Origin of the sequence: Paralcaligenes ureilyticus (assembly GCF_004346225.1) — a bacterium.
GTDB classification, from domain to species: domain Bacteria; phylum Pseudomonadota; class Gammaproteobacteria; order Burkholderiales; family Burkholderiaceae_B; genus Paralcaligenes; species Paralcaligenes ureilyticus.
The window spans coordinates 1-50590 of record NZ_SMAJ01000023.1; the positions used below are offsets into that span (position 1 = coordinate 1).

The following is a 50590-nucleotide window of genomic DNA, read 5'->3' on the forward strand; positions in this document are numbered from 1 at the left end:
GCAGGGCCTGGTTCGGGGAGGCAAGGCGTGCGCTGTTTGAGCGCCACGGGTGCGCACAGCATGCTGTGCGCGGCGCGAGTTCGCACGCCGCCCCGAATCAGGTTCTGCGCGCGGGAAGTTCTGGCGCAGCCAGAACCGTGCCCGTCAGAGCCCGAACCAGCTCAAGCGCCCACGGCGCGGGTTTAGAAGGTTTTTAGCAACGATAACGTAATATAAAGAATGCCACCCACAAGGGGTGGCACTACAAAAGCAAAAAGACACAGTCGGGCAGGCAAGACGCCAAGTCCACTATACTTATGCGCGCCTGATTGCATACATTGAATTTCCTCCTTTCGTCTCGAAGAGCCTACCCATGAGCCACGCCCCGCATCACGCCGCTTCCGGCATCTACCTCATTTCGCCCTCCGGCGCCGTGGCCGACCCGAAAAGAGTCGAATTAGCTTGCGCCCGGCTGACCAAGCTTGGTTTCAAGACTGCCGTCGATCGCGCCGCGCTCGCCGTGCACGAACGTTTTGCAGGAACCGACCGACAGCGCCTGGCCGGTATCGCCCGCGCCCTGAAGCAAAAGCTGCCTATCGTGATGGCAACGCGCGGCGGCTACGGTCTAGGCCGTTTACTGCCTTTCATCGACTGGCAGGCGGTGGCCGACAGCGGCAAAATATTCATAGGCCACAGCGATTTTACGGTGTTCCACCTGGCTCTGTTGGCTCGCACCGGAGCTTCCAGCTTTGCCGGGCCGACCGCCGTGTTCGATTTCGGTTCCCCCACGATGGACGATCTGACGGCCGACCTCTTTGCCGAAAGCATGCGCGGCGAGCTTGAAATCCTCAGTTTTGAAACCACCGACGCCGATGCGGTCGATGCGCGCGGCATTTTGTGGGGCGGTAATCTGGCCATGGTGTGTTCCCTGGTGGGCACACCCTATCTGCCCAAGGTGAAAGGGGGCATTTTATTTCTGGAAGACGTGTGCGAGCATCCGTTCCGGGTCGAACGCATGCTGACGCAATTGTGGCAGGCCGGCGTGCTGCAGCGCCAAAAGGCGATCGTATTGGGACATTTTTCCGACTACCGCCTGGCCTCGCATGACAATGGTTTTGACATGCCCTCGGTGGTTCGATGGCTGCGTGCCAGTGTCAAGGTGCCGGTCGTAACCGGCTTGCCGTTTGGCCACGTCAAGATGAAGGCGACATTGCCTGTGGGCAGAAAAGTGGGTATTGCCACCGAAAAAGGCATGGCGCATCTCGTGCTCGAAGAGCATTTTTAAGTCCGTAAACAGCGCGTCCTGGGCGCGTTTATCGCGGGCTTGTTAAACTTGCAGGTTCTTTTGACTTCTTCTACGCGATAACTCTCAGTGATCTCAACCGCAAATCTTACTATCCAGTTCGGCCCCAAGCCGCTATTCGAAAACGTTAGTGTCAAGTTTGGCGAAGGCAACCGGTATGGCCTGATCGGCGCCAATGGCTCGGGCAAATCCACGTTTATGAAAATCATAGGCGGCGACCTGGAGGCCAGCAGCGGCAACGTGTCGCTGGAGCCGGGGGTGCGTCTGGGCAAACTGCGCCAGGACCAGTTCGCGTTTGAGGACTGCCGGGTTCTGGACGTGGTCATGATGGGCCATGAAGAAATGTGGCAGGCCATGACCGAGCGCGACGCCATCTACGCCAATCCGGACGCGACCGAAGAAGATTACATGCATGCCGCGAATCTCGAGGCCAAATTTGCCGAATACGACGGCTATACGGCTGAAGCGCGCGCAGGCGAGCTGTTGCTGGGCCTGGAGATCGGGGTCGATCAGCATAACTTGCCCATGCGCGAGATTGCGCCTGGCTGGAAATTGCGCATCCTGCTCGCGCAGGCCCTGTTCTCCAATCCCGATGTGCTGTTGCTCGACGAACCGACCAACAACCTCGATATCAACACGATACGATGGCTCGAGGACGTGCTCAATGGTTATCAGAGCACGATGATCATCATCAGCCACGACAGGCACTTCCTGAATCAGGTTTGCACTCATATGGCGGACCTTGATTTTCGCGAATTGCGCATCTACCCGGGCAATTACGATGACTACATGCTGGCGTCCACCCAGGCGCGCGAGCGCGTGACGGCCACCAATGCCAAGGCGAAAGAGCGTGTGGCCGAGCTGCAGGACTTTGTGCGGCGTTTCTCCGCCAATAAATCCAAGGCGCGCCAGGCTACTTCACGCTTGAAGCAGATCGACCGGATCAAGGCCGACACCGTCGAGGTCAAACCGTCGTCGCGCCAGAATCCGTACATTCGTTTCGAGCAGAATAAAGTGATGCATCGCCTGGCCGTGACGCTCGATCACGTGCAAAAATCGTATGACGCGCCGGTGATACGCCCGTTTTCCACCATGATCGATGCGGGCCAGAAGATTGCGATCATCGGCGCCAACGGCGTGGGGAAGACCACCCTGTTGCGTATGCTGGCGGGCGACCTGCAGCCAGATGGCGGCAGTATCAAGTGGTCGGATAACGCCGACATCGGCTACATGGCCCAGGATGTGTCCGAGCAGTTCCAGTACGACAGTAATCTGTTTGATTGGCTATTGGATTATCGACAAGTCGGCGATGATGATCAATCTCTGCGTTCGGTGTTGGGGCGCCTGCTTTTTTCGGCCGACGATATTCCCAAGATGGTCAAAGTGCTTTCGGGCGGCGAAAAGAACCGCATGAGCTTTGGGCGCCTGATGCTGGGCCGGCACAACGTACTGCTGATGGATGAGCCCACCAATCATCTGGACATGGAGTCGATTGAATCGCTGCAGTTCGCGCTTGAGAAGTACGCCGGTACGGTGGTCTTCGTATCGCACGATCGCGAGTTCGTGTCGGGTGTTGCCACCCGGGTGATCGAAATCATGCCGGGTGGGGAAATCGTCGATTACCTGGGCAACTACGACGAGTATCTGAGTTCGCGCGGAATCGACACCTGACCCGCAGGCCATGTTGGCCTGCGGACCGGGCTGTGGCTATGGCTTAGCCAGGGAAAAACGCGTATTTAATGACGAACAACACGGCGACCAGCAGTGTTGCCGGATGTATGTCCCTGAATTTTCCGGTAAAGGCCTTGAGCACCACATAGCTGATAAAGCCGAACGCCAGACCATTGGCGATAGAGTAGGTAAAGGGCATGATCAGCGCAGCCAGGGCGGCCGGCGCCGATTCCGTGATATCGCTCCAGTCTACATCGACCAGCTCGCGCAGCATCAGGCAAGCGACATACAGCAAGGCTGGGGCGGTGGCGTATTCCGGGACGGAGCCGGCCAGGGGCGACAGAAAGAGCGCAAGAAGGAACAGAACACCAATGGTGAGAGCCGTCAGGCCGGTGCGCCCGCCTGCCTGCACTCCTGAGGCGCTTTCGATATAGGCCGTCGTGCTGCTGGTGCCCAGAAACGAACCCACCACAATGGCGGAGCTATCGGCCAGCAGCGCACGGCCCAGACGGTTGGGCTTGCCTTCCTGGATCAGCCCGGCACGTTTGGCCACGCCTATCATGGTTCCGGTCGCATCGAACACCTCGACCAGCACGAATACCAGAATGACGTGCAGAAAGCCGGTGTGCAGGGCGCCTGGAATGTCCAGGTGAAAGAACGTCGGGGCCAGGCTGGGAGGCGCGGAAAATACGCCATGGAATTGATTGTTGCCTGTCAGCATGGACAGTACGGTAATGGCCAGTATTCCGATCAGGATGGCGCCGCGTACTTTCAGCGTATCGAGGACGGCGATAATGAAGAAACCCAAAATGGCGAACAACGCCGGCGCGGCCGTCAGGCTGCCCAGGCCCACCTTGGTGGCCGGATTGGCAACGACGATGCCCGCGCCGCCCAGCGCAATAATGGCCAGAAACAACCCAATGCCGGCGGCGATGGCCGAGCGCAGGGACTTGGGGATTCCCGCTATCAGCCATGATCGTATGCCGGTAAGGGTCAATATGACGAAGATCGTGCCCGAGATGAACACCGCACCCAGCGCCTGTTGCCAGGTGTAGCCCATGGCGCCTACGACGGTGTAGGCGAAAAAGGCGTTCAGGCCCATGCCCGGCGCCATGCCAATAGGCCAGTTGGCGACGAACGCCATGATCAATGTGCCGACCGCCGCCGCGAGGCACGTTGCCACGAAGACAGCGTCGTGATTCATATGCGCCGCATCGTGCAAAATATTCGGGTTCACAAAAATAATGTAGGACATGGTCAGGAAAGTGGTCAGACCCGCCAAAATTTCTGTGCGCGCGGTAGTATTGTGCGCCGCCAGCTTGAAGTAGTGTTCCAGCATTCGATTTCCCCAGTCGGTTGATTCGTTGACATAACAAAAAGAGGGTGAAGCTGCCGGCCATTCTATGCCCGTTTGAGCCTTGGCTGTACACTTTCGGCATCATGATTATTCTTGGCTTTGAAAGTTCCTGCGATGAAACCGGGGTGGCGGCGGTATGCACCGAACGCGGTCTATTGGCTCATGCCTTGCATAGCCAGATCGCGATGCATCGGGAGTATGGCGGCGTGGTGCCCGAGCTGGCCTCGCGCGATCACATCCGGCGCGTATTGCCGCTGACCACCGAAGTCCTGCAAAAAGCAAATCTTTCCTTTGACGATATTGGCGCCGTGGCCTACACGGCCGGCCCGGGTCTGGCCGGAGCTTTGCTGGTGGGGGCAAGCGTCGCACAGTCGTTCGCCTGGGCTCGCGGGCTGCCGGCCATTGCCATCCATCATCTGGAGGGGCATTTGCTCTCGCCGCTGCTGGCCAGCCCGCGGCCGCAGTTCCCGTTTATTGCCTTGCTGGTATCGGGCGGGCATACGCAACTGATGCGCGTCAATGCGGTGGGCGACTACGAATTATTGGGCGAGACGCTCGACGACGCAGCGGGCGAGGCCTTTGACAAAACCGCCAAGTTGCTGGGCCTGGATTATCCGGGCGGCCCGGAGTTGTCGCGGCTGGCGCAAACGGGCAACTCCGCCGGCTACGATCTGCCTCGTCCGAAGTTGCACAGCCACGATCTGGATTTCAGTTTCAGCGGCCTGAAAACGGCCGTGCTTACACGCCTGCGGCAATTGGAGCGGGAACCGGGCGGCCTCACGCCGCAGCAGCGCGCCGATTTGGCGGCGGCCACCGAAGCGGCCATCGTTGATGTTCTGGCTGCCAAGGCGATCAAGGCGTTGAAGCAAACCGGCTTGAGCCGCCTGGTCGTCGCGGGTGGTGTGGGTGCCAATCGGCGATTGCGTGAAAAGCTTTCCCAGGCGCTTGCCGCGCGACACGGCCAAGTGTTTTTCCCGCCGCTCGATTTGTGTACGGACAACGGTGCCATGATTGCCTTTGCCGGCGCGCTGCGGGTCAAGGCGGGTTTGGTCGATTTGTCCGACACCGGGCATGCCTTTACCGTCAAGCCTCGATGGGATCTGCAAGACGTTTGCCGGCCGGGCGTCCATCCTTAGGCCGTGCGCCGCGGCACGCCGTGACGCCGCGATAATTAATGCGCGCCGGGCTTGCCGCCTATTCGGCCTTCTTTGCCGGTCATCAGCCGGGCAATGTTGGCGCGATGGCGGGCTATTAGCCCGGCACTGATGAGGGCGATGGCCAGGCAGATGACAGCGTCGAAATCCCAGGCTACGTCACCGCCGAACAGGTAGTACAAGGGTGCAAAGATGGCCGCCATGATGGCCGCGAGCGAAGAGTAGCGCGTCGCGTAGGCGACGATCAGCCACGTACACGCCGTGGCTGCGGCCAGCCAGGGTTGCAGGGCAAGCAGCACGCCCAGGGCTGTGGCCACCCCCTTACCTCCTTTGAAATTGAGAAATATCGGGTAGATGTGGCCCAGAAAGACCGCTATGGCGCTTGCGCCCACGACCAGGCTGGGCAAATGAAAATGCGCGGCCAGCATGCCCGTGAACCACACGGCCAGCCAGCCTTTTGCGGCGTCGCCAAGCAGGGTAAGCACCGCCGCTTTTTTGTTGCCGGTGCGCAACACGTTGGTGGCTCCGGGGTTTTTGGAGCCGAATGTGCGTGGATCCTGCAGCCCCATAAGACGGCTGACGACGACTGCGAACGACACCGATCCTGCCAGATAAGACAGCAAAACAAGGGTCAGGCTCAGAACGACAGCGCTTATCGAAGACATGATGCAGGGACTCCAGAACGGTTTGGCATGATTCTACCTTGCACCTGGCCCAAAATTGCAAAACGACCGGGTACAATCCGCTAGGGTTATTGGTATTTTTGTGGAAGATGAATGCGCATACTGGTGTCTAACGACGATGGTTATAACGCCCCGGGCATCGAGGCTTTGGTTCGGGCCCTGGATGGCCTGGGAGACCTGACCGTCGTAGCGCCGGAAACGAATTGCAGCGGCGCGTCGAACTCGCTGACGCTGAATCGGCCCTTGTCCGTGCGGCAGGCCGCCAATGGCTTTTACTTCGTGAATGGCACGCCGTCGGACTGCGTGCATATTGCGCTGACGGGTCTGCTGGATTTTCGCCCCGATTTGGTTGTGTCGGGCATTAATAATGGCGCCAACATGGGCGACGATACTTTGTATTCCGGTACGGTTGCCGCAGCGACCGAAGGGTTTCTGTTCGGGATTCCATCCATTGCCTTTTCCTTGATAAAAAAAGGTTGGGAGCATCTGGACACGGCGGCCCATGTGGCTCGATTGCTTGTTCAACAGCAATTGTCTGCGCCGTTGGCACAAAATGTTCTGCTTAATGTCAACGTGCCGGCAGTACCGATCAAAGCCTTGCATGGGATGCAGGTTACGCGCCTGGGCAAGCGGCATCAGTCCGAACCGGTGGTCAAAAGCAGTACGCCGTACGGTGATCCGGTGTACTGGATCGGACCGGTGGGCCATGTTTCCGATTCGGCGGCCGATACGGATTTTGGCGCGGTAGCGCAAAACATCGTGTCAGTCACTCCGCTGCGACTGGACCTGACTCATTATGAGCAGTTGCCAGAGGTAAAAATTTGGGCGGGAGCCTTATGCGCAAGCCTGTAACTCCATTTCCGTTCGCGACAGGCGCGCACAATCGTTTCGGCCGATCCAGCCTGGGCCGCGGGTTTTCCGCGAGCAACAGCAATACCCGGATATCCACGCCAGGTGCGCAGGCGCCGCGCGCGTCGGACGCCGACTCCGCGTCAACAATTGTCAACTTGGGTTTGAACTCCGAGCGTTCGCGTGGCATGATGATCCAGCGTTTGCGCAATCAGGGCATTCAGGATGAGCGTGTGCTGGCCGCCATGATGGCGGTGCCGCGCCATTTGTTTGTCGACGAAGGTTTGGCCAGCCGTGCCTACGAAGACGCGGCCCTGCCTATAGGTTATGGCCAAACGATTTCTCAGCCTTGGGTGGTCGCTCGCATGATTTCTGCCGTTTGTGAAAACCGCGTGCCGGTGAAAGTTCTGGAAGTGGGCGCGGGCTGCGGCTATCAGGCTGCTGTACTGGCGCAGTTCGTGCGCGAAGTGCACAGCATCGAACGCATCCGCGGTTTGTATGAGCTTGCACGCAATCACCTACGCGCGCTTAAACTGATTACGCGTATCCGTCTGTCTCACGCAGACGGAATGCTGGGCCTGCCCGGCGTTGCGCCTTTCGACGCTATTGTCGTGGCTGCGGCGGGTATTAAAATTCCTCCGGCCTTGTTCGAGCAGCTGGCTACCGGAGGTCGCTTGATCGCCCCGGAAGGGAGTTCGGCGCAACGTCTGATTCTGGTCGAACGAATGGGCCCTACGACGTGGCACCGCGAAGAACTGGAGTCCGTGCGCTTCGTGCCGTTACGGGCCGGAACACAATCATGAGTCATCAGGAGATCCATATGCATGCAGGGACGTCCCAGCCTACCGTTATCGCGGCACGCGAGCAACGCATGTCTCGCTATTTGTTGATTACGGCTGTTCTCGCCACGTCTATTTTGGCGGGCTGCGCATCGAGCACCTCGCATGCGCCCGTCACCGACCTGACCGGCGGTGCAAGCAGTAGCAGCAGTGCTGAGGCGGGCGGCACGTATATCGTCAAGTCTGGCGACACGCTGTATAAGATTGCCCAGAAAAACAATGTGGATGTGGCTACGCTGATCCGCGCCAACAATATCAGCGACCCAAGCCAGTTGCGGGTTGGCCAGACTTTGCGCCTGGGTGGCACCGGCGGGCCGGCGCCTGCTCCATCGTCGACGGTCACTGCGACGCCAGTTCCTGTTGCGCCTCCCGCGGCGGCCGAAGCCACCACGGCCGAGAAAGCCTCCGACGCGGCGCTGATTCAATGGGCGTGGCCGGCATCGGGGCGCATCATTCAGGGGTTCAATTCCAATACCAAGGGGATCGATATCTCGGGCGCTCCGGGCGAGCCCGTGCACGCGGCGGCCGATGGCAAAGTCATGTATGCCGGCAATGGCGTAAGAGGTCTGGGTAATTTGATCCTTCTGGGTCATAGCAACGGGTTTATTACGGCTTATGCGCATAATCAGACCCTCCTGGTCAAAACCGGGCAGCAGGTGCATCGCGGCGCGAAAATTGCCCTGATCGGGCAAACCGACACAACCTCTCCGCGTCTGCATTTTGAAATCCGCCGCCGCGGTACGCCAGTCAACCCCTTGTCGTATTTGCCTCCCCGATGATTCCAACGCTGGTTTTCGACCTTGAAACGATTCCCGACGCGGTGGGTCTGCGCCGTTTGAATCGTCATGGGCCGGAGATGAGCGATGTGCAAGTGGTCGAGGCGGCTCTGGCTGCTCGCCGTGAAAGCCATGGCAACGATTTTTTGCCCTTGCACTTGCAGCAGGTGGCGGTGGTGGGCTGCGTGTTTCGCGACGACCAGGGTTTTCGCGTCAAAACGCTGGGCCATGCAGGGGACCCCGAGTCGACGCTGATAGCGGGGTTTTTCAAGACAATAGAGCGGTACACGCCGCGGCTTGTGAGCTGGAACGGGTCGGGTTTCGATTTGCCTGTTTTACATTACCGCAGCCTGATCCACGGGATACAGGCGCCGCGTTATTGGGATACCGGCGAAGATGATCGCGATTTCAAATACAGCAATTACATTAATCGCTATCACAATCGTCATATCGATCTGATGGATTTGCTGGCCAAATATAACGGGCGAGCCAATGCACCGCTGGACGAGCTCGCCAAGCTTTGCGGTTTTCCCGGCAAGTTGGGCATGGATGGCAGCCAGGTCTGGCAGGCCTGGACCGACGGCCGGGCTGATGAAGTACGCGCCTACTGCGAGACCGACGTGGTGAATACCTGGCTGGTGTATTGTCGCTTTCGCTTTATCAAGGGCGAACTCGATCAGGCAGCTTACGATGCCGAGGTGAAGCTGGTGCGCGACACGTTGGCAGCCAGCGATGCGCCGCACTGGAAGGAATACCTGGCGGCCTGGGACGCCTGACGGATCCCAGGGCGCTTGGCGGCTTGTGCAGGCGGCCCTGAAATCAATTGAAAATGATTCGCGGTGGTTGAAACAGATTGGAAATGGGTTAGGGCCGACACTATGGCCTGCTTCATCATGTTCGTGAAGCGTTGACTTGCGATTTCTAAAGGGATCATCATCATGCGACACTTGAAAACTCCTATCTTGGCCAAGTTTGCCGTGCTGGCTACGGCGCTTGCCCTGCAGGGCGCTGCCATGGCGGCCGCGCCGCAAGCGCCGGCAAGTGCTACACCCGGCAGCACCACGCAAAACGCTGCTTCGGCAGGTGCCAGCCAGACAGCGCCGGCCGTGCCGCACGCGAAAAAACATCATCATGAAAAAAAGGGTATGTCACTGTGGGTCCCGGGTTACGGCTCTGTCAGGCACAAGCTGGTGAGTTCACTGAATCTGAACGATAGCCAGATGAAACTGGTGGCCGATGCCCAGGCCGCGCAACAGGCCCTGCGGCAATCTCGGCGCGATGCGATGAAAACGGCCCGGCAGCAGCGGAAAGAGCAGTTGGACGCCGGCAAGGTCGACCCTCATGCGGCTTTGCAGGCCGCCGATGCCATGTGGCAAAAAGCGATGGGTACGGGCCGTCAGGAAGTCGATCAAAAATGGCTGGCGGTCTGGGATGCGCTCGATAGCACGCAACAACAAAAGATAGCGGCTTATCTAAAGGAAAGAGCCGACAAGCCTGCCGGACATGATAGACACGAAAGGCATCACTGATCCTGTAGTGGCAGCCACAAGGGCTGCCGCTACATGAGCAGCGGGTACGTTTTCCCGTAATGGCAGCCACGAGGGCTGCCCCTACATGAGCAACTGGTACGTTTTGTAGCGGCAGCCCTTGTGGCTGCCATTTTCAATAAACGTGATGCAGGCAATTGCATGGATGGCACCCACGAGGGGTGCCGCTACACTCTCCACCGGAACGATTTCGCCGCAGGGCCCCTGGCGCGCCTTTGGCATGTAAAATTCGCGACTACCGGTTTTAGGACGCTTGAGCCCATTATGTCTGAAGTATTTACTATCGAGTCGCTCGATCTGGAAGCTCGTGGCGTTGCACGCAGCGATGGGAAGGTCGTTTTTGTAGAAGGGGCATTGCCTGGGGAGCAGGTCAGCGCCCATATCATCCGGCGCAAATCCTCTTTTGATATAGCCAGGCTCGATCAGGTACTAAAAGCCTCATCGCAGCGGGTCGAGCCTCTTTGCCCGAATTTCGGGATATGCGGCGGTTGCTCCATGCAGCATCTGGATGCGGCAGCGCAAGTGGCCATCAAACAGCGCGTGCTCGAGGACGCGCTGGCGCACATCGGCAAGCTCGCGCCGGACTGTGTGCTGCCGCCCCTGCATGGGCCGGCCTGGGGTTATCGTCATCGGGCCCGTTTGTCGGTGCGCGCGGTGAGGAAAAAGGGCGCCGTGATGGTGGGTTTTCGCGAGCGTCGCGGCAGCTACGTGACGGACATGAAGGAGTGCCTGGTGTTGCCGCCCCATGTATCGGCGCTGCTGGTGCCCTTGCGCGGCCTGATCGGCGCCATGTCGATACCCGATCGCCTGCCGCAAATCGAGGTGTCGGTCACAGACCAAACGACAGCGTTATTGCTACGTCATCTGGAGCCGCTGGCCGCAGACGATATTGTCAAGCTGCGCCTCTTCGGCGAGGAGCATAACGTTTCGTGGTGGCTGCAGTCCAAAGGGCCCGAGACCATTCATCCTTTGCTGGCCGAAGACGCTGCAAAGCTGGCCTATGCCTTGCCGGAATTTGGCTTGCGTATGGGGTATCGGCCTGGCGACTTCACCCAGGTCAACGACGCCGTCAATCGCAGCCTGGTTTCCAGGGCGCTGCGTTTGCTCGATGTCCAGGCCGGGGATCGAGTCGCGGATTTGTTTTGTGGCCTGGGCAACTTTACCTTGCCGCTGGCCACGCGGGTACGCGAGGTGGTCGGGATAGAAGGAAGCGGAACACTGACGGCAAGGGCACAGGCATCGGCCGCGCAGCACGGTCTGGCGGGCCGCACCCGATTTGAGACCCTGAATTTATTTGCAGTGGACGTTCAATGGTTGCGCGATTTGGGCCGTTTTGATCGCATTATGATCGACCCGCCTCGCGAGGGCGCCGAAGCCGTGGCGCGCGCGCTGGCCGCCTTGTCGCCATCCGAACGCCCCCGGAAGATCGTGTATGTATCCTGCAGCCCGGGAACGCTGGCCCGCGATGCCGGCATACTGGTGCACGAAGGCGGCTATCGCCTCAGGGGAGCGGGAGTCGTAAACATGTTCCCGCACACCGGGCATGTCGAGTCGATTGCTGTGTTTGACGGCGGATAGGATTGATCGTGAATCATGTAGCGGCAGCCCTTGTGGCTGCCATTTTTGTTAAACGGGGCGCAGGTTATTGCGCCGATGACAGGCACAAGGCCTGTCGCTACAAAAACGTATCTATCAACCCAACCGATCACGCCGCAAAAACGAAACCTAATCCGGCTTGCCGGTTTCGGCCAATATCCGTTCGGCTTCGATCTTGACTCTGTTGGGCGCCGTGCCGCCTATATGATCGCGTGCCGCGACTGAGCCTTCGAGCGTCAGAACCCCATAGACATCCTGAGCGATCGAAGGGTGAAAGCCTTGCAGGACATCGAGCGCCAGGTCGGGCAAGTCGCAGCCGCGTTCTTCGCAGACGCGTACGGCACGCGCCACCGTTTCATGCGCATCGCGAAATGGCACGCCCTTTTTGACCAGGTAATCGGCCAGATCGGTCGCGGTTGCAAAGCCCTGGAGGGCCGCCGCGCGCATGGAGTCGGCGCGCACCTTTATACCGCCGATCAGGTCGACGAAGATAGTTAACGTGTCGCGTAGGGTGTCGGCCGAATCGAACAGGCCTTCTTTGTCTTCCTGGTTGTCTTTGTTGTAGGCCAGGGGCTGGCCCTTCATGAGGGTCAGGAGCGCCATTAGATGACCATAGACGCGGCCGGTTTTCCCTCGCGCCAGCTCGGGCACGTCGGGGTTTTTCTTTTGCGGCATGATCGAACTGCCTGTGCAGAAACGGTCGGCCAGGTCGATGAACCCTACGCGTGGGCTCATCCACAGCACCAGCTCTTCGGAAAAACGCGAAATGTGCATCATGACAAGGGCCGCCGCGGCGCAAAATTCGATGGCGAAATCGCGGTCGGAGACGGCATCCAGCGAGTTGTGGCAAACGCCGTCGAAGTCCAATATTTTTGCTACCAGCTCGCGATCGATGGGATACGAGGTGCCCGCCAGCGCGGCAGCCCCCAGCGGCAGGCGATTGACGCGTTTGCGGCAATCGCGCAGGCGCTCCGTGTCGCGCCCGAACATTTCGGCATAGGCCAGGAGGTGGTGCCCGAAGGTGACCGGTTGCGCGACCTGCAGATGCGTGAAGCCGGGCAAAATAGTGCCGACGTGTTCGAGCGCCAGGGTCGCCAGGGCGCGGCGCAGTTGATGCAGCAGATCGATGGCCAGGTCGATTTCATGGCGCACCCAAAGGCGGATGTCGGTGGCGACCTGGTCGTTGCGGGAGCGCCCGGTATGCAAGCGTTTGCCGGCGTCCCCAATCAGCTCGACCAAACGTTTTTCGATATTCAGGTGGACATCTTCAAGATCGATCGACCAGGCGAAATGGCCGGTGGCGATTTCGTCTTTGATTTGCGCCATGCCGCGCTTGATGGCCGCGTTATCGTCGGCGGTGATAATGCCGATGGCGGTGAGCATATCGGCGTGCGCAAGCGAGCCTTGAATGTCAAAATCGGCCATTCGCTGATCGAAATAAACCGAGGCGGTATAGCGTTTGACCAGGTCGGAGACAGGTTCGGAAAATCGCGCAGACCAGGCCTGGGCCTTGTTGGCGAATTGATTTTGCTGTGGGGAAGGGATGTTTTTGGGCATAGTGGCATGATTATAAAGGAGCCGCCATCGGCATATCATGTAGCGGCAGCCCTTGTGGCTGCCATTTTTGCCAAACGGGGCGCAGGTTATTGCACCGATGACAGGCACAAGGCCTGTCGCTACAAAAACGCAATGGGCATGCGATAATTTTGTTCTTTACCTCCACGCACAGGGCTTGTGTTAAATGACAGCGGTAAAGCTTGGGCTCGCCCAGATCAACATGACAGTCGGAAATTTGCCGGCCAACGCGGCCAAGGTGGCCGATGCGGCGCGTTGGGCGCACGGGCAAGGCCTGGATGTGTTGCTGACGCCCGAACTGGCCCTTACGGGCTACCCGGCTGAAGATTTATTGCTCAGGCCGCAATTCGTGCGCCAGCAAGAGGCGCAGCTTGGCCAACTGTGCCAGGACATGGCTTCTTATACCGATCTGCATGTCGTGGTGGGGCATGTGCGCGAGCAGGGCGGGCTTTTGTATAACGCCGCATCGGTGTTGGTCAATGGCCGGATTCTGGCCACTTATTTCAAGCATGAGCTGCCCGATTACGGTGTTTTCGATGAAAAGCGCTATTTTGCGTCTGGCCGTGATCCGCTGGTATTTACGGTAAAAGGCGTCAGATTCGGCCTGAATATTTGTGAAGATGCGTGGTTTCCAGATAGTCCTGCACGGGCGCGGGCGCAGGGTGCGCAAGCCTTGTTGGTATTGAATGCGTCGCCCTACAGTTTGGGCAAGCAGGATGAGCGGCACGCGCAGATTGCGGCGCATGTGGCCGGCATGACGATGGTGTATTTGAACAAGGTCGGCGGCCAGGACGAACTGGTGTTCGACGGCGCCTCGTTTGTGCTTGATCCTGCGGGCGGGGTCGCCATGCGCTTGCCTGTATTCGAGGAAGCGCTGGGTATCGTTGAACTAGACACGCAGGGCCGTCCGGTATCGTTGTCGGCTACGCCTCACGTGTGGCCCGATTCGCTGGAACAGATTTGGCGGGCCCTTACCCTGGCAGTTCACGATTATCTCGCCAAAGGCGGGTTTACCCGCGCGGTGCTGGGTTTGTCGGGCGGCATCGATTCGGCCCTGGTGCTGGCGTTGGCCGTCGATGCGCTGGGCGCGGCGAATGTGCGCGCCGTCATGATGCCGTCGCGTTACACCGCCGATATTTCGCTCGTCGATGCGCGCGAAATGGCCCAAGGCCTGTCCGTTGCGTACGAAGAGATCAATATAGCGGGCCTGGTGCAGGCCTACGACGAGGCACTGGCCCCGCAGTTCAAGGGCCTGCCGGTTGATTCCACAGAAGAGAATATTCAGGCGCGCATACGCGGTAATTTGTTGATGGCGCTCTCCAACAAGTCGGGCGCATTGGTGCTCACAACCGGTAACAAGTCCGAGCTCGCGACCGGTTACTGTACGCTGTATGGGGATATGGCGGGCGGTTTCGCGGTGATCAAGGATGTGCCCAAAACGCTGGTGTACAGGCTGGCGCGCTGGCGCAATCAGCGCTCGCCGGTTATTCCGCAGCGCATTATCACGCGCCCGCCGTCGGCCGAGCTGCGTCCCGACCAGACGGATCAGGACAGTTTGCCCGCCTATGAAGTCCTGGACGCCATTATCGAGGCTTATGTTGAACGCAATGAGTCCGTGGCGCAGATACAGGCCGCAGGGTTCGCGCCGGAGGTTATAGCGCAGGTCGTGCGTCTGGTTCGGCTTAGCGAGTACAAACGGCGCCAAGGTGCGATTGGTCCGAAAATCACTTCGCGCGCGTTTGGCCGGGATTGGCGTTATCCCGTTACTAACGGTTTTCGCGAATGAGACGTAGCAAGGGTTGGCAAGTACACAAGTCAAGTGACGCCGGATGGGCAAAACATTTATCGGAGTAATCAATGAAATTGGTCGCAGCAATAATTAAGCCGTTCAAACTTGATGAGGTGCGTGAGGCTTTGGCAGAGATGGGCGTCAGTGGCCTGACGGTCACCGAAGTCAAGGGGTTCGGGCGCCAGAAGGGCCACACCGAGCTCTATCGCGGAGCGGAATACGTCGTGGATTTCTTGCCGAAGATTCGAGTCGAAGTGGTCTTGTCCGCGGATATGGTCGATGCGGCGATCGATGCCATTGTCAAAGCCGCCTATACCGGCAAGATTGGCGATGGCAAAATATTTGTCATGCCCGTTGAGCAGGCGGTGCGCATACGCACGGGCGAAAGCGGCACCGAGGCTCTGTGATAGGCTGCAGCGCTGTGGATGCCGTCTTGATTGCCAAGGGTTTTGGCAGCCACAAGGGGTGCCGCTACACGAGCGACGGCCTCGCCTTTGTAGCGGCACCCCTTGTGGGTGCCACAAGACCGTGCCGCGCACTCACCCGTCGCCCGGCGCGGACCTGACATGGCTTTGCGCGCTACGATTTTCAAACTCGACCTGCATGTTGCCGATATGGAGCGCGGCTATTACAACAGTCACGCCCTGACGGTCGCGCGCCATCCGTCCGAAAGCGACGAGCGGATGATGCTGCGGGTTTTAGCTTTTGCCTTGCTGGCTGACGAAGATTTGGTGTTTACCCGGGGTTTGAGCACTGCCGACGAGCCCGCTTTGTGGCGCAAGGATTTGACCGGTCTGATACTGAACTGGGTGGATTTGGGGCATCCCGACGAGCGGCGCCTGCTGCAAGCCAGCGGGAAATCGGCGCAAGTGACGGTTTGTTGCTATGGCGGCCCGGCCAGCCGGGTATGGTGGCAGGGCGTACAGAAGACCGTGGCGCGGCTTTCCAATTTGCGGGTAATTTCGGTCGAACCCGAGGCGGTTCGAGCCTTGGCCAAAATGGCCCAGCGGTCCATGACCTTGCATGTCAGTATCGAAGAGGGGATGGCGCTGGTGACGTCCGAGGCCGATAGCGTTACAGTGGAAATAGAAATCTGGCGCTAAATTATGGTCTTGGGCGCATATAAATCCGTTCCCCTCAATTAGGGTATTTCATCAAAGAAATCCGTGGCATTATCGGGCATACTATGAAAGTAGTCGGTAATTCTTAATTATTGTTTTATTTGTTTACACAGATAACGTAATTTTGCATTCTATAAAATACGTGCACTCAATGCGTTAATGAGCAAGGCCGTCTGCTCTGCCCGATACGTTGGGCACGTAAATTTTCGAGTTTTCAAAGGAGACACCATGAAGTTTATGCCCCTTGTTTTGGCTGCTACCGTCACCGTTATCGGAATGGCTGCGGCTCATGCAGAAGGTCGCCTCGACAAAATCAAATCCAGCGGCGAAATTACTCTAGGTTATCGCGATGCGTCCATTCCCTTTTCGTATCTGGACGATCACCAAAAGCCGATCGGCTATTCGATGGACATCTGCCGCAATATTGCGGCGGCCGTCAAAAAAGACCTTAAGCTGGCCAGCTTGAAGATCAAGGAAGTACCCGTTACGTCCTCCACCCGGATTCCACTGGTGGCCAATGGTACCGTGGATCTTTCCTGCGGCTCGGCCACCAACAATGCTGAACGCCAGCAACAGGTCAGCTTCGCGCCCACGACATTTGTGACGGCCACCCGGTTTGCGGCGCTCAAGTCTTCCAAGGTCAAAGATCTGCCCGATTTCAAAGGCAAGACGGTGGTTTCCGTTTCGGGCACCAGCAATTTGCGCTGGCTGGTTCAGGCCAACAATGATCAGAAACTTGGCATGAAAATCATTACCGCCAAAGATCACCCCGAGGCCTTCCTGACAGTGGAAAGCGGCCGTGCTTCTGCCTTCTTCATGGACGATATCCTGTTGGCGGGCCTGGTGGCCACCTCGCATGTGCCCAAGAATTGGATGATCAGCAAAACGGCATATACCATTGAGCCTTATGGCATCATCGAACCGAAGGGCGATGAGGCCTTCAAGACAGCGGTCGACAATGCGGTCAAAACCATGATGAAAGATGGCACTTTGGATCGGCTCTACGCCAAGTGGTTTACCAAAGCCATACCGCCCAAGAACGTCAACCTGAACTGGGCCATGACACCCGAGCTCAAAAAAGTGATCGCGCATCCTACCGATTCGCCTGATCCTGCCGTTTACAAATAAGCGGCGTTGTGTGCGGGCACAGCCCCTCTGTTCAGGGCTGTGCCTTTTTTGTATTTGGATGCATGGTGCCCCCACAAGGATGGATGCATGAATTACAACTGGAACTGGTCGATCTTCTGGGCGCCGGCGCCCGACGGTTCGGGCACGTACATGTATACCTTGATAAAGGGCGTGTACTGGACGCTCGGCGTGTCTGCTCTGGCCTGGATTATTGCCCTGATCGTAGGCGTGATGGTGGGTGTGCTGCGCACTGGCCGCATTAAGTGGCTGGCCAATATCTGTGCGGGATATGTCGAAATTTTTCGCAATATCCCGTTGCTGGTGCAATTGTTTTTGTGGTATTTCGTGTTTCCCGAGATCGTGCCCAAAGCCTTGGGTGATTTCATCAAATCCGCCGATCCGACGCTGTCCACGTTCTGGACGGCCGTAGTCTGCCTGGGCCTGTTCACCTCGACGCGGGTGGCCGAACAAATCCGGGCTGGCATCAATTCTTTGCCTGTGGGCCAAAACATGGCGGGCACCGCCCTTGGGCTGCGGCGAGCGCAAGTGTATCGCTATATACTGCTGCCCGAGACGGTCCGGATCATTATGCCGCCCCTCACTTCCGAGGCGCTTAACCTGATCAAGAACACATCGGTCGCGTTCACCATCGGGCTGATCGAGATCACCGGCGCGGCGCGTTCCATGCAAGAGTTTTCATTTCAGATATTCGAATCGTTTGCAGCGGCGACGGTGCTGTATTTAATCATCAACACGGTGGTTGTGATCCTCATGCGCTACATTGAAAAATGGATCAGCGTTCCCGGTTTCATCGGTACGGAAAAATAAGGGGAACGCCATGCATTTTGATTTCGAAATCATTCTTCGCACGCTGCCTTATGTGTTTGGCACCGGCATGGTGTTCACGATCAAGCTGACGGTGCTGGCGACCGCCGGAGCCGTGGCGCTGGGCACGTTGTTGGCCATGATGCGGTTGTCGTCCAGCCGAATTTTGTCGGGCATAGCGGGCGGCTATGTCAATTTTCTGCGTTCCTTGCCGCTGATACTGATCATCTTCTGGTTCTATTTCCTGGTGCCGTATATTGTCGGCTGGGTGACCCGTGCGGGGCATCCTATCGCGGTGGGCGGCTTTACCTCTGCGCTGATCACCTTCACCTTGTTCGAGGCGGCGTATTTTTGCGAAATCATGCGTGCCGGCATCCAGTCCATTCCACGTGGCCAGGTGGGCGCCGGGTATGCGTTGGGCCTGAATTACTGGCAGGTCATGGGGCATATCGTATTGCCGCAGGCATTTCGTAATATGACTCCGGTGTTGCTCACGCAAATGATTGTGCTGTTTCAGGATACCTCGCTGGTGTATGTGCTGTCGCTCACCGATTTCCTGGGCGCGGCCAACAATGTGGCGCAGCGCGACGGACGTTTGGTTGAAATGTTTATTTTTGCGGCGGTGGTGTACTTTGTACTTTCGTATACTGCGTCGCTTATTGTCAGAACGCTCGATCGCCGCATGGCGATCGTACGCTAAGGGTCAGGAGTTTTCATTATGATCGAATTCAAGAATGTCAGTAAATGGTACGGCTCCTTTCAGGTGTTGACGGATTGCACGACCAAGGTTTCCAAGGGCGAGGTCGTGGTGATATGCGGCCCGTCTGGGTCCGGTAAATCCACCCTGATAAAAACAGCGAATGCGCTGGAGCCCTTCCAAAAGGGTGAAATCTGGATCGACGGGGTGTCGGTGGGTGCGCCGGATACCAATTTACCCAAGCTGCGTTCCCGCATTGGCATGGTGTTCCAGCATTTTGAACTGTTTCCGCACTTGTCAGTCATGCGCAATCTGGCGCTGGCGCAGGTCAAGGTGCTGGGGCGCAATGAAGACGAGGCGCTCGAGCGAGGCCGAAAATTGCTTGAGCGTGTCGGCTTGACGGGTCATACCGACAAGTATCCGGGGCAGCTTTCCGGTGGACAGCAGCAACGTGTCGCCATCGCCCGCGCGCTCGCCATGGATCCGCTGGCCATGCTGTTCGACGAACCCACCTCGGCGCTCGATCCTGAAATGGTCAACGAGGTGCTCGACGTGATGGTCGATCTGGCCAAGGAAGGGATGACCATGATGGTGGTCACCCACGAAATGGGTTTTGCCAAGAAAGTGGCCGATCGCGTGGTCTTCATGGATGCGGGATTTATCGTCGAGGATTGTTCCAAAGACGATTTCTTCGATCATCCCGAAGCGCGTTCCGAGCGCGCCAAGTTCTTCCTGTCCAAGATATTGTCGCATTAAGCGCATTGGTGGCACCCACAAGGGGTGCCGCTACAAAAACGCAGCCCCAGGTAGCGGCACCCCTTGTGGGTGCCACCATCCTTCCAGTCTGCCACCGATCCTACGCACCGACAGCCCCGATCTCATTGCGGCGGTCGTAATACCATAGCCACAGCAAAGCCGCCAAAATAACCGCCACGAACGGGAACACAATCATATTGACGGCAGTCCAGCCCCCGGTTGCCAAAACGTGCCCCGATGAGAAAGAGGCGACCGCCACGCAGCCGAATACCAGGAAATCATTGAGGGCTTGCACGCGGTTTTTTTCCTCTGGCCGATAGCAGTCTGTGACCATGGACGTTGCGCCTATAAAGCCGAAGTTCCAGCCGGCGCCCAAAAGAATCAGGGTTAGCCAGAAATGTGCAACGCTAAGCCCCGAAAGAGCAACAATGCCGGCCACGGCGATCAGAATCAGCCCCAGCGTCGTCATGAGGATTTTGCCGAAGCGCTCGATCAGATGGCCGGTGAAAAAGCTGGGGCCGTACATCGCCAATATATGCCACTGGATACCCAGCGTTGCGTCTTGCACGGAATGGCCGCAACCGATCATCGCCAGCGGCGTGGCGGTCATCAGGAAATTCATGAGCCCATAGGAAATGACACCGGCCAGGACCGCTATAACGAAGCGCGGGGACCGGGCGATTTCGGACAAAGGCCGTCCACCGTGCACCGATTGCTGTTTGGGGGAGGGGGGTGGCGTGCGCAAGCACATAACCAGGGGAATGGCCAGCGCAGCAACGCCCGCCTGGGCCACGAACGAGGCAGCAAAAGGGATGGCGGGCCAGATATCGCGAGTAAGAATAATGGCCTGGGCGGCGATAATCGCGCCGAACAGACCGCCCACCATGACCCACGCAATGGCTCGAGTGCGAAATGCCGGTGGGGCCGCGTCGGCGGCGGCAAACCGGTAGCTCTGCACATAGGCGGCATACAGGCCCGAAAATAGAGTGCCCAGGCAAAAAACCAGGAAGGCGTGGCTGAAAATACCGTAAGCGGCGGTCAGTCCTGCCGCAATGCCCAACAGAGTGCCGATGAAGTAGCCATTGCGGCGCCCCAGGCGTTTCATGACCATGGCTGCGGGTATCGTGCCAAAAGCGAGCCCCAGGCTGTAGATGCTGACAGGCACCGTAGCCAGGTCGGGCCTGCTGGCAAGCTGTTGGCCCGCCAGCCCGCCCAAGGCTATGACAATGGCCGGATTGGCGCCCCCCAGGGCTTGCAGGCACGATAGCGTAAAGGCATTGCGTTTCTCAGAGGGGTGGGACGCGGTCTCGATCATGAGGGCCCTTGGGTTGGCTGGCATGGGACGGGTGGCTGGATGGAATGGTCGGATCGTAAGTCAGTTTGGCGGCGAGTGGCCAAAAGTCGGGTAAAAAACATTCGGCTACGACCAAAGGCCGGCAAGACCGCCAAAAAACCGAGCAGCGAGCCAACAACGCTTCTGCCGGTGGAGCCTGGCGGCCGAAGGTACGTTTTATCGTTGCGTAAAAGGGTTGCTGCGAATCGAGACGTCGGGAAAAAAAACCGGAGCGTGTGATTTGCGGGTTGCCGTACAGCATATCGGCCAGGGGCCGGGTGCTTAACCGTCGCATGCCTTGCCACCAGCTATGCGATGCGCCAAGCAAGGTAAAGCTGCGGGCGACTACACTGTCGATGCCATCGATGCTCATCATGATTTCTCGCATCCAGATGGGGGATTTGGGCGGCAGCCCAAGCAGCCAGGCTTCGGCCGGGTTGAGGCTGTCGGCCTGCTCTCGGACGACCTGTAGCCGGACTTGGCCGATTTGGCGCAGCCCCGCGGTGAGAGCTTCGGGGCGCGTCAGCCAGTATTTTTGTATGTGGGTAAACGATGGAGCAGCGGTGGTTTGCCAGCCGCTGCGGTCGGCAGGATGCAGTTTCATAAAGCGTATTATCGCTAAACTCTTACAATATTGTTTATGGAAAAAATACGGATTTCAAAATTGATGGCCGAGCGCGGCCTGTGTTCGCGCCGCGAGGCGGATGCTTATATCGAACGCGGATGGGTGCGCGTAGACGGCGTGGTGATATCCGAGCTTGGCAGCAAAGCTTTTCCGGATCAAAAAATTACGCTCGAACGGCAGGCGCAGCGGCGCCAGACCTCGCGGATAACCATTCTGCTCAACAAGCCTGTGGGATATGTGTCCGGCCAGGCTGAAAGCGGCTATCGGCCGGCGGTTTCGCTGATCGACGCGCGTTCGCGTTATAAGGTGGACAAGTCGCCCCTGCGTTTCGAGCCGAACCATTTACGCGGGCTCGCGCCGGCAGGCCGCCTGGATATCGACTCGCAGGGCTTGCTGGTCCTGACGCAGGATGGCCGTATTGCAAGGCAACTGATCAGCGACGATTCCGACATCGATAAAGAGTATCTGGTGCGGGTGCAGGGGCGAATCGCAGGGAACGGCTTGGCGCTCCTCAATCATGGGCTGATGCTTGATGGCAAGCCCTTGCAGCAAGCCGAAGTTGCCTGGCAAAACGAGGATCAGTTGCGGTTTGTGTTGCGCGAAGGTAAAAAGCGGCAAATCCGGCGTATGTGCGAGCAGGTTGGGCTGAAGGTTATCGGGTTGAAACGGGTACGCATAGGCCGCATTGTTCTGGGCGATCTGCCGCCCGGGCAATGGCGCTACCTGAAAGAGGGCGAGCGGTTTGCGTGAGGGGTGTGGCACCCACAAGGGGTGCCGCTACAACATACCCGTCGCTCACGTAGCGGCAGCCCTTGTGGCTGCCATCTATCCCCCAAAACAGATTTGTCGAGAACGCCTCAGGCCCCTTTAGGATATTGCGTCAGCGTAAACCCCGCATTGTCATCCTGGCCAAGCTTTTCGCGTAGCCAGGGCAGCGCCTGTTCCAGTTCCTTGTACAGGGTCCAGGGTGGGTTCACCACGAACATGCCACTGCCGTGCAGGCCATAGCCGTCGCTCGCGGGCTTGCACACGGTGAGTGTGGTGTGCACCCAGGAATCGACTTCCAGGCGTTCCAGCGAACGCGCAAGTTCGTGCGATTCGCCACGTTGAACCAGTGGATACCAAACGATGAAACAACCAGTTGCGAATCGTGTGAGACCGTCGCGGACGGCTTGCAGGGTCTTGCGATAGTCGCGTTTATCCTCGTACGACGGGTCGATCAGGATCAGGCCGCGCCGCGGCGGTGGCGGCAGCAGGGCTTTCAGGCCCTTGAAGCCATCGCTTTCATAAACGGCGGTCTGGCGCAAGGTCAACCGGCCTTGCCGCCCCAGGTTTTGCTTCAGCACGTCGATCTCGGAGGGATGCATTTCGAATAATCGCAAGCGGTCCTGGCTTCGAAGCGCGTGCAAAGCCAGCCAGGGTGAGCCGGGATACAAATTGGCCAGTCCGTCCGGGTTGAAATGCAGCACGGCATTCAAATAGCGATCGATCAAGGCAGGCATGGTATCGGCGCCCAATAGTCGATCCAGCCCATCGACGCATTCGCCACTTTGAGCCGCCCAATCGCCCGTCAGGTCGTAAATGCCTGCGCCGGCATGGGTGTCTATGACCCAGTAGGGCGTCTCCTTGCGATTGAAATAATCCAGAATGTGCACGAAAACGGCATGTTTCAGTACATCGGCATGATTGCCTGCATGGAATGCGTGTCGGTAACTGAACAAAGTGGCGTCTCGCGTCAAGAATTAGAAATGGGGACTTAAGGTGTCGATTGCGTCGGTGAAAATGGCGTCGCAACCCCAGTCGAACAGTTCGCGCGCACGTGCGGCGTCGTTGACGGTCCAGACCGCAATTTTATAGCCTGCGGCGCGTACGGTGCGAACCACCTCTTTGGTCGTGTTCCGGTCGCCCATGTTCACGCTGACACATTTCAGGCGTTGCACGCGAGTCAGCCAGTCTGCCGGTAGCGCTCCGTCTATGAGCAAGGCTCTGGGTAGCTCCGGTGCCGCCTTTAGTGCGGATTCGAGTGCAATTTCCGAAAACGACGATAGCAAAGGCGCAACGGCGGCGCCGGCCCATAGCTGTCGTGCGATAAGAGCGACTTGAGTGCCTGTTTCGGCCTCGGCGCCGGTATGCGGCTTGATTTCGATATTGCTGAATATATTGTTGGCCAGCGTAAAGGCGGCTATGGCATATAAGGTGGGAATGGGTTCGCCTGCGTAAGGTTTGGAGTGCCAGCCGCCGAAATCGAGTTTGGCCAATTCATTGTAGGTCTGGTCGGCGGCATTGCCCGTGCCGTTGGAGCTGCGGTCGACCGTGTCGTCGTGCAGCAAAACAGGTACGCCGTCGCGACTTAGCTTGACATCGTATTCCATCATCGAAAAACCGTGTTCGGCCCCCAGCCGCATCGATGCCAGCGTGTTTTCGGGCGCCAGGCGGCCCGCTCCGCGGTGAGCGATCATTTTTGGATAGGGCCAGGAAATTTTACTTTCTGACATTTTGTTGTGTCCTTCGTTAAACTGGGTTGCCAGCAGCGATTTTATTGCTATGGCATAGCATACCTTCAAGCCGATGCGTGGGAGATGGTAAACTGCCAGAAAAATTCTTATGTTCTTAGGCAGGGTTCCTTTATCGAGGCGATACCGGTTCGCCTTTTTTTGGTATAAATCGTCGTGCCCGGCTTGATCCGGGGCGCGAGACAGCGAGTCATTAATGTTCGATTTTATTCGTACTCACCAGCGCTTGATGCAGCTTTTGTTGCTGGTGCTGATTCTCCCGTCATTTGCCTTGATTGGCGTAAGCGGATACAGCACTTATGTGTCGGGTGACCACGATCTGGTCAAGGTGGCTGGGTCGGCGATTACGGTGCAAGAGTTCGATCAGGCAAGGCGCAATCAGCTGCAGCAGTTGCAGCAAAGCAATCCAGGCGGTTTCGACCCCAGCTCGCTGGATAACGAGCCCGCGCGCAAGGCTCTGCTCGAATCATTGATCGATCGTCGCGTGCTGGTTTTGGCCGCCACCAAGGAACGCTTCAATGTATCGGACAGGACGCTGCGTCAGGCTATCGCCTCCATTCCCGAGCTGCAAGTCAACGGGCAGTTTTCCGCCGAGCGTTACAGCGATGTTCTGAAGTCCATGGGTGCGACCAGCAAGGATTTTGAACAAAGCCGCCGGGCTGAGCTGTCGATCGACCGGGTGTTGGGCCCCGTGGCGATTACGGCCCATGTGCCCAAGCCCATATTGAACTCCATAGAGCAGGCATTGACGGCGCAGCGCACGGTGCGCCTGCGCACGTATGCGGCGGCCGATTATGCCAAGGACATTACCGTTACCGATGCCGACATCAAGGCCTGGTATGACCAAAACCCCCAAAAGTTGAAATTGCCCGAACAGGTCAGCATTCAGTATCTGTTGCTCAACGAAGCAGCCGCCATGCAAGGCCTGCCGGCTACCAGTACCCACGATCTGCAAAAATATTACGAGCAGAACAAAGCGCATTATGCGCAGCCCGCGCGCGTCATGCTCAGCCATATACTGATTTCCGTGCCGGTCGGTGCTACAGATGCCCAGCGTGAGACGGCACTGCAGAAGGCCCAGCAAATCGCCAAAGAGGTTGCGGCCGACAAAAGCAACTTTGCCGATATCGCCCGAGCCCAGTCGCAGGATGCGGGCACGGCCAAAGAAGGCGGCCGCTTGGGATGGATTACCAAAGGGTCCTGGCCTGCTACGCTTGAAACAGCGGTTTTCGCCTTGAAAAAGGGTGAGCTGTCCGCGCCGGTCGACGGGCCGGGCGGCTACCACATTTTTCTGGCCGATGATGTGCAGCCGGAAAAAATCCAATCGTTCGACGAGGTCAAATCGAAGGTTGAGACCGAGGTTCGCCGTCAGCTTGCCGCCGATCACTTCGCCGATATGGCGACCAAGCTCACGAGCCTGGTGTATGACAATCAAAGCAGCTTGCAACCGGCGGCCGACACATTGGGCCTGAAGGTTAAAACGGCCAGCGGGATTGCCCGCGAACGCTTGCTGCCGGCCGACGAGATCGGTGACGGAGCGGCGGCCGCGAGCCCCGATGCGGCGGTGCTGGGCGACGCCCGCGTACGGCGCGCCTTATTCTCCAGTCAGGTTCTTGTCGACAAGCAAAACTCGGGAGTGATTGAAATTTCGCCCGATACCATGGTGGCGGTTCGGGTTCAAAAACTAAGCCCGGCCCAGGTTCCGGCGATCGATAAAGTTTCGTCCTTGATACGTCAGCAGTTGTTGGCGGAACGGTCGCTGGCGGCGGCCGAGAAGGCAGGCGAAAGCGCCCTGGCCGGGTTTGAAAAAGAAGCGGCTGCGAAGGTGCCCGACGGATTCGGCGCGCCATTGGCCATCAGCCGCATCAATCCGCAAGGCCTCGATAAGCAGACCATCGATGTCGCTCTGTCGGCCTCTACGCAATCCTTGCCGGTATATCAGGGTATAAAGAATGCCCAAGGCTATGTGGTGGTGCGCATCGAGCAAGCGTCGGCGGGCAAATCCGATAACCCGTTGCTGGCCACCTTGCCCACTGAGCTATCCCAAGCCTGGGGGCATGCACAAGAAAATGCGGTGCTGGGTGCGTTGCGCAGCGAAAGCAAAATTAAAATGCTGCCCGAGGCCGACAAGGCGCTGGCCGGTGAAGCGACTCAGGGCGGATAACGGCCTGTCTCGGCAATGCTGGTGCGCAAGGCAAATGCCGCCATGATTCTGTTGGCGGTATTGTTTGTCTTTATCTGGTCTACGGGCTTTATTGTCGGCAAGGCAATAGTGCCTTACGCCGACCCTACCCTGTTTTTGCTTGTTCGGGTGGTGATGGCTGCGTTGATGTTCTCGGGCATTGCGCTGTATGTCAAGGCACAGTGGCCCGCCCGCAGGGAAATTCCCAAGCACTTGCTGGCCGGCATGCTTTTGCAAGGGCTATATCTTTCGGGTACCTATTGGGCGATTGCCGGGGGGTTGCCCCCCGCGATCATGGCCTTGCTCGGCGCCCTGCAACCTATCCTGACGGCATTTTTGGCTATACCGGTGCTCAAGGAAATGCCTACGCGCCGGATATGGCTCGGCCTGATCTTGGGCTTGCTCGGGGTATTCCTTGTCATCGAGCCGGCGTTGGCGGTTGGCGGACATCACGGGTTTTCTGCCGGCGTGCTGCTGATCGCATTGCTCGCCATTGCTTCGATTACCGTTGGCACGGTGCTGCAAAAGACGTCCATTTCAAAGACCGATATACGTGTTTCAACGGCTCTGCAAAATGCAGGCGCGGTGCTGTTCACCGCGTTCTTCGTCTGGATCCTCGGCGAGCACAGATGGGAATGGTCGCCGCAATTGTGGGGCTCCTTGCTTTGGGCCGCGTTTGTGCTCTCCGGGGTGGGGACGTTTCTGCTGGTGTGGATTGTGCGGCGAGGGCAGGCCGCAACGGCGTCGTCGCTGATGTTTCTGGCGCCTCCGCTGGCCGCCGTGGAAGCTTACTTTATATTCGACGATCGCCTCGGGCCTATTCAACTGGTGGGCTTTGCGATAGCGATAGTCGGTGTAGTGGTGTGTAATAGTCGTCGTTGAACACAAAATCAAGAAGCAAAATATATGACCGCGGTTCGAATCCTTTGTTTATTGTGCACTTTGCTGTGTGCCATGCTGGCACCTGTTGCGGGGCAGGCCGAAGGGTTGATCAGCCAATCGTTGAATCATCCTGTTCCGGGTGGCGTTGCCGTATTGGCCCTGGGCCGCGATGCGGTCGCTCCCCGAGCGGTTTATCTCAAAAACAAGGTACTGGTGGTTCGCGACAGCGACGGGCAGTGGGTTGCTGTCGTGGGTATTGCGCTTAAAACTGCGGCGGGCCGCCAGGTCTTGCAGCTGCGGACGGGGCAAGGTGCTCGTGAATTGGGGTTTAATGTGGCTGCCAAAAAATACCGCGAGCAGCACATCGCTCTGAAAAACAAAAACATGGTCAACCCGGATCCCGAGCAGCTCAAACGCTTTGAGCGCGAATATCTGGCGCAGACGCATGCTTATGGAAGTTACCGAGACAGCGCGCCGAGCAATGTGTTGCTTGACCTTCCGGTGCACGGCCGGCTATCGAGCCCGTTTGGCCTGCGGCGCTTCTTCAATGGTGAAGAGCGTAGTCCTCATTCGGGCCTGGATTTCGCCGTACCCAGGGGAACGCCTGTCAAAGCGCCCGCCGATGGCGTGATTACGATCGTGGATGATTATTTTTTCAACGGCAATACGGTGTTCGTGGATCACGGGCAAGGGTTTATTACGATGTATTGTCATTTGTCGGCATTCAACGTCAAGTTGGGCCAGCACGTGCGGCGTGGCGATGTGATTGGCTATGTAGGTTCTACCGGCCGAGCGACAGGCCCGCATTTGCACTGGACCATAAGCCTGAACAATACGCGCGTCGATCCGGCAATATTTGCTCAGGCCTTCAAGCCGTAAGGGCGATGTTTTACCTGTGATGGACTTATGAATTTGCCTGCCTTTGTACAGGGATTGAGAGACAGCGTGTCGATTGCCGTGGGCTATATCCCGGTGGCGATTTCCTTTGGCCTGGCGGCGGTGCATGTTGGCTTGTCACCCATCACGACGATTTTGACGTCAATGCTGATTTACGCAGGCGCGAGTCAGTTCATTCTGGTGGGGCTGATCGCCACGGGCGGGTCTCTGGCGAGCATTGTCGGGATTATCCTGTTGATGAACTTGCGCCATATCTTTTATGGACCGGCGGTGCTGGCCAAACTGGGCGAGGCGAGCCGGCGTTTGCCCGTTGGCCTGCTGGCGGCGGGGCTGACCGACGAGGTTTTTGCCACAGCGATCGGCAAGCTGGGGCAACAGGCGCCTGCGGCGCGCGAATACTGGTATGCGGGGCTGCAGCTAGGCGCTTATTCGTCATGGGTATTGGGAACGGTCGTCGGTGCGTACTTTGGCCACGACTGGCTGTCTCAGTCTCCTGTGCTGTCCAAGGCTTTGGGTTTCGTGCTGCCTGCCTTGTTTTGCGCATTGCTGCTGGAGATCCGGAAAATAGTGCCGTTTCGTGTGCTGGTTGCGGCCGGCATAGCCACGCTGCTGGGTCTGGCCTTGTTGCCCGCGTACGGCGCGATTATTGCCGGCATGCTGGCCGGCGCCCTGTTCAGTGCAAGAAGGAGTTAAACGCTTGAACACGTTCACAGTGCTGTGGGTCATTGCCTTGAGCGCAGCGGGTACGTTTTTGATTCGCTATTTGCCGATGCGCTGGCAGGAAAAGGGCGCTGGCCAAGAATGGATGCGTGGCCCGGTAGGCCGCGCGCTGGATGCGATCGGCCCGGCGGCCATTGTTGCCCTGATTGTTGTCTCATGCGGATCCCTGCTGGGCACGCCTGTTTCTGTACGCGATGGCGTGGCGCTCGTATTGGGCCTTGTTGCGGTGGCGTTGGGCAAGAAAATCCTGCACAGCATTGCCGGGGCCACCCTGGCGGGAGTGCTGATTTACGGCTTGGTGGTTTGGGGCCTTAGCCTTTTACCCTGACGATTTTCTGCACCTGCGGCACGTGGCGTATGGCGCGGATGACTTGCGCCAAGTGTTTGCGGCTATCGACCTGCACCGTCAGATGCAGCAGGCCGGTGGCTGCGGCGTCGTCTTGCATGGTCAGATGCATGATGTTCGAGTCGGCATCCGTAATTTCAGCCGCCAGGCGTCCGAGCACACCGCGCTCGTTAATAACGGTTACGTCGAGGCGAGTGGTCAGGTGGCGCGCCGTGGTGGTATCCCACACGACCGGAATCCAGCGTTCGGGTTCGCGCGCCTGCTGGCGCTGTGCCACGGCGCATTCGGCCATGTGGACGACCAGGCCGTGCCCCAGGCGTATCCCGCCGATGATGGCATCGCCGGGCAAAGGGCCGCAGCATGGCGCCAGCTGTACCGCCTGACCTTCGTTGCCCTGGATAAGAATCGGGGCGTTTGCGGTAGACGTAATTTCGTCGACGGCCGCCGCCGTGGTGGCCAGGATGGCGTTTTCGGGAGCAAAGCGGCGGGCGACCACGGCCGCCAGGCGCTTGCCCAGCCCGATGTCGGCCAGAATTTCGTCGCGGGACCCGGCCCCCGAGCTTTTGGCGAGCTTGTCCCACTCGGGGTCGCTTTGGTCCGGATGAGGCAAATGAAGTTGGTCGAACGCCTGATTGAGCAGGCGTTGACCAAAAGCCACCGACTCTTCATATTTAACGGTACGCAGGTAATGGCGGATTTCCGAACGTGCGCGGCCGGTGCGCACGTAATTGAGCCACTGTGCGCTTGGGCGTGAGGCGGGCGAGGTGATGATCTCGACGGCATCGCCGCTTTTGAGTTCGGTGCGCAAGGGCGTGAATTCGCCATTGATTTTACAGGCGACAGCCTGATTGCCGATATCGGTGTGTATGGAGTAGGCGAAGTCGACCGGTGTGGCGCCGCGTGGCAGCGAAAGGATTTTGCCCTGAGGGGTAAAAACGTACACGGCGTCGGGGAACAGGTCGACCTTGACGTGCTCCAGAAATTCACCCGAATCGCCGGTCTGGCTTTGTATGTCCAGCAAGGACTGCAGCCATTGATGGGTTTTTTTCTGCAGATCGTTCAGGGTGGCGTCGTCTTCTTTGTAGAGCCAATGCGAGGCGACTCCTTCTTCGGCTACATGGTCCATGTCGCGTGTGCGAAACTGAAACTCAACCGGCGTTCCGTACGGGCCGACCAGTGTGGTATGCAGGGATTGGTAGCCGTTGATCTTGGGTATGGCTATGTAGTCCTTGAATTTTCCGGGAACCGGCCGGTATAGCTGATGCAAGGTGCCCAGCGATAAATAGCATTCGGGCAAGGTGTGTACGATGACTCGAAATCCGTAAATGTCGAGCACGTCGGAAAACGACTTTTTTTGCTCGGCCATTTTGGTGTAGATGCTATAGAGCGATTTCTCGCGCCCGCTCACCTCGGCTTCGATACCGGCGGCGGGCAACGCCACCTTGACCGCATCGGTGATCTTCCCCAGCACCTCGCGGCGATTGCCGCGTGCGCCCATCATGGCCTTGTGCAAAACGGCATAGCGGTTGGGGTAGATGGCGTGAAAGCACAGATCCTGCATTTCGCGAAACAGCGCATTCAGGCCCAGACGATGTGCAATGGGCGTGTAGATGTCCAGAGTTTCGCGCGCCACTCTGCGCCGTTTTTCGAGATTGACGGCGTCCAGCGTGCGCATATTGTGCAGCCGGTCGGCAAGCTTGATAAGAATCACGCGTACGTCGCGCGCCATGGCCAGCAGCATCTTGCGAAAGCTTTCGGCTTGTTGCTCGGCTTTGGTTTCGAATTCGAGCCTGTCCAACTTCGAGAGGCCATCGACGATTTCGGCGACATCGGCGCCAAAACGTTCGGCCAGCTCTTGTTTGGCGACATCCTGGTCTTCCATGACGTCGTGCAACAAGGCGGCCATGAGCGACTCGGTGTCCAGCTTCCAGCCCGCGCAGATCTCGGTGACGGCAATGGGATGGGAGATGTAGGGCTCGCCGCTGGCGCGGAACTGGCCCAGATGAGCCTGATCTGAAAAACGGTAGGCTTCTCTGACCCGTTCGACTTCTTTGGAGTCGAGGTATTGACTGATGATCCGGTTAAGCGGCGCCAGCGAGGCGATGGTATTGGCGGGGGCTGCCTCCGGACTCGGTGTTTGCGCCGGACGCGCCGCCGGCTTGCGTCTGTGCAGACGCGAACCTTTTTTTAGTACTGCCAGCAGCCCAGACGAAGCACCTCGAAGACCAGAAAACGCCATGAGCTTGCTCGATTTGCTTAGGTTGGCACCTTGCGCAACATTTCGACACCGGTCACGCCTGCCGCAATTTCGCGCAGTGCAGTAACGGTAGGTTTGTCTTTGCTGTCCAGACGGGCTTCGTGACCTTGGGCGAGTTCGCGCGCGCGGTACGTGGCCGCCAGGGTAAGGTTGAAGCGGTTGGGGATTTGTTCGAGACAGTCTTCGACCGTAATGCGAGCCATAAATAGCCTATAAAAACAATGGGTTAATTATTTCAGGAAGGCGTGCTGCTGATGCCTAGCTGAGAGAAAAGGTGGGCGTTGCGCGCCGCTTGCGTTGCATATCGTAAACGGGTCGCCGCCACGATCTGTGCCAGCTGCGATATGGCGACGCTAAATTCTTGATTAATAATAACATATTGGAACTCGGAGACATGCGACATTTCGCTGCCTGCGGCCAGCAGACGGCGGGAAATGACCTGTGGCGCATCTTGCCCGCGGGCGTATAAACGCGCCTCCAGCGCTTCGATCGAGGGCGGCAGGATAAAAATCCCTATGGCCTCGGGGAAATGCTGCCGAATTTGCCGTGCGCCTTGCCAATCTATTTCGAGCAGAACATCCAGCCCTTGCGCAATGGCCTGCTCAATGCGGTCACGTGGCGTGCCGTAAAAGTTGCCATGCACCTCGGCCCACTCCAGCAGTGCCTGATTGTCGCGCATGCGGATAAATTCGTCTTTGTCGACAAAACGGTAATGTTCGTTTTCTTTTTCACCGGGCCGTGGCGGACGCGTGGTGCAGGAAATCGAAAGCATTACCGCAGAATCTTGAGCCAGCAAGGCGTTGACCAGGCTGGATTTGCCCGCGCCGCTCGGGGCCACCACCATAAAGATATTGCCGTAATAATTGGATGCCATGACGATCGATCTGTATTAATTCAAAAGCCCGTACTGCCCCAGTTCTTCGAGCGTTGCGGTATAGGCGGCCTGATCCTGGCACAGAAAAACGGCGCCATCGTTCAGGTTCATGTTGAAGGTGATTTCTTCAACCTGCTCGTGGGCGTCGTCAGCCCGGGCGACGGCGGCGACATGCAGGTCGCCGCTGGCTTCGAACTGTTCTTGAGGAACGAAATCGGCTACCCGGTTTATGTCGGGTTCGCTGATGACCACATAGGCTTTGAACTGCAGTTCTTCCATTGTGACATCGAGGATGATGCCTTCCTTCAAGGTGCCGATGATGTGGCTGGACGGGTTCATGGAGCGGAGTGGGGCAGTGTGGGTTCGCTAAATGAGAATGTGGTGATGTTGGCCGGAGGCAGATTGGCCCATACCATTTTCGAACAGGTATGTTTGGGTGTTAGGTAGTGGCGCCATTTGGGCGTGCGCAAGTGGTAACTGAACTGGATCGCCACACCGTTTTCACGTAAAAGTGTTTGCCACTGCTGCAAGATCAGCTGGGTCAACGGGTCGGGCAGGGAACATAGAGGCAGGCTGGATACGATGGCTTTTATCTTCCGGCCGGGGGGAACCAGTTGGCAAAGATCGGCCGCGTTGCCATGAACGATGTTGACGTCGGAAAAACGTTCGCGCAGGCGCCGCACGAAAGGGCGGGAATATTCGACCACCATCAGGTTTTTCGGCGCTATGCCTTGATCGAGCAGCGCTTGGGTGATGACCCCGGTGCCTCCGCCCAGCTCAATGACCAGGCCGTCGGTATCGCGCGGCACTTGCTGCGCCATGCGCCGGGCCAGGTAGCGCGAACTGGGGCATATTGCCCCTATCGATCCTGGCTGGGTGAAAAGCTCTTGTATGAAAATCCCTGGGGCAATGTTCTTGATATATTCGTTTAGACGTTGGGCACGTTCGAAACGCAGAACTCGATGCATCATACAGCTCTATCCTGTTTTTGGTTAGCCTAAGATTAACAGAGCCTTGGCTTGGACCCGCATGGCCTAATTGTAATTCCATTTTTAATTCGGAGGTATCGAAACATCGATATTCAGGGTGGCAATGACCGGGGCATGGTCGGAGGGTCGTTCGTTGGCGCGTGGCGTCTTGTCGATGATGCAGGCCGTACAGTGCGGCTTCAAGGATTGCGAGAGCAGAACGTGATCGATGCGCACCCCGGCATTGCGGCGAAATGAAAATTGCCGGTAATCCCACCAGCTGAACGATTTTTCTTCCTGCGTGAATTGGCGAAAGGCATCCGCCAGCCCCAGGTCGAGCAAGGCATTGAATGCGGCCCGCTCGGCGTCCGACACGAGGACTTCACCTTCCCATTTGACGGGGTCGTGCACATCTTCGTCTTTAGGTGCCACGTTGTAATCGCCCAAAATCGCCAGATGCGGATAGCGTTGCATTTCATTAGCCAGCCAAAGCCGCAGCGCGTTGAACCACTTGAGCTTGTATTCATATTTTTCGCTGCCTACGGACTGTCCGTTTGGGCAATAGGCGCTGATAACGCGCACGTCGCCAATGGCGCTGGGCAAGGTAACGGCCAGGATGCGCTGCTGATGATCGTCGAAATCGGGAATATTGCGCTGAACCTGGGTGGCGGGCAGGCGCGATACGATCGCCACTCCGTTATAGGTTTTCTGGCCGGCCCACTGTGCCTGGTACCCCAATTCGGAGAACGCATCCAGCGGAAATTTGTCGTCGGGAATTTTCAGTTCCTGCAGACAAAGCACGTCCACCGGATGGTCCCCAAGCCAGTCCAGCACTTGCGGCAAACGGACGTTTAGCGAATTGATGTTCCAGGTGGCTAATTTCACGGTAGGGGCTTTTTGTGGGAATAGGTTGAAAATTGGCGCTTGTCGAGGGCGCCGGCGTGCTGCATGGCGTGGTGGCACGTACAAGGGCGCGTCCCTTGGTATTGTAGATACCAGTCCCTTAGAGATACCAGTCCTATTGTAGATACCAATTCGATTGTCAGGGTAGTTTCATCGACAGGACACCATGCTGCATAGCGTTCCGACCGGCATCTGTAGCGACAGGCCTTGTGCCTGTCATCGATGCAAGATGCCGTTTCATGGCTAGGATTTTGCCACCCACAAGGGGTGGCGCTACATAACGTTCCGGCCGGCATCTGTAGCGCGTTCCGGCCGGCATCTGTAGCGGCACCCCTTGTGGGTGCCATGTCAGACTCGCCTCAGTTATGATTGAACCGATTGCCGGACGGTTGTTTATCGGGAGAATGACAATGGAAGAGGTTTTTGTAGTAGGCGCGTGTCGTACCGCTGTGGGTGATTTTGGCGGCGGGCTTAAAGAAGTGGCTCCTTGCGAATTGGGCGCCGCTGTACTTAAGGCCGTGCTTGCGCGCACACAAGTCGCGGGCGACGAGGTCGGCCACGTGGTGTTTGGTCACGTTATCAATACCGAGCCGCGCGATATGTATTTGTCGCGCGTGGCGGCCATTAACGCCGGTATTGCCCAGGCAACGCCCGCGTTCAATGTCAATCGTTTGTGCGGCTCGGGTCTGCAGGCCATCATTTCAGCGGCACAGGCCCTTTATCTGGGAGACGCGGATATCGCCATCGGCGCCGGGGCCGAAAGCATGAGCCGCGCGCCGTATGTGTCGCAGGGACAGCGCTGGGGCGTGCGCATGGGCGATAGCGCGCTGATCGATATGATGACGGGTGCCTTGTCCGACCCCTTTGACAAGATGCATATGGGCGTTACGGCCGAGAATGTGGCACAAAAATATTCGATCTCTCGCGCCGATCAGGATGCGCTGGCGCTGACCTCGCATCAACGCGCTGAGGCCGCCATCAAGGCCGGTTATTTCGCCGATCAGATCGTGCCTATCGTTCAAAAAACACGTAAAGGCGAGGTTGTTTTCAAGCAGGATGAGCATGTGCGGGTGGGTGCCACAGCGGATAATTTTTCTTCGCTGCGGCCTGTTTTTGCCAAAGAAAACGGTACGGTCACCGCCGGCAACGCGTCCGGATTGAATGACGGCGCGGCCGCCGTTCTGCTCATGAACGGCCGCGCGGTTCAGGCGCGTCGCGCCCAGCCCATGGCGCGGCTGGTGGCCTATGCCCATGCGGGCGTCGATCCAAAATATATGGGCATAGGCCCTGTGCCGGCAACCCGGCTGGCCCTGAAAAAGGCCGGCTTGAGCGTCGATCAAATGGACGTGATCGAAGCGAATGAAGCCTTTGCCGCGCAAGCGTGCGCCGTAGCCAAAGAACTGGGCTTCGATCCCGCCAAGGTCAATCCCAACGGCAGCGGCATCAGCCTGGGGCATCCCATCGGCGCCACAGGCGCGGTAATCACAGTCAAGGCCTTGCACGAGTTGCAGCGCATCAAAGGGCGTTACGCGCTAGTGACGATGTGCATCGGCGGAGGGCAGGGCATTGCCGCTATTTTCGAGCGTGTGCAGGGTTGAGCCATATGGGTGAATACGCTTCAGGCGCGGTACTACCGTGGCCGGCCTATGTGCCGCCGGGGTGCGATGAGCCTACGATGTCCGAGTCGGATGGGGTGCGTTACCTGCACTTTGGCACAGAGTGGATACAGGGCGCCATGCGGGTGGCCAGGCCGTCTGAATTGGTGCTTGCCTATACGCAGCAAATGATGGCGTGGTTGCTGTTTCTGGAACCGCCTCGGGACAGTTTCATTGGGATACTGGGCCTGGGCGCCGGCTCGCTGTTGCGCTATACCTTGAAGCATATGCCCGGTTCGGTCGTGGTGGCCGAATGGAATCCGCGTGTGACCCATATCTGCCGCGCGTATTTCCGCCTGCCCGAGTCGGCGCGCTTGCATATTGATCACGACGATGCGGCGGTTTGGGTGAAGAGGCGCGAGCATCTGGGGCGCTATTTATGCCTGATGGTCGATCTTTACGATGCGCAGGCCCAAGGCCCGGTGCGCGAGTCCCTGGGCTTTTACCGCGACTGCTATCGGGCGCTTGACGAGGTGGGCATTCTGGCGGTGAATTTATTCGGCAATCATGAGAGCTTTCCGCGCAATCTGGCCAACATCAGCAAAGCTTTCAAGGGGCGGGTGCTTGAACTGCCTGAAATCGACGAAGGCAACCGTGTGGTGCTGGCCTTCAAAGGCCCTGGGCTGAACGTGACGGTTCAACAGTTCCTTGATCGTGCGCAAGCCGTCGAGTCCGGCTATGGCCTGCCGGCCCGACGTTGGGCCAAATCGCTGCTCGCGCAAGGGATGCCTGCGCTATAGCATTGAAAGTTCGGCTATTGTTTCCCAAATTGCTATCAAATCAGGCTAATTTAAGTTCTATTAAAACTTGTTTCGCTTTATACTCGGCGTTTACAAAAATCGAGGCCGCTACCGTCGTGGCTATAGGGCATGGCGAGTGTGGGAGTGTTACATATGCCGATAGCGTATCCGTTTGCGTGCCGAAAAGCCCGCATTGCTTTTTTTGTGTCTGTGCTGCTACTGACTGCCTGCAGTCAAAAGCCCAATCAGCAGGCAGGCGAGATGAAAGTTCCTGTGAGCGTTGTAACGGTTGAACCGGCACGCACATCTATCCTGACCGAGTTGCCGGGGCGTGTCGAAGCGATCAAGGATGCGCAAATCCTGGCACGGGTCTCAGGCATCGTCACCAAGGTGGATTTCACGCAAGGCAGCGATGTCAAGCAGGGCCAGCTTCTGTTCACCATCGATCCTGCACCGTATCGCGCCGCGCGCGACCAGGCGGCAGCGCAGTTGCAGCAAGCTCAGGCCAATATGCGCAGCGCAAATTTGCTGGCGCAACGCTATTCCAAGTTGATCAAGGAGAATGCGGTCAGCCGTCAGGACTACGATAATGCCCAAGCAGCGGCGGGCCAGGCCGTAGCCGCTGTGGCGGCTGCTCGCGCGGCGCTTGAGTCCGCCGACATTAATCTGGGCTACACCAAAGTGGTTTCGCCTATAGATGGTCGCACAGGCAAGTCGCTGGTGACGGAAGGCGCTTTGGTCAGCGCCACCGCCGCTACGCCATTGGCCACCGTACAACAGATTGATCGTGTCTACGTTGATTTCACTCGATCCACCACCGAACTGGCCGCATTGCGCCGGGCATTGGCTGATGGAGATTTGCAGCAGGCCGATCCCAATACAGCAAAGGCCGAAGTGATCCTCGATGATGGTTCGCAATTCAAGCAGCCCGGCAAGCTGTTATTTTCCGGCATTACGGTTGATCCCACCACCGGTCAGGTCAATTTGCGCGCCGAGTTTCCAAACCCGGATCAAATTCTTTTGCCTGGCATGTACGTTCGGGTGCGGATCGAGCAGGGGGTTGATCAAAAGGCCTTGTTAGTGCCGCAACAGGCCCTGCAGCGCACCGCCGATGGTTTAAGCAGCCTTTATGTAGTGAAAGACGGCAAGGTCGCGCTGGTTGCCGTGCAAGTGGGGCCACTAGTCGGTGGCAAGTCGGTGATCGACCGGGGCTTGAAGGCAGGCGATGTGGTGGTGGTCGAGGGGTTTCAGAAGATTCGGCCGGGGGCCTCTGTGCAGGCCGCGCCATGGAAAGGCGGCCAGCCGGTCGCAGCCGCTAAAACTCCATCTCCCAAGCCTGCAGCAAAAGGCTAAAAGAGAATGCCCGCGTCCATTACCGCCTAGAGTGATTGCTCATGCCACAGTTTTTTATTGACAGACCAATTTTTGCCTGGGTTGTTGCGTTGGCAATCGCCTTGGCCGGATTATTGGCCATCCCCAATATGCCGGTCGCGCAGTATCCCGAGGTGGCGCCCCCGGTCATCAAGATCACCGCTACCTATCCCGGCGCGTCAGCCCAGGATGTGGCCAATTCGGTTTCCAGCATTATCGAAAACCAACTGAACGGGGCCAAGGGTTTGTTGTACTACGAGTCGGTCAGCGACTCGTATGGCCAGTCGAACATTTCAGTCACTTTTGCGCCCGGCACCAATCCCGATCTGGCTCAGGTCGATGTGCAAAACCGCGTCTCCAATGTTACGGCAAAGCTTCCGGCGGCCGTGGTGCAGCAAGGGTTGCAAGTCACTAAAAGCAATACCGGATTTCTGATGGTGGTGACCGTGTCTTCCAAAGACGGCTCGCTCGATGAGACCGCTTTGGCCGACTATGTGACGCGCAATCTGCAGAACCCTATTTCGCGGGTTCCCGGCGTGGGCCAGTTTCAGTTGTTTGCAGCGCCGCGCGCCATGCGTATCTGGGTCGATCCGGACAAGCTGGCCGGCTACAACCTGAGCATGGCCGATGTCAAGGCGGCCATCACTCGCCAGAACGTTCTGGTGTCGGGCGGCATTATCGGCTCGCCGCCCAATCCGGATGCGCAACGCGTGGCCGCGCCTATTGTGGTCAATGGCCAGTTATCCACCGTCAAGGATTTTGGCAAGATCATATTGCGCTCCAATGTGGACGGTTCAAGCGTGCGTCTCTCCGATGTGGCCCGGGTTGAGGTCGGCTCGGACAGCTATCAGCTTGGCGCGCGTTTGAATGGCAAGCCTACTGCCGGATTTGCCCTTTCGCTTTCGCCCAATGCCAATGCCTTGTCTACCGCGGTGGGCGTGAAGGCCGAACTGAAATTATTATCCAAGCAGTTTCCGAGCAATATCAGCTACGCCATTCCCTACGACACGACACCTTACGTGCAGCTTTCGATTGAGCAAGTGGTGCATACCCTCTTAGAGGCGATGGTGCTGGTGTTCGTGGTGATGTTCCTGTTTTTGCAGAATGTGCGCTATACGCTGATCCCGGCGCTGGTTGTGCCGGTCGCGATGCTGGGTGCTTTTGCCGTCATGCTGGCTTTGGGCTTTACAATCAATGTGCTGACGATGTTCGCCATGGTGCTGGCGATCGGGATTTTGGTCGATGATGCCATTGTGGTGGTCGAAAATGTCGAGCGCATCATGGTCGAAGAGGGTCTTCCGCCCAAGGAGGCGACCAGAAAGGCCATGCCGCAGATCACGGGCGCGATCATCGGCATTACCCTGGTCTTGTCCACGGTGTTTTTGCCGCTGGCCTTTATGGGCGGCTCGGTAGGGGTCATTTATCGCCAGTTCTCGGTGGCCATGGCGGTCTCCATTCTGTTTTCGGCCTTTCTGGCGCTATCGTTTACGCCGGCTCTGTGCGCGACGTTACTTAAACCCATCCCCAAAGGCCATCACGAAAGCAAGAAAGGGTTTTTCGGTTGGTTCAATCGCGGCTTCGAGCGCACGACCGACAAATACCAGGGCTGGGTGCGACGCAGCCTGCACAGGGGCTGGCGCATGATGCTGATTTACCTGGTACTGCTGGCCGGACTTGGTTGGTTGTACCTGCGTTTGCCGGCATCTTTTCTGCCTATAGAAGATCAGGGCTATATAGTCGCCAATATCGAGTTGCCGGCCGGCGCGACGGCCAATCGCACGATCGAGGTTTTGGAAAAGGTGGAAGCCTATTTCAAGAAGCAGCCCCAGATGCAGAATATTGTTGCTGTGCAAGGCTTCAGCTTCAACGGCAACGGCTTGAACGCCGCGATTGTGTTTGTGCCGCTGAAAGACTTTTCCCAGCGCAAAGGGGCGGCCAATTCGGCCCAGGCCGTCGCCGCCCGCGCGACCCAGAATCTCTTGTTTGGTTTGCCCGACGCCATGGTGTTTGCGGTGGTGCCGCCTGCCATCCCGTCTTTGGGCAATGCCTCGGGTTTCGACATGAGGCTGGAAGATCGTGGAAGCATGGGGCATGACGCGCTGATGGCGGCAACCCAGCAATTGTTGGCGATGGCCATGAAAAGCCCGGTACTGGCGCAAACCCGCATTACCGGTTTGGGGCCTGGTCCGCAGCTTAGCTTGACCATCGATCGCGACAAGGCGGCGGCGTTGGGCGTCGATTTCAGCGAAGCCGCCGGTCTGATCTCAACGGCGATAGGCTCCTCGTATGCCGGCCAGTTTCCCAACATGGGCTGGACGCAAAACGTTTGGGTGCAGGCGGGCGAGGGGCATCGCATGAACGTTGACGACATCATGAAGCTCAACGCCCGAAACAGCCAGGGTGGGATGGTGCCCTTGTCATCTTTTGTGACGGCCAAGTGGTCTCAGGGCCCTGTGCAGGTGGTGCGCTACAACAGCTATGAATCGGTGCGCATAGGAGGGTCTGCGGGGCCGGGGTATTCCACCGGCCAGGCCATGACCGAAATGGAGCAGTTGGTGGCCAAGCTGCCACCGGGCTTCGGCTACGAATGGACGGGTTTGTCCTACCAGGAAATCCAGGCGGGCAGTCAAACAAGTATTTTGCTGGGGCTGGCCATGCTGGTCGTGTTCATGGTGTTGGCGGCGCTGTACGAAAGCTGGGCGATACCCTTGTCGGTCATACTGGCTGTGCCGTTGGGCATGCTGGGGGCCGTCGCCATGATCTTTGCCATGGGCATGTCCAGCGATGTGTATTTTCAGGTGGGCATGGTGACTGTCATTGGGCTGGCCGCGAAAAACGCGATCCTGATCGTGGAGTTCGCCAAGGACATGTATGCGGAAGGAGGCAGCATTTACGATGCCACGGTCGAGGCCGCGCGGTTGCGATTCCGGCCTATTCTCATGACATCGTTTGCGTTTATTCTGGGCGTGCTGCCGCTGGCGATTGCCACAGGGGCGGGCGCAGCCAGCCAGAACGCGGTGGGCTTGGGCGTATTGGGCGGCATGCTTGCGGCAACCCCGTTGGCGGTGTTGTTCGTGCCTACCTTTTTCGTGGTGGTTTTAGGCTGGTTCAAGGTCAAACCCAAAGTAATAGGCACGCACCATGCGCCCCATGTGGCGCCGCATGTCGATAACGGTACTAATCAAATGGAGTCCCATCCTTCTGCGGAAGGGGATAAAGCATGAGTTCACGCGTTCTTCGATCCACGATGGCGCCGGGCCTGTTGGTCTTGGCCTTGGCGGGCTGCTCGTTGGCGCCTCGCTATGAGCGGCCCGCGGCGCCGGTTCCGCAGCAGTATCCGGACCAGTCGGCGTCGGCCCGTGAGCAGGGCGGCTTGAGTGCGCAGGCGGTTGCTCCCGCTGTGACGAAGACGGCTGATCTGGGCTGGCGCCAGTTCTTTCGCGATCCTCGCCTGGTCGCCTTGATTGGCATTGCACTGGACAACAATCGCGATATGCGTATTGCGGCCCAGCGGGTCCTGGAGGCTCGTGCCCAATATGGCATTCAGGACAGCAATCGCCTGCCTACTCTGGGTATAGGTGCAAACGGGCAGATTCAAAGAAACCCTGTCAACCTGCGCTCCAATGGGGCCGATAGCGTCAGCCGCTATTACCAGGCTGGTTTGGGCACCACGGCGTTTACGCTGGATTTCTTTGGCCGGCTCAAGAATCTGAGCCAGGCCGCGTATCAGCAATATCTGGCGAGCGAGCAGGCGCAGCGCACCGTTCATATCACCCTGATCGCGCAGGTGGCGGGCGCGTATTTCAATTTACGCGCCGCAGAGCAACAATCGGATCTTCTACAAAAAACGCTGGCCTCGCGCCGGCAAACCTTTAATTTGGTGCAGTCGCAATTTAAAGCGGGAATTGCCTCGACGCTGGATCTCAATCAGGCGCAAAGCCTGCTTGATTCCGCGCGGGCCGATCAGGCTGCGGTAGTCCGTAGCCGGTCGCGGGCGCGAAACGCGTTGCAATTGTTGGTGGGTGAATCCATCCCCGACGATCTGCCCCAAGGCGCTGTGTTTGGCAAAGATCAACTGCTGGTCGCTATCCCCGTGGGGCTGCCTTCAGATTTGCTGGAGCGCCGGCCCGATATTATGGAGGCCGAAAACAATTTGCGGGCGGCCAACGCCAACATTGGGGCGGCCCGTGCCGCATTTTTCCCAAGTATTTCGATCACGGGTTTGCTGGGTTTTGCCAGTCCGGCGCTAGGTGGCTTGTTTCAGTCGGGCCAGCGCTTTTGGTCGTTTACACCGCAACTCACTCAGCCGCTGTTTGCGGGCGGCGTGAGCGGCGGGTTGGACCTGGCCAAAGCCAGCCAAAAAGAGGCCGTTGCTCAATACGAAAAGACCATACAAACGGCGTTCCGGGAAGTTGCCGACGCATTGGCCGGCGAAGCTACCTATACCCACCAGCTTGACGCGCTGCGTTCGTTGGAGCAGTCCAACCTGCAAACGCTCAAGCTTTCCCAGTTGCGTTATACCAGCGGTGTCGACAGCTTCTTGCAGGTGCAAACGGCCGAGGTGGGTCTTTACACCGCGCAGCTTTCTTTCCTGCAGACCGGCCTGGATTCGCTGGTCAACCGGGTCGCCCTTTATCAGGCCCTGGGTGGTGGCTGGCTGGAAAATAGCGCGGGCGTGTCTGCGACGTCTGGCGCGTCGCCTGTGACGGCTGCGGCGGCGTCGGACAAGGTGCAATAGGCCTTGCCGGCGGTTGTTGGGGAATCGCACCCGCGAATAATGTAGCGGCACCCCTTGTGGGTGCCATTTTAATCCCCGCCCCCATAGCGCGATAAAATGAGGCCTCTCCCCGCATTGCATCGGCAAAAGGTTTTGTGAAAATGATTGAACTTGGTGTGAACATCGACCATGTGGCCACCTTGCGCCAGCAGCGCATGACGGCCTATCCGGATCCGGTTGAGGCGGCTGTGCGTGCCGAGGAGGCGGGTGCCGACCTGATCACTTTGCATTTACGTGAGGATCGGCGGCATATCCAGGATGCCGACGTATGGGCCATTCGTCCCAAGTTGCGCACGCGCATGAATCTGGAGTGTGCCATCACGCCCGAAATGCTGGACATCGCCTGCAAGCTGCGGCCCGACGATGTGTGTCTGGTGCCGGAAAAGCGCGTCGAGCTGACGACCGAGGGTGGGCTGGATGTCGTCGCGCATTTTGAATCGACCCGGCAGGCGGTGAGCCAGTTGCATGACGCCGGCATACGGGTGTCTTTGTTCATCGATCCCGATGCGGCACAAATCGATGCCGCGACGCGCGCCGGCGCAACGGTTATTGAGCTTCACACAGGGGCATATGCCGATGCGCGCGATAATGATCGGCGTGCAGGCGAGTTTGACCGTCTGCGGGCCGGCATTGCGCAAGGGATCGGTCTGGGCTTGCGTGTCAATGCGGGCCACGGCTTGCATTACGGCAACGCGCAATTCATTGCCGCGTTGCCGGGCGTGTCCGAGCTCAACATTGGTCACGCCATTGTGGCCCGCGCCATTTTTGATGGCTGGGAAAAAGCGGTGCGCGACATGAAGGCTATTTTAGTAGCCGCCCAGCGGCCTTGATATGTTGGTGGCACCCACAAGGGGTGCCGCTACATGTGTTGATGGCACCACAAGGGCTACAGACGCACACGCCGTTGATGTAGCGGCACCCCTTGTGGGTGCCACCCATCTGATTTAAATGAAATGATGCACGTCATTTTTAGTTTATCGCCTTAAGGATTTTAATGTCTGTCGCACCAATTGATTATTTGATGTCGCGCCGTTCCGTAAAGTTTGTACGGGCTCCCGGGCCTGACGATGCGCAGTTGGCGCAAATATTGCAGGCGGGCATGTCGGCGCCCGACCATGGGCGCCTGCGGCCCTGGCGGTTTGCGCTGATTCGGGGAGCTGCGATTGAGCGTGTGGCCGACCTGGCCGTCAATGCCGCCCGCACCGCCGGCATGCCTTTCACGGCGGAAAAAGAAGCGAGGACGAGGCAATGGCTGGCCGAGGTGCCGCTACTCATGGGTGTAGCCTGCCGGCTGGATCATTCCAATACCAAGATCCCCGAGCACGAGCGCATGCTGGCTACGGGCGCGGCCGTTACTCAAATGTTGAATGCTGCGCACATGATGGGTTTTGGAGCCTATTGGAGCACGGGCCTGGGCACCTATCTTGACGAGGTCAATGAGGCGCTGGGTTTTGACGGGCTGGATTATCGCTTTATGGGCTATGTGGCCATAGGTACACCCATACAAGAAGCCCCTGCGCCCGAACGCCCCGACTACCGGCAGTTTGTAAGCGAGTGGACCGGCATTTGAGGGCGGTTTGGCCACTGGAGCATTTTTGGCCCAATGGTATCCAGCAGGGGATGTTTTCGTATTTGGCTGGACGTTTGGGTATCTGAAGGCGCCGTCTATGGGGGCCGGGGCGGGGCCGGCACGGCGTGCTTGATCCGGATCTGCCTCGTCCAGGCGGGCGTCGGGCCAAACTCGCTACGCCGCTGTCGCGGCTACGCTCAAACATGGCCCGCCGACAGCCCCCGCCTTCCCTTCGTCAGCATCCGGCGCACGCCTTACGCCGGCCCCGCCCCGGCCCCCATAGACGGCTCGCGTTACGGGATGCCTAGAACTCACTGGCCCGCAGCCTGTCTCTGTCGCGTCGCCCGCAGCCTGCCTCTGTCATGCTGTCCGTAGGCCTTCATCGACCCACCCCTCGCCCTGCGGCGTCTTAATAGAATGATCTCCACCCAAAACGGCTCAAAAAAAGCGCGACACAAAACGCGTTCAGTTCCGTAAACACGTCAACCGAAAAAGCCTTGAATGCGAATCGAGCTGGAAATTGCGTTTGCCGGTTCTAAGCATTTTCAAGCCAAGCGGTCGAGACTGTCGAGAATAGGACAGTCGGGCCGTTTGTCGCCATGACAATGGTCGGCCAGATTCTTCAGCGTAGCGGCCATCTCCTGCAGTTCGGTCGCCTTGCGTTCGAGTTCGGCGATGTGTTCATTGGTCAATCGCTTCACTTCGGCACTGGCGCGCGACTTGTCGCGCCACAAGGCCATCAGGGTATCGATCTGCTTGAGCGAAAACCCCAGATCACGCGCCCGGCGTATGAAGCGCAGCGCATGCAGGTCGCGCTCGTGATAGACGCGGTACCCTGACTCAGTACGCTGGCTGGTATCGAGCAAGCGGATACTTTCGTAGTAGCGGATCATTTTGGCGGAGATGCCCGTCTGAGCGGCGGCCTGTCCAATATTCATGATGTGTGGACTCGATTCGAGGGATTGAAGCGTTTCAGGCGTAGCGCGTTGCCCACCACGAAGATACTTGATAAAGCCATGGCGGCAGCGCCCAACACAGGCGAGAGCAGGATCCCGTAGCTGGGGTACAGGGCTCCGGCGGCCAGCGGGATAAGCGCCACGTTGTAGGCGAAGGCCCAAAACAGGTTCTGCCGAATATTGCGCAGGGTGGCCACAGACAGACTAATGGCCGTTGGAACGGTCCGCAAATCTTCGGCCATCAGGACCACGGAAGCCGATTCGATGGCTACGTCGGTGCCGGTGCCTATCGCAATGCCTACATCGGCGAACGCCAGCGCGGGAGCATCATTGATGCCGTCTCCTACATAGGCCAAGGTGCCATATCGGCGTTTCAGCGCCTGTAGCACCGCAACCTTGTTTTCCGGCAAGGTTTCGGCGTGAACCTCGGCCACGCCCAGTTGCAGCGCGACGGCTTGGGCGGTTCTGGCGTTGTCGCCGGTAATCATGACGGTCCTGATGCCCAGTTGCTCCAGCTTTTGCACCGTGGCGTGAGCGCTTTGCCTGATTTGGTCTGCGACGGCGAAGACGCCTGCCAGTGTGCCGTCGCGTGCGATGTAAGTGGGCGACTTGCCGGCCATGCCAAGGTGGGCAGCGACGGATTCAAAACGGTCCAGCGCGATACCGGACTGTTGCATTAACCGGGCGGAGCCCAGCACATAGTGGTGGTTGTTTGTGTCGGCTTGCACGCCGGCTCCGGAAATGGCTTTAAATCCGGTTGCCAATGATAAGCCCAGGTTTTTCTGTTTTGCCGCCTGCGTGATCGCAAGCGCGATAGGGTGCTCGGAAAGAGCCTGTATCGAGGCTATGTCGGCCAGCGTTGCATCGTGGTCCAGCTCGGGCGCCAGGTGCAGGTCGGTCAGCGCGGGTTTGCCGACGGTGAGCGTTCCGGTTTTGTCGAATGCAATCACCCTGGCGTCTTTCAAGGTTTGCAGGGCCTGGCCTTGTCGAAACAAAATACCCATGTCGGCGGCGCGACCCGTGGCTACCATGATGGACGTGGGAGTTGCCAGGCCCATCGCGCAAGGACAGGCGATGATCAGCACTGCCACGGCATTGATGAGCGCGTAGGAAAGCGATGGACTGGGTCCGGTGATTAGCCATAGCAGGAAAGTGCCCAGTGCGATCAGAATGACGGCGGGCACGAACCAGGCGGTGATCCGGTCAACAATATCCTGTATGGGCAGCTTGCTGCCTTGCGCTTCTTCCACCATGCGTATGATGCGCGCCAATACGGTGTCTGCGCCCAGATGCCGTATTTGCACGGTAAAGCTGCCCGATGCGTTGAGCGTGCCGCCTGCGACCTGGTCGCCTGCTTCTTTAAGCACTGCGGCCGATTCGCCCGTTAGCATGGATTCGTCCACGTAAGAGCGGCCGGTTGTAATGGTTCCATCGACGGGGATTTTTTCGCCCGGGCGAACCAGCACGATGTCGCCAATTTTCAGGGTGTCTATCGGCACGTCGATCCATTGTTCGTCGCGTTGCAATCGGGCGGTTCTGGGTTGCAGGCCGATCAGGCGCTTGATGGCCGAGCCGGTCTTGCCTCGGGCTCGCGCTTCAAGATAGCGGCCAAGTAATATCAGCGTGACAATCACAGCGGCGGCTTCGTAATACAGATGGACGGATCCAGGCGGCAGCCATTGCGGCGCAAAGGTTGAAATCGTGGAATACAACCATGCGCTGCCCGCTCCCAGGGCAACCAGGGTGTTCATGTCCGGATTCAGATGGAAGGCTGCCTTGAGTCCGTGGGTAAAAAAAGAGCGGCCCGGGATTGCCAGGGCGAGCGTGGCCAGGACAAACTGCAGATAGGCGATATTCTGGGCCCCAAGCGTTCGCAGCAGGTAGTGATGGAATGGCGCAATGACGTGGCTGCCCATTTCGATGATAAAAATGGGCAAGGTCAGACACACGGCCAGGATAAAGGCGGTTTTGAGTGCCCGCTCATCCTTGGCTTTCCTGGCGGCCTGCTCAGTGTCCTGCGTCTGGCTGGCAGCCTTGAATTCGTGAGCGGTGTAGCCTCGCTGTTGCACGGCCGCCAGCAGGCTTTCGAGGGCGACCGGAGCGCCAAGGCTGACGCGGGCGCGTTCGGTCGCAAGATTTACCTGCGCCTGCGCCACTCCGGGCACGGCCGAGAGCGCCTGTTCGACACGGCGCACGCAGGAAGCGCAGGTCATGCCGTCTATGGACAGGTCGATGTGTCCGGGCAGGGCGGATGAGGCATTCATGAGGGTTTTGTCGGATGGTTTCGATATGACACAGTATTAACCTTAACCTTATGGTAATGTCAAGCCTCACCATGTGTTGTAGCGGCAGCCCTTGTGGCTGCCATCATCCGCAGTGTTCCAATACGACAATCTGGCCGATACGACTGCCGAGGCTTGACCTTCCAATCGTGGTAAAGTTTACACTACAGGCTCAAACGCTTGAAATGGCAGAGGCAGAGATGAAAATCGAATTTGTAGTGCCGGACATGACTTGCGGTCATTGCGTTAAAACCATAACGACGGCCGTGCATGAAGTGGCGCCGGGTGTGCCGGTGTCGGCGGTGACGGAAACCCATCGTGTCATCGTTGACGGTGTCAATGATGCCGCGGCGATCGAGGCCGCTATCGTCGCGGCGGGCTACACCCCTCAGCTTATGGCCTAAGGCAATAGTATGAAGAATCTTAAAGTAGACGTCGCGATCATTGGTGCCGGAACGGCAGGCTTGGGAGCTTATAGGGCTGTCAAGGCAGCGGGGCTGGGCGCCGTGATTATCGAGGGCGGTCCGTATGGCACGACCTGCGCCCGCGTGGGTTGCATGCCGTCCAAACTGTTGATTGCCGCTGCCGAGGCGGCTCATTCGGCCGCGCATACCGCGCCCTTTGGCGTTCATGTCGAAGGCCCCATACGCGTTGATGGCGCCGAAGTCATGGATCGCGTCAAGCGCGAGCGCGATCGGTTTGTGGGTTTTGTACTCGATAGCGTCGACGGTCTTCCCCAAGAGGACAAAATTCGCGGCTATGCCCGGTTTCTGTCCGACACCACCTTGCAGGTCGACGACCACACCCGCATCGAGGCGTCCAGAGTCGTGATCGCGACGGGTTCGACGCCGGTCGTGCCTGACAGCTATAAAGCGCTGGGCGACCGGCTGATCGTGAATGACGATGTGTTTTATTGGGACGACCTGCCGCGCCGCGTCTTGGTGGTTGGGCCGGGCGTTATCGGTCTGGAACTGGGGCAAGCGCTGGCGCGCCTGGGTGTACATGTGCGTTTGCTGGGGCGCAGCGCCAGCCTGGGTGGTTTGAGCGATCCGGAGGTCAAGGCGAGCGCCTTGGCGGCTTTTCAGGCTGAATTTTCAGTTTCGCTCAATACACGCATCGTATCGGCGGCGCGTGATGGCGACGAGGTGGAGGTGCGCTGGGCCGATGCCGATGGGCGCGAGAGTCTGGAGCGCTTCGATTACCTGCTGATGGCGGCTGGCCGCCGTCCGAACCTGGATCATCTGCAGCTTGAGAATACCTCTGTGGTTTTAGATGAAACGGGCTTGCCGCATTTTGATCGGCGGACTTTGCAATTGGGCGCCTCGCCTATATTTATAGCGGGCGACGTGGACGGCGAACTGCTGTTTTTGCATGAAGCCGCCGACGAGGGTCGTATTGCCGGCGAAAACGCCGCCCGATATCCGAAGGTCCAGCCGGGGCGGCGCCGCGCGCCGCTGGCTGTCGTATTTACCGATCCACAGATTGCCCAGGTTGGCGTGCATTTCAAAGGCTTGCCAACATCGGGCGTGGTGTTTGGCGAGGTCGATTTTGCCAACCAGGGGCGCTCGCGGGTGATGTTGAAAAACCGTGGCAAGCTGCGTGTTTATGCGGATCAGTACAACGGCCGGTTTTTAGGCGCCGAAATGGCAGGACCCAGCATTGAGCATATTGCCCATTTGCTGTCCTGGGCGGTGCAGCAGGAAATGACGGTACCCAAAATGCTGGAAATGCCGTTTTACCACCCAGTGGTTGAAGAGGGCCTGCGCACGGCGCTGCGGCAGGCCGCGAGCCAGTTGACGCTGGCCCGAGAGCCATTGCAGCGGGTCAAGAGCGCATAAGTGCGGTAGATACAGTTGTTAATGATTTATGGCACCCACAAGGGGTGCTGCTACAAAAACGTGATCGTGAATAACGTAGCGGCACCCCTTGTGGGTGCCATAAATCCGCCAACTATTTACCATTTTTCGCCAACAACGCCTTCACGCTTTGCGTCAGCGTATCGACCGACTCGGTATCGGGGGCGAGCAGTTCAGCGTGGCCTTGCTTGTCGAAGATATACACGCCGCGGCTGTGAGCGACTTCGTAGTCTTTGCTTTTCGGGTTCTTGGGTTTTTCGATTTGATAGGCGACCCGATAGCGCCGCGCGACGTCCGCCACTTGTTTTTCCGTGCCGGTCAGCCCGATGGCGTTCTTGTCAAAGGCATTGACATAGGCTTGCAGCGCGTCGGGCGTGTCCCGGTGCGGATCGACGCTGATGAACAGAATCTGCGCGTCCGGAGCCTGCACGCCCAGGTTTTTCACGACTTGCGCCAATTGCACCATGGTCGTGGGACAGATGTCGGGGCAACTGGCATAGCCGAAAAACAGCAATACCGTTTTCCCTTTGAAGGTATCTTGCGTAACGGTCTTGCCGCCGGCGCCTTCAAGGGTGAAGCGCAGGTCGGGCAGGAAGCCGCGTACATTGTGGATGGTGCTTTGGGCCTGAGCGAGGCTGGCAAAGCCCAGCATGGTTGCCATGACAAAGCCGGCCAGAAGGCGGGTGTTCCAGAACTTCATTGGATTCTCGAGAAATCCCGGCGCTCGGGCCGGGATGGGATGGATGGGGCGCGCATGTGGCAGCCACGAGGGCCACTTCTACGGCAATTATAATCCGGGCCGGCCATGCCGCTGACGGTAGAACATGTAGCGGCAGCCCTTGTGGCTGCCATGTTTGCTAAACGGGGTGCAGGTTATTGCGCCGATGGCAGCCACAAGGGCTGCCGCTACATAACGTCCCGGTTGGATTTATAGATACCGCCTTGTTCGTCAACGATTTGGCTGCTATAAGACCTACCGCAGCAAAATCATCGATGATCAAATCGCTGATCATACTGAATGGAGCGTCGTGGGCGCTTGAGCTGGGGCGGGCGATTCGGGCACGCCGCGCGCAGGGCCTGGTTCGGGGAGGCAAGGCGTGCGCTGTTTGAGCGCCATGGGTGCGCACAGCATGCTGTGCGCGGCGCGAGTTCGCACGCCGCCCCGAACCAGGTTCTGCGCGCGGGAAGTTCTGGCGCAGCCAGAACCGTGTCCGTCAGAGCCCGAACCAGCTTAAGCG

General features: G+C 58.3%; 49 protein-coding genes. 32 read left to right on the forward strand and 17 right to left on the reverse strand.

Annotated features, from left to right (window positions below; all coding sequences use genetic code 11):
- From EDC26_RS20250 to EDC26_RS18775, 3 genes are all read left to right on the forward strand, one after another.
- A partial coding sequence (locus EDC26_RS20250; protein ID WP_207915206.1) for a hypothetical protein occupies positions 1-197 on the forward strand: 197 nt, incomplete at its 5' end.
- 155 nt (positions 198-352) lie between these two features.
- Positions 353-1264 (forward strand): LD-carboxypeptidase, encoded by a 912-nt coding sequence (locus EDC26_RS18770; RefSeq protein ID WP_132585775.1) that lies wholly within the window; start codon positions 353-355, stop codon positions 1262-1264.
- Positions 1265-1351: 87 nt separating this feature from the next.
- Positions 1352-2953: an ABC-F family ATPase gene (locus EDC26_RS18775; RefSeq protein ID WP_132585778.1), complete on the forward strand. Its 1602-nt coding sequence runs from the start codon at positions 1352-1354 to the stop codon at positions 2951-2953.
- A gap of 43 nt (positions 2954-2996) precedes the next feature.
- Here EDC26_RS18775 and EDC26_RS18780 read toward each other — a convergent pair whose 3' ends face one another.
- A complete protein-coding gene (locus tag EDC26_RS18780; RefSeq protein WP_132585781.1) occupies positions 2997-4292 on the reverse strand; it encodes an NCS2 family permease in 1296 nt (431 codons plus the stop codon).
- Positions 4293-4393: 101 nt separating this feature from the next.
- On the opposite strand from EDC26_RS18780, the gene tsaD reads away from it, so the two are divergent.
- Positions 4394-5446: a tRNA (adenosine(37)-N6)-threonylcarbamoyltransferase complex transferase subunit TsaD gene (tsaD, locus tag EDC26_RS18785; RefSeq protein WP_132585784.1), complete on the forward strand. Its 1053-nt coding sequence runs from the start codon at positions 4394-4396 to the stop codon at positions 5444-5446.
- 35 nt (positions 5447-5481) lie between these two features.
- Here the strand turns inward: tsaD and plsY are convergent, their stop codons facing one another.
- On the reverse strand, positions 5482-6129 hold the full coding sequence (gene plsY / locus EDC26_RS18790) for a glycerol-3-phosphate 1-O-acyltransferase PlsY (protein WP_132585787.1): 648 nt from the start codon (positions 6127-6129) through the stop codon (positions 5482-5484).
- A gap of 111 nt (positions 6130-6240) precedes the next feature.
- Between plsY and surE the strand changes: the two genes are divergently transcribed.
- From surE to rlmD, 6 genes are all read left to right on the forward strand, one after another.
- Positions 6241-6999: a 5'/3'-nucleotidase SurE gene (gene surE / locus EDC26_RS18795; protein WP_132585790.1), complete on the forward strand. Its 759-nt coding sequence runs from the start codon at positions 6241-6243 to the stop codon at positions 6997-6999.
- The gene (locus EDC26_RS18800) at positions 6984-7799 is read left to right on the forward strand and encodes a protein-L-isoaspartate(D-aspartate) O-methyltransferase (protein ID WP_132585793.1); all 816 of its coding nucleotides are present in this window, start codon (positions 6984-6986) and stop codon (positions 7797-7799) included. Before surE ends, EDC26_RS18800 begins: the two co-directional genes overlap by 16 nt.
- 17 nt (positions 7800-7816) lie before the next feature.
- The gene (locus EDC26_RS18805) at positions 7817-8614 is read left to right on the forward strand and encodes a peptidoglycan DD-metalloendopeptidase family protein (protein ID WP_132585907.1); all 798 of its coding nucleotides are present in this window, start codon (positions 7817-7819) and stop codon (positions 8612-8614) included.
- The gene (locus EDC26_RS18810; RefSeq protein WP_132585796.1) at positions 8611-9387 is read left to right on the forward strand and encodes a 3'-5' exonuclease; all 777 of its coding nucleotides are present in this window, start codon (positions 8611-8613) and stop codon (positions 9385-9387) included. The genes EDC26_RS18805 and EDC26_RS18810 overlap by 4 nt, the downstream gene beginning before the upstream one ends.
- A gap of 162 nt (positions 9388-9549) precedes the next feature.
- Positions 9550-10140 (forward strand): hypothetical protein, encoded by a 591-nt coding sequence (locus EDC26_RS18815; RefSeq protein WP_132585799.1) that lies wholly within the window; start codon positions 9550-9552, stop codon positions 10138-10140.
- Positions 10141-10422: 282 nt separating this feature from the next.
- Positions 10423-11736, forward strand: coding sequence for a 23S rRNA (uracil(1939)-C(5))-methyltransferase RlmD (gene rlmD, locus EDC26_RS18820; protein ID WP_132585802.1), 1314 nt, complete (start codon positions 10423-10425; stop codon positions 11734-11736).
- A 147-nt stretch (positions 11737-11883) separates the two neighbouring features.
- Here rlmD and argH read toward each other — a convergent pair whose 3' ends face one another.
- Positions 11884-13311 (reverse strand): argininosuccinate lyase, encoded by a 1428-nt coding sequence (gene argH, locus EDC26_RS18825; RefSeq protein ID WP_132585805.1) that lies wholly within the window; start codon positions 13309-13311, stop codon positions 11884-11886.
- Positions 13312-13495: 184 nt separating this feature from the next.
- Between argH and EDC26_RS18830 the strand changes: the two genes are divergently transcribed.
- From EDC26_RS18830 to EDC26_RS18860, 7 genes are all read left to right on the forward strand, one after another.
- Complete coding sequence (locus tag EDC26_RS18830) at positions 13496-15115, forward strand: NAD+ synthase (RefSeq protein WP_132585808.1); 1620 nt, start codon at positions 13496-13498, stop codon at positions 15113-15115.
- A gap of 71 nt (positions 15116-15186) precedes the next feature.
- Positions 15187-15525: a P-II family nitrogen regulator gene (locus EDC26_RS18835; RefSeq protein WP_132585811.1), complete on the forward strand. Its 339-nt coding sequence runs from the start codon at positions 15187-15189 to the stop codon at positions 15523-15525.
- A 159-nt stretch (positions 15526-15684) separates the two neighbouring features.
- The gene (locus tag EDC26_RS18840) at positions 15685-16221 is read left to right on the forward strand and encodes a YaeQ family protein (RefSeq protein WP_132585814.1); all 537 of its coding nucleotides are present in this window, start codon (positions 15685-15687) and stop codon (positions 16219-16221) included.
- Between the two features lie 246 nt (positions 16222-16467).
- On the forward strand, positions 16468-17367 hold the full coding sequence (locus EDC26_RS18845; RefSeq protein WP_132585817.1) for an amino acid ABC transporter substrate-binding protein: 900 nt from the start codon (positions 16468-16470) through the stop codon (positions 17365-17367).
- A gap of 87 nt (positions 17368-17454) precedes the next feature.
- On the forward strand, positions 17455-18195 hold the full coding sequence (locus EDC26_RS18850) for an amino acid ABC transporter permease (RefSeq protein WP_132585820.1): 741 nt from the start codon (positions 17455-17457) through the stop codon (positions 18193-18195).
- A 10-nt stretch (positions 18196-18205) separates the two neighbouring features.
- Positions 18206-18892 (forward strand): amino acid ABC transporter permease, encoded by a 687-nt coding sequence (locus EDC26_RS18855; RefSeq protein WP_132585823.1) that lies wholly within the window; start codon positions 18206-18208, stop codon positions 18890-18892.
- An 18-nt stretch (positions 18893-18910) separates the two neighbouring features.
- Positions 18911-19645, forward strand: a complete 735-nt coding sequence (locus EDC26_RS18860) for an amino acid ABC transporter ATP-binding protein (protein WP_132585826.1) — start codon at positions 18911-18913, stop codon at positions 19643-19645.
- A gap of 100 nt (positions 19646-19745) precedes the next feature.
- Here the strand turns inward: EDC26_RS18860 and EDC26_RS18865 are convergent, their stop codons facing one another.
- A complete protein-coding gene (locus tag EDC26_RS18865) occupies positions 19746-20960 on the reverse strand; it encodes an MFS transporter (protein WP_207915208.1) in 1215 nt (404 codons plus the stop codon).
- Positions 20932-21582, reverse strand: coding sequence for a chorismate--pyruvate lyase family protein (locus EDC26_RS18870; protein WP_132585829.1), 651 nt, complete (start codon positions 21580-21582; stop codon positions 20932-20934). The genes EDC26_RS18865 and EDC26_RS18870 overlap by 29 nt, the downstream gene beginning before the upstream one ends.
- A gap of 36 nt (positions 21583-21618) precedes the next feature.
- On the opposite strand from EDC26_RS18870, the gene EDC26_RS18875 reads away from it, so the two are divergent.
- The gene (locus EDC26_RS18875) at positions 21619-22353 is read left to right on the forward strand and encodes a pseudouridine synthase (protein WP_132585832.1); all 735 of its coding nucleotides are present in this window, start codon (positions 21619-21621) and stop codon (positions 22351-22353) included.
- A 107-nt stretch (positions 22354-22460) separates the two neighbouring features.
- Here EDC26_RS18875 and EDC26_RS18880 read toward each other — a convergent pair whose 3' ends face one another.
- Both EDC26_RS18880 and ugpQ read right to left on the reverse strand, forming a co-directional pair.
- A complete protein-coding gene (locus EDC26_RS18880) occupies positions 22461-23324 on the reverse strand; it encodes a 23S rRNA (adenine(2030)-N(6))-methyltransferase RlmJ (RefSeq protein WP_132585835.1) in 864 nt (287 codons plus the stop codon).
- Positions 23325-23345: 21 nt separating this feature from the next.
- Positions 23346-24098, reverse strand: a complete 753-nt coding sequence (ugpQ, locus tag EDC26_RS18885; RefSeq protein ID WP_132585838.1) for a glycerophosphodiester phosphodiesterase — start codon at positions 24096-24098, stop codon at positions 23346-23348.
- A 214-nt stretch (positions 24099-24312) separates the two neighbouring features.
- On the opposite strand from ugpQ, the gene EDC26_RS18890 reads away from it, so the two are divergent.
- From EDC26_RS18890 to EDC26_RS18910, 5 genes are all read left to right on the forward strand, one after another.
- Positions 24313-26280, forward strand: a complete 1968-nt coding sequence (locus tag EDC26_RS18890) for a SurA N-terminal domain-containing protein (RefSeq protein ID WP_132585841.1) — start codon at positions 24313-24315, stop codon at positions 26278-26280.
- Positions 26281-26295: 15 nt separating this feature from the next.
- Complete coding sequence (locus tag EDC26_RS18895) at positions 26296-27180, forward strand: DMT family transporter (RefSeq protein ID WP_207915210.1); 885 nt, start codon at positions 26296-26298, stop codon at positions 27178-27180.
- Positions 27181-27252: 72 nt separating this feature from the next.
- Positions 27253-28059 (forward strand): peptidoglycan DD-metalloendopeptidase family protein, encoded by an 807-nt coding sequence (locus tag EDC26_RS18900; protein WP_243700980.1) that lies wholly within the window; start codon positions 27253-27255, stop codon positions 28057-28059.
- A gap of 27 nt (positions 28060-28086) precedes the next feature.
- Positions 28087-28770, forward strand: a complete 684-nt coding sequence (locus EDC26_RS18905; RefSeq protein ID WP_132585847.1) for an AzlC family ABC transporter permease — start codon at positions 28087-28089, stop codon at positions 28768-28770.
- Between the two features lie 4 nt (positions 28771-28774).
- Positions 28775-29125, forward strand: coding sequence for an AzlD domain-containing protein (locus EDC26_RS18910; RefSeq protein WP_165931070.1), 351 nt, complete (start codon positions 28775-28777; stop codon positions 29123-29125).
- Here the strand turns inward: EDC26_RS18910 and EDC26_RS18915 are convergent.
- From EDC26_RS18915 to xth, 6 genes are all read right to left on the reverse strand, one after another.
- Positions 29109-31382, reverse strand: coding sequence for a RelA/SpoT family protein (locus tag EDC26_RS18915; protein ID WP_132585853.1), 2274 nt, complete (start codon positions 31380-31382; stop codon positions 29109-29111). The genes EDC26_RS18910 and EDC26_RS18915 overlap by 17 nt on opposite strands.
- A 17-nt stretch (positions 31383-31399) precedes the next feature.
- The gene (gene rpoZ, locus EDC26_RS18920; RefSeq protein WP_132585856.1) at positions 31400-31603 is read right to left on the reverse strand and encodes a DNA-directed RNA polymerase subunit omega; all 204 of its coding nucleotides are present in this window, start codon (positions 31601-31603) and stop codon (positions 31400-31402) included.
- A 32-nt stretch (positions 31604-31635) separates the two neighbouring features.
- Positions 31636-32274, reverse strand: coding sequence for a guanylate kinase (gene gmk / locus EDC26_RS18925; protein ID WP_132585859.1), 639 nt, complete (start codon positions 32272-32274; stop codon positions 31636-31638).
- Positions 32275-32289: 15 nt separating this feature from the next.
- Complete coding sequence (locus tag EDC26_RS18930) at positions 32290-32613, reverse strand: hypothetical protein (protein ID WP_132585862.1); 324 nt, start codon at positions 32611-32613, stop codon at positions 32290-32292.
- Positions 32610-33245, reverse strand: a complete 636-nt coding sequence (locus EDC26_RS18935; protein WP_132585865.1) for a class I SAM-dependent methyltransferase — start codon at positions 33243-33245, stop codon at positions 32610-32612. The genes EDC26_RS18930 and EDC26_RS18935 overlap by 4 nt, the downstream gene beginning before the upstream one ends.
- An 81-nt stretch (positions 33246-33326) precedes the next feature.
- Positions 33327-34127 (reverse strand): exodeoxyribonuclease III, encoded by an 801-nt coding sequence (gene xth, locus EDC26_RS18940; RefSeq protein ID WP_132585868.1) that lies wholly within the window; start codon positions 34125-34127, stop codon positions 33327-33329.
- A 428-nt stretch (positions 34128-34555) separates the two neighbouring features.
- Here xth and EDC26_RS18945 point away from each other — a divergent pair, with 428 nt between their 5' ends.
- The 7 genes from EDC26_RS18945 (at position 34556) to EDC26_RS18975 (ending at position 44258) form a co-directional block, all read left to right on the forward strand.
- A complete protein-coding gene (locus EDC26_RS18945; protein ID WP_132585871.1) occupies positions 34556-35743 on the forward strand; it encodes an acetyl-CoA C-acyltransferase family protein in 1188 nt (395 codons plus the stop codon).
- Between the two features lie 5 nt (positions 35744-35748).
- Positions 35749-36540, forward strand: coding sequence for a class I SAM-dependent methyltransferase (locus tag EDC26_RS18950; protein ID WP_165931071.1), 792 nt, complete (start codon positions 35749-35751; stop codon positions 36538-36540).
- A gap of 153 nt (positions 36541-36693) precedes the next feature.
- The gene (locus tag EDC26_RS18955) at positions 36694-37893 is read left to right on the forward strand and encodes an efflux RND transporter periplasmic adaptor subunit (RefSeq protein WP_132585877.1); all 1200 of its coding nucleotides are present in this window, start codon (positions 36694-36696) and stop codon (positions 37891-37893) included.
- 41 nt (positions 37894-37934) lie between these two features.
- Positions 37935-41135, forward strand: a complete 3201-nt coding sequence (locus EDC26_RS18960; protein WP_132585880.1) for an efflux RND transporter permease subunit — start codon at positions 37935-37937, stop codon at positions 41133-41135.
- The gene (locus EDC26_RS18965; RefSeq protein WP_132585883.1) at positions 41132-42649 is read left to right on the forward strand and encodes an efflux transporter outer membrane subunit; all 1518 of its coding nucleotides are present in this window, start codon (positions 41132-41134) and stop codon (positions 42647-42649) included. The genes EDC26_RS18960 and EDC26_RS18965 overlap by 4 nt, the downstream gene beginning before the upstream one ends.
- A 140-nt stretch (positions 42650-42789) precedes the next feature.
- Positions 42790-43518: a pyridoxine 5'-phosphate synthase gene (locus tag EDC26_RS18970; protein WP_132585886.1), complete on the forward strand. Its 729-nt coding sequence runs from the start codon at positions 42790-42792 to the stop codon at positions 43516-43518.
- 164 nt (positions 43519-43682) lie between these two features.
- Positions 43683-44258 (forward strand): nitroreductase family protein, encoded by a 576-nt coding sequence (locus EDC26_RS18975; protein WP_132585889.1) that lies wholly within the window; start codon positions 43683-43685, stop codon positions 44256-44258.
- Positions 44259-44803: 545 nt separating this feature from the next.
- Here the strand turns inward: EDC26_RS18975 and cueR are convergent.
- Both cueR and EDC26_RS18985 read right to left on the reverse strand, forming a co-directional pair.
- Entirely contained in the window at positions 44804-45196 is a 393-nt protein-coding gene (gene cueR / locus EDC26_RS18980) for a Cu(I)-responsive transcriptional regulator (RefSeq protein ID WP_132585892.1), read from the reverse strand.
- Complete coding sequence (locus EDC26_RS18985) at positions 45193-47478, reverse strand: heavy metal translocating P-type ATPase (protein WP_132585895.1); 2286 nt, start codon at positions 47476-47478, stop codon at positions 45193-45195. Before EDC26_RS18985 ends, cueR begins: the two co-directional genes overlap by 4 nt.
- Positions 47479-47696: 218 nt before the next feature.
- On the opposite strand from EDC26_RS18985, the gene EDC26_RS18990 reads away from it, so the two are divergent.
- On the forward strand, positions 47697-47900 hold the full coding sequence (locus EDC26_RS18990) for a heavy-metal-associated domain-containing protein (RefSeq protein WP_132585898.1): 204 nt from the start codon (positions 47697-47699) through the stop codon (positions 47898-47900).
- A gap of 9 nt (positions 47901-47909) precedes the next feature.
- Positions 47910-49334, forward strand: coding sequence for a dihydrolipoyl dehydrogenase (locus EDC26_RS18995; RefSeq protein WP_132585901.1), 1425 nt, complete (start codon positions 47910-47912; stop codon positions 49332-49334).
- A 112-nt stretch (positions 49335-49446) separates the two neighbouring features.
- Here EDC26_RS18995 and EDC26_RS19000 read toward each other — a convergent pair whose 3' ends face one another.
- Positions 49447-50013, reverse strand: coding sequence for an SCO family protein (locus tag EDC26_RS19000; protein ID WP_243700983.1), 567 nt, complete (start codon positions 50011-50013; stop codon positions 49447-49449).
- Positions 50014-50339: 326 nt separating this feature from the next.
- Positions 50340-50590: hypothetical protein (locus EDC26_RS20255; protein WP_207915212.1), on the reverse strand; the 251-nt coding region annotated here is incomplete at its 5' end.

Bases quoted from the DNA above. Each gene is read 5' to 3' on its own strand.
- EDC26_RS18770 (WP_132585775.1), top strand. From the start codon at position 353: ATGAGCCACGCCCCGCATCACGCCGCTTCCGGCATCTACCTCATTTCG.
- EDC26_RS18780 (WP_132585781.1), bottom strand. From the start codon at position 4,292: ATGCTGGAACACTACTTCAAGCTGGCGGCGCACAATACTACCGCGCGC.
- tsaD (WP_132585784.1), top strand. From the start codon at position 4,394: ATGATTATTCTTGGCTTTGAAAGTTCCTGCGATGAAACCGGGGTGGCG.
- plsY (WP_132585787.1), bottom strand. From the start codon at position 6,129: ATGTCTTCGATAAGCGCTGTCGTTCTGAGCCTGACCCTTGTTTTGCTG.
- surE (WP_132585790.1), top strand. From the start codon at position 6,241: ATGCGCATACTGGTGTCTAACGACGATGGTTATAACGCCCCGGGCATC.
- EDC26_RS18800 (WP_132585793.1), top strand. From the start codon at position 6,984: ATGCGCAAGCCTGTAACTCCATTTCCGTTCGCGACAGGCGCGCACAAT.
- EDC26_RS18805 (WP_132585907.1), top strand. From the start codon at position 7,817: ATGCATGCAGGGACGTCCCAGCCTACCGTTATCGCGGCACGCGAGCAA.
- EDC26_RS18810 (WP_132585796.1), top strand. From the start codon at position 8,611: ATGATTCCAACGCTGGTTTTCGACCTTGAAACGATTCCCGACGCGGTG.
- EDC26_RS18815 (WP_132585799.1), top strand. From the start codon at position 9,550: ATGCGACACTTGAAAACTCCTATCTTGGCCAAGTTTGCCGTGCTGGCT.
- rlmD (WP_132585802.1), top strand. From the start codon at position 10,423: ATGTCTGAAGTATTTACTATCGAGTCGCTCGATCTGGAAGCTCGTGGC.
- argH (WP_132585805.1), bottom strand. From the start codon at position 13,311: ATGCCCAAAAACATCCCTTCCCCACAGCAAAATCAATTCGCCAACAAG.
- EDC26_RS18830 (WP_132585808.1), top strand. From the start codon at position 13,496: ATGACAGCGGTAAAGCTTGGGCTCGCCCAGATCAACATGACAGTCGGA.
- EDC26_RS18835 (WP_132585811.1), top strand. From the start codon at position 15,187: ATGAAATTGGTCGCAGCAATAATTAAGCCGTTCAAACTTGATGAGGTG.
- EDC26_RS18840 (WP_132585814.1), top strand. From the start codon at position 15,685: ATGGCTTTGCGCGCTACGATTTTCAAACTCGACCTGCATGTTGCCGAT.
- EDC26_RS18845 (WP_132585817.1), top strand. From the start codon at position 16,468: ATGAAGTTTATGCCCCTTGTTTTGGCTGCTACCGTCACCGTTATCGGA.
- EDC26_RS18850 (WP_132585820.1), top strand. From the start codon at position 17,455: ATGAATTACAACTGGAACTGGTCGATCTTCTGGGCGCCGGCGCCCGAC.
- EDC26_RS18855 (WP_132585823.1), top strand. From the start codon at position 18,206: ATGCATTTTGATTTCGAAATCATTCTTCGCACGCTGCCTTATGTGTTT.
- EDC26_RS18860 (WP_132585826.1), top strand. From the start codon at position 18,911: ATGATCGAATTCAAGAATGTCAGTAAATGGTACGGCTCCTTTCAGGTG.
- EDC26_RS18865 (WP_207915208.1), bottom strand. From the start codon at position 20,960: ATGATCGAGACCGCGTCCCACCCCTCTGAGAAACGCAATGCCTTTACG.
- EDC26_RS18870 (WP_132585829.1), bottom strand. From the start codon at position 21,582: ATGAAACTGCATCCTGCCGACCGCAGCGGCTGGCAAACCACCGCTGCT.
- EDC26_RS18875 (WP_132585832.1), top strand. From the start codon at position 21,619: ATGGAAAAAATACGGATTTCAAAATTGATGGCCGAGCGCGGCCTGTGT.
- ugpQ (WP_132585838.1), bottom strand. From the start codon at position 24,098: ATGTCAGAAAGTAAAATTTCCTGGCCCTATCCAAAAATGATCGCTCAC.
- EDC26_RS18890 (WP_132585841.1), top strand. From the start codon at position 24,313: ATGTTCGATTTTATTCGTACTCACCAGCGCTTGATGCAGCTTTTGTTG.
- EDC26_RS18895 (WP_207915210.1), top strand. From the start codon at position 26,296: ATGCTGGTGCGCAAGGCAAATGCCGCCATGATTCTGTTGGCGGTATTG.
- EDC26_RS18900 (WP_243700980.1), top strand. From the start codon at position 27,253: ATGCTGGCACCTGTTGCGGGGCAGGCCGAAGGGTTGATCAGCCAATCG.
- EDC26_RS18905 (WP_132585847.1), top strand. From the start codon at position 28,087: ATGAATTTGCCTGCCTTTGTACAGGGATTGAGAGACAGCGTGTCGATT.
- EDC26_RS18915 (WP_132585853.1), bottom strand. From the start codon at position 31,382: ATGGCGTTTTCTGGTCTTCGAGGTGCTTCGTCTGGGCTGCTGGCAGTA.
- rpoZ (WP_132585856.1), bottom strand. From the start codon at position 31,603: ATGGCTCGCATTACGGTCGAAGACTGTCTCGAACAAATCCCCAACCGC.
- gmk (WP_132585859.1), bottom strand. From the start codon at position 32,274: ATGGCATCCAATTATTACGGCAATATCTTTATGGTGGTGGCCCCGAGC.
- EDC26_RS18930 (WP_132585862.1), bottom strand. From the start codon at position 32,613: ATGAACCCGTCCAGCCACATCATCGGCACCTTGAAGGAAGGCATCATC.
- EDC26_RS18935 (WP_132585865.1), bottom strand. From the start codon at position 33,245: ATGATGCATCGAGTTCTGCGTTTCGAACGTGCCCAACGTCTAAACGAA.
- EDC26_RS18945 (WP_132585871.1), top strand. From the start codon at position 34,556: ATGGAAGAGGTTTTTGTAGTAGGCGCGTGTCGTACCGCTGTGGGTGAT.
- EDC26_RS18950 (WP_165931071.1), top strand. From the start codon at position 35,749: ATGGGTGAATACGCTTCAGGCGCGGTACTACCGTGGCCGGCCTATGTG.
- EDC26_RS18955 (WP_132585877.1), top strand. From the start codon at position 36,694: ATGCCGATAGCGTATCCGTTTGCGTGCCGAAAAGCCCGCATTGCTTTT.
- EDC26_RS18960 (WP_132585880.1), top strand. From the start codon at position 37,935: ATGCCACAGTTTTTTATTGACAGACCAATTTTTGCCTGGGTTGTTGCG.
- EDC26_RS18965 (WP_132585883.1), top strand. From the start codon at position 41,132: ATGAGTTCACGCGTTCTTCGATCCACGATGGCGCCGGGCCTGTTGGTC.
- EDC26_RS18970 (WP_132585886.1), top strand. From the start codon at position 42,790: ATGATTGAACTTGGTGTGAACATCGACCATGTGGCCACCTTGCGCCAG.
- EDC26_RS18975 (WP_132585889.1), top strand. From the start codon at position 43,683: ATGTCTGTCGCACCAATTGATTATTTGATGTCGCGCCGTTCCGTAAAG.
- cueR (WP_132585892.1), bottom strand. From the start codon at position 45,196: ATGAATATTGGACAGGCCGCCGCTCAGACGGGCATCTCCGCCAAAATG.
- EDC26_RS18985 (WP_132585895.1), bottom strand. From the start codon at position 47,478: ATGAATGCCTCATCCGCCCTGCCCGGACACATCGACCTGTCCATAGAC.
- EDC26_RS18990 (WP_132585898.1), top strand. From the start codon at position 47,697: ATGAAAATCGAATTTGTAGTGCCGGACATGACTTGCGGTCATTGCGTT.
- EDC26_RS18995 (WP_132585901.1), top strand. From the start codon at position 47,910: ATGAAGAATCTTAAAGTAGACGTCGCGATCATTGGTGCCGGAACGGCA.
- EDC26_RS19000 (WP_243700983.1), bottom strand. From the start codon at position 50,013: ATGGCAACCATGCTGGGCTTTGCCAGCCTCGCTCAGGCCCAAAGCACC.